Raw genomic sequence first — 57,671 nt, 5'->3', positions numbered from 1 at the left:
TTGAAGCTGAAATAGAGTCCCACTTAGGTTATGAGAAACATGATGCAGTAGGTGACAATACAGGAAATAGTCGAAATGGATACACTAAAAAAACTGTTAAGACTACTCATGGAAAGACTGAAGTTAAAATTCCTCGCGACCGAAACGGCTCTTTCGAGCCACAAATAGTCAAAAAACATGAACGAACTCTCAATGGAATTGAGGAACAAATTGTCTATATGTACTCAAAAGGTATGTCTACTCGTGATATTGAAGATCACCTTCAACACATCTACGGGATTGATGTGTCACCTACCATGGTTAGTAAGGTAACAGATAAGATATTACCTATGATATCTGAATGGCAATCACGCCCACTCGATCCGGTTTATCCTATTGTCTATCTAGATGCTATTCACTTTAAAGTAAAAGTTGATAGTCGCATTATTAACAAGGCTGCTTATACTGTTTTAGGTATTAATACTGCTGGTATTAAGGACATTCTTGGAATTTGGATTGGCGAAAGTGAGAGTGCTAGTTTTTGGCTAGGGGTTTGTACGGATTTAAAAAGTAGAGGTGTCGAAGACATCCTAATTGCTTGTAAAGACGGGCTTTCTGGGTTCTCTGAGGCAATTGAAGCTTCGTTTCCTAAGACAAATATTCAGCTTTGTGTTATCCACCAGATACGTAATTCCGTGAAGTACATTGGGTACAAAGAAAGAAAGCAAGTTGTAGATGATTTAAAGTCTATTTATAAAGCGATTAATTTAGATGAGGCACAAGAAGCCTTTGATTCTTTTAAACAAACTTGGGGTGATAGGCATCCTGTTGTCATTAAATCTTGGGAGAAGAATTGGATTGAACTGACAGCATTTTTTAATTACCCACTTGAAATTCGAAGAATTATCTACACAACAAATTCAGTTGAAAGTTATCATAGACAATTAAGAAAGGTTACCAAAACTAAGACCTCTTATCCAACAGATGAGTCTCTACGTAAAATGATTTACTTAGCTACAATGAATATTATTAAGACCTGGACTAAACCTGTACCGGGTTGGTCAGAATGTTTAGCACAGTTAACAATATTACATGAAGGTCGACTTAAGAAAGTGTCCGATCAATAATATTTTGACGTGTTGGGGCTATGCCCCAAAGGTTTACCGCTTTGGTTCTCCCAGAAGGAATAAAAAAAAGAGAGGTTCTGCCTCTCCTTTTGTACAGAACCCTACTAGGTGCTCGGGTTGCTCCCCAGCATTGCCCTATCCCCCTAGTAGGTAAGAGCACATGAATTAAGATAGACATTTTTCAAACAGTATAATCATTTACACAAAAATATTTACGCGCGGAATATCTCCGTCTATTTTAGCTATTTTCAATGTCATTTTCTAATTAGGCGGAATATCTCCGTCTATTTATCAGATAGAGTGTTTATCTGTTCTCCCTTATAAAACTGATTGTTTAAAAACCATTATTACGACTTTGAAATATCACGGATAATATTCAGAAGCTAAAAAGCATGATGATTAAATTGCTAATTAGCATGCTTTTTGCTACGTAATTGGTATTGTAATTACTGATTTTGCACTTCAAAAGAGAACCCATTACAATTAAAATGGCGAGTTTTCTTTTTTGAACGGGTAACAAAGTGTTATTAGAACGCCCAGCTTCCGCCACGGAAGATAGGTTCAACAGTTCCATCAGCTTTAATTCCATCAATATCCATATCAGCTGAACCGACCATAAAGTCAACATGTGTTAAGCTTTCGTTGTAACCATTCTCCACTAATTCCTCTTGTGTCATCTGCTTACCACCTTCAAGACAGAATGCATAAGCATTTCCAATCGCAAAGTGGTTCGAAGCATTTTCATCAAACAACGTATTATAGAAAAGAATGTTTGTATCTGAAATAGGCGATTTATGTGGGACAAGAGCTACTTCTCCAAGATAATGAGAGCCTTCGTCCGTTTCAACTAAACGTTTTAAAATATCTTCCCCTTGTTCAGCCTTAAAGCTTACGATTCGGCCATTTTCGAAGGTAACACTAAAGTTATCAATAATATTGCCACCATAGCTTAATGGCTTGGTGCTAGATACAGTACCGTTAACACCTGTTTTAAGAGGAATCGTGAACACTTCTTCAGTTGGCATATTTGCCATAAAGTCATGTCCTGCTGCATTTACACTTCCTGCTCCAACCCATAAATGCTTGGAAGGTAGCTCGACCGTTAAATCCGTTCCTGTTGCTTTATAGTGAAGCTTTTGATAACTCTTTTCGTTTAAATAATGTACCTTTTCATGTAAGGTTTGATCATGCTTTTTCCAAGCTTCTACTGGCTGCTCTAAATCTGCACGCGTTGCTTTAAAAATCGCTTCCCAAAGCATATGTACTTGTTTGTCACTTGGCTCGTTCGGGAATACTTTTGCTGCCCATGCTGCGGAAGGAACTGCCACTACCGTCCAGCTTACTTTGTCAGACATTGTAGCTTGACGATACTTCTTTAAAGCGGTTCCAGCTGCTTTTTGGAAGTTGCCAATTCGCTCTGGATTTACACCTTTAAATAAATCAGGTGAAGAAGAAACGATTGACATAAAGGCTGCGTTATTTTCAGCTAAATCTTCTAATTCCTTAGCTCTCCATTGTGGATATTCTAAAAATGCTTCATCTGGAGCTAAATCATATTTTAGACGAGAAACCATATCGTCAGTCCAATTGACAATAACATTATGTGCTCCAATTTCATATGCCTTTTTTACCACTAATCTTACAAACTCTGCTGCATCAAGTGTCCCATTAACAACTAAAGTTTGCCCTTTCTGAACATTGACGCCAACCTTTACGGCTAACTCTGCATATTTTTCTAATTTTGTTTGAAAATCAGTCATTTACAAAACCCCTTTATCAGAATCTTCCTATTTATTGTACCGATTCTATCTATAAAAAGAAAACAAAAAGTTTACAAAAAAAAACGACAGTCATCTGTCGTTTATTATTGGACTAAATGGTTATCTTTATCAAAATTAATCTGGTGTTGTTTAGAGGAATAGACCTTAATATGTGCAATTACACCAAATGTAAAAATGCCGACAAATGTAAGGACGCCTGAAAACGTATGAGGAGATAAGTATTCGTACCATTCCATTATTCATCAACCCCTTAATATATACATTTACAAAGATATTTTCAACTACTTATTAGTATAATTATATTACAACTTTGTGAACGTTTACAAGTCGAAATTAATCGACAAAAAAAGTAGTAAAAAAAATAGTTGACTGTTATCACTTTGTATATTATTATCATAAGTGAGAATAATATAACTACTGAAAAAATGTTGTATTGCATGTTACTAAATTTTTTTGCATTATTATTATCATTATCGATAATGATAATAATAAATCGGAGTAATGAATAAATTAGGAGTGGGCTAACGTGAAAAATTCGAAGACAAAATTAATCTTACATCCAGTACGAATGAAAATTACCCAATCGCTATTAAATGGCAAAAAACTAAATGTTCAACAAATAGCTGAACGACTAACGGATGTACCAAAAGCAACACTGTATCGACATTTAAATAAACTTTTAGAAGCGGATGTCATTGAAGTAGTTCAAGAAAATCAGATTCGTGGGACAGTGGAAAAGGTTTACGGATTAAAAGAGCAGTCTATTAACTCACCAGAGGAATTTAAAAACTTTTCCAAAGATCAACATTTAGAACTTTTTTTCACCTTCACTACTCAATTGGTAGGATTATATGAAAATTACTTGAATCGAGGAGAGATTGATTTATTGAAGGATGGTGTCAGTTATCGAGTAGCTAATCTTAATTTAACGGATGAAGAATTTATCGAATTAGTAAAAAGTATCAGTTCCCTCTATCAAAAAGCAATGCTAAATGAACCAACACCAGAACGGAAACGAAGAAATTTTGCAACAATCATCATACCGGAAAAACCAAATCACTAAGGAGTGGATAAAATGGAAAAAGAAATCAAATTAAATGGTGAAAACACAATTTACGGATCTATTAGAGTTCCTGCAGCAGGAAAAGGGAAATATCCTGCTATTCTAATCATAGCGGGATCAGGACCATTAGACCGAGATGGTAACGATCGTAAAGGGAAATATCCGACTAACCTTTATAAGGATATAGCTCATTATATGACAGATTTAGGTTTTGTCACATTTAGATATGATAAAAGAGGGACTGGTAAGAGTGATGGCGAGTGGATAGCGACTGGATTATCCGACTTAGTTGAAGATGCGAAGAAATCGATTGAGTTTTTACAGTCTCACCCAAATGTAGATACAGAAAAAATTATTGTTTGCGGTCATAGTGAAGGAACTGTCATTGCAACTAAACTTACAGAGTCTTTTAATCTAGCGGGAGTTATGTTACTTTCAGGTGGAGTAGACAATGTAATTGAAGCGACAAATAAACAGCGTTTGCTAAGTTATAAGGAATTACAAGAATTACCTGGGTTTAAAGGGTGGTTATACCGTCAATTGAAAATAGATGTTAAGGGCGAAAAACAATTTGAAAAGCAAATGCGGAAAATTATGGAGTCAGATAAAGACATTGTTAAAATTCAGCTTTTCTTTAAGTACCCAGCAAAATGGACGCGGGAACATCATGCCTACAACACAAGAGAAGCGTTGAAAAAGGTGACTTGTCCAGTGTTTGCTTTACAGGGGAATAAAGATGTTTTAGTAGACGGAGAAGTATTAAATGAATTATCCAATCTAGTACAAGGTAAAAGTGAGTTTCATATTATTTCGAATATGGAACATGGTCTTAGAGTACAAACGGAGCCTAAGAGCATTTTGAATATGCGAAAAATCTTTAAAGAGATATTAAAACGTCCTATTCATGAAGATGCACTTAAGACAATGGCTACATGGTTAAAGGAAAATTATAAAAGCGACGAAATCATCATGGATAATCGAGAAATCAGTTAATAAAAAATTTGGCCCGTCTTGCGATTAAGCAGGCGGGCCAATAATTTTTATAATTACTCTTTATCTTTCAAAGCAGCCTTCAACAAATCTCCAAGACTTGTTCCAAAGTCATCATCTTTGCCAGAGTACTTTTGCACAAGTTTTCGCTCTTCATGTTTAGAAACAGCCTTCTTCTTGTGTTCTGCTTTTTCGACTAGATTACATGGGCGACATTGAAAATAGGCTCCAGCTTTACCTTCGTGTATTTCCATCTTTTTACGACATTGTGGACAGCGACGATTAGATAGCTTAGGGTCCTTACGTCGGCGGTAGCTACATTCGTGACTAGAGCAGACGAGAATTTTTCCCTCTTTCGTATTCCGTTCCTTAAGAAATGATTCACATTCTGGGCATTTGGAACCCGTTAAGTTATGAGCCTTATAAGATTTATTACTGCCCTTCACTTCGTTAACTAACTTTTCGGTTAGCTTTCGAATGTTTTGTGAAAATTCCTTTGGATTAGCTTTACCTTTTGAAATTAATTCTAGTTGTTTCTCCCATTTTGCTGTTAGGTCAGGGGATTTCAGTTCATCGTTAACGAGTTCAAAAAGCTGTTTCCCTTTAGCTGTCGGAAAAAGCTTACCATTTTGACGCTCTACAACTTCTGTTTCAATAATTCTCTCAATTAAATCTGCTCGGGTTGCTGGGGTACCTAATCCGAACTTTTCCATTCTTCCTAATAAATCGGCTTCGGAAAAACGACTTGGTGGTTCTGTTAAACCTTTAATGACTTGTACAGCTTTAATCGGAAACTTTTTACCGACCTCTAAGCTTACTTTTTTACTTACTTCTGGTGTACTTGTTTCTTTGTTTATCACCTTTTTAAAACCAAGATTAATAATCGTTGTATCCCTTAAAACAAGTTTTTCGTTGCCTGCTTTTAAACTAACTTGGGTAGTTTCAGACTCGTATTCTGGGTAAAACAAGGCAAGGAAACGGCGAGCGATGATATCGTAAACCTTACGCTCATCGTTATCCAATACATCTAGGCGAAGTCTTTCCTCCGTCGGAATAATCGCATGGTGATCGGTTACTTTTTCATTATTAAATACTTTTTTAGTCGAAACTTTTCCACGATTTTTAATCGGAAGGATTGTTTCTTCTTTATATCCAGACTGCATCGCTTGTAAGCGCTCTAGCATCGTCGCTTCCATATCAGTAGTTAAATATCGTGAATCGGTTCTTGGATAGGTGACCAATTTATATTGTTCATATAATCTCTGTAGTACAGTTGATGTCTTTTTAGCAGAAAAGCCAAATCGTTTATTACAGTCACGCTGCAATTCGGTTAAATCATAAGGAAGTGGCTGTGGTTCTTTTTTGGAAGATTTTTTTACATTTTCAACAATGGCTTCCGAATTCTCGAGACTTTCTTTTATTCGATTAACTGTATCTAATTCAAAAATTCTCTTCTCCCCATCTTTTTCCCATTCGGCTTCACTCGTTCCGATTGGAACCTTTATGGTCCAGTATTCCTTTGGAACAAATTTCTGAATTTCATTATCCCTTTCTAAAATCAGCGCCAACGTTGGTGTTTGCACTCTCCCTGCTGAAAGGGGGTCCTTATACTTAGTAGTCAGTGCTCTAGTAACGTTTAAACCGATCAGCCAGTCTGCTTCTGCACGACATATAGCTGATTGATAGAGATTTTCAAACTGTTGGCCAGGTTTCAGATTTTTAAAACCTTCTTTAATGGCCTTATCAGTATAGGATGAAATCCAAAGTCTCTTTAGCGGTTTTCGGACTTTAATTTTTTCTAAAATCCAGCGAGCAACGAGTTCGCCCTCACGTCCCGCATCTGTTGCAATAATAATCTCTTTAATATCATTTCGCTTGACGAGACTCTCGATCGCCCGGAACTGATGGTTCGTTTGTTTCATCACATCTAAGCCCATTTTATCCGGAATAATCGGTAAGTCTTCTAAATTCCAAGTGCGATATTTCGTATCATATTTTTCTGGCATTTTTAATTCAACTAAATGGCCAAGTGCCCATGTCACGATATATTGTTGACCTTCTAAGTAGCTTTTTGATTGCTGTTTGCAGCCAAGGACACGCGCTAGCTCTCGCGCTACACTTGGTTTTTCAGCTAAAATAAGTGATTTCATGCTTACAACTCCTTTTCTCTCACTTAGTATACCGAAAACATATCCACCTTGACAAAAATAGGATAAGACACATAAACTATTAGTAGTGATATATTTTTTGAATATTTACACTTTCATTTGAAAGAAGTGGATAGTTATGACTCATGGATTTAAGTTTCATACACATATATGGTTGCGAAGAGCCTGGAATTTTAGTATTAACTAAAATCCAGGCTCTTTCTTTATTTAATTAAAGTGGTAGAGGAGCGAGACAGATGGTTGAATTAAATGGGAATTTATTAACATTAAAAACAGTAAAAGAGATACTTACAAAAAAATTAGCGGTGAAAGCATCAAAGGAAAGTCTAGCCATTGCTCAAAAAAGCCGTGATGCTGTTGATAAAATTGTTGCAGATAAAAAAGTCGTCTATGGCATCAATACGGGCTTTGGGAAATTTAGTGATGTTCCAATTGATCAGAATGATGTTAGAGAACTACAAATCAATTTAATTCGTTCTCATGCATGTGGAGTCGGCGAACCATTTCCGAAGATTGTTTCCAAAGTAATGCTTTTATTAAGAGCAAATGCCCTATTAAAGGGGTATTCGGGCATTAGACCTTTAGTCATTGAACGTCTGCTAGAATTTTTTAATAAAGATATTATCCCAGTCATTCCACAGCAAGGGTCATTAGGGGCTAGTGGAGATTTGGCTCCACTTTCTCATCTTGTATTGCCACTTGTTGGAGAAGGGGAGGTGTTCTATCAAGGGAAAAGATTGTCTGCAGGTGAAGTTTTATTTTTAGAAGGCATAACTCCTCTAACGTTAGAAGCGAAGGAAGGTTTGGCGCTAATCAACGGAACACAGGCCATGACAGCGATGGGTGTAGTTGGTTACTTAGAGGCAGAAAATCTAGCCTATCAAAGTGAGCTTATTGCATCTATGACGATGGAGGGACTAAAAGGTATTACTGATGCCTTCGCAGAAGAAATTCATGTTGCTAGAGGGTATAAGCAACAGGTTGATACGGCTGCTAGAATTCGTGGGTATTTAAAGGATAGTAAGCTAACCACCCGACAAGGGGAAATCCGCGTACAGGACGCTTATTCATTAAGATGTATCCCTCAGGTTCACGGGGCTTCATGGCAAGCATTGGATTATATTAAGGAAAAATTAGAAATTGAAATCAATGCAGCAACTGATAATCCATTAATTTTCCATGATGGTGACATGGTGGTTTCAGGTGGGAACTTCCACGGACAGCCAATCGCCTTTGCCATGGATTTTATGAAAATCGCGGTTGCCGAGTTAGCGAACATATCTGAACGCCGTATTGAACGTTTAGTGAATCCGCAATTAAACGACTTACCGCCGTTTTTAAGCCCAGAGCCTGGCCTACAGTCAGGAGCTATGATTTTGCAATATAGTGCAGCATCACTAGTATCTGAAAATAAAACGTTGGCCCATCCAGCCAGTGTTGATTCGATTCCGTCTTCTGCAAATCAAGAAGATCACGTAAGTATGGGAACAATAGGCTCGCGACATGCTTATCAAATTATTCAAAATGCTAGAAGAGTGATGGCAATTGAGCTACTTTGTTCAATGCAAGCGGTGGAATATCGTGGTGTTGAGCAAATGGCTAGTGCAACGAGGGGATTATTTGAGAATGCTAGGCAAGTGGCTCCTTCAATTGTTAAGGATCGAATCTTTTCTACAGATATTGAGGCTTTAGCAAGCTGGATGAGGAATACAAATGTTGAAGAAATGGTCGTAGATTCTTCACCAAAGCAAGAAGCGAATTAGATGAAAAGGGATAAATCCGATGAATGGATTTATCCCTAAATATGTTCATTCCGATTCTTCTCTACGGTTTTTAAAAGCTTCTACTGTCACGATGAATTCTTCATCTTCAATAGCCTGTTTTGCATGGCGCTCTACTTGGTTGTTAGCAGGAAGGGGGCCAGGGTGACCTTTCTTTTTATGTTCAAAATGTTTTCCACGAGCCATTTCTTATCCACTCCTTTCACTTTGGCAAACATAGGTTTCCCGAATAAAGAGCGGAGTATGTAAATGGTCGGCAGTGATCAAATGCGATATAAATATTAATTTAAATGTAGAAAAAGGAAATTTTTCTACGATTAATTTATACTATAACTATAAGGTTAAATCATTCGTAAGGAGGCGTGATTCATGGATTATTTTAGTATTCTTTCTGAACAAGCAATAAAAAAGGCTATGGAAGATGGGGAGTTTGATAATCTTCCTGGCTACGGGAAACCCCTTGTATTAGAAGATTTATCAGGTGTTCCTGAGGAATTACGAATGGCGTATAAATTAATGAAAAATGCCGGGTTTACACCAGAGGAAAACAAAATTAAGCAAGAGATGCTGAGCTTAGAAAGCTTAATGAAAAATTGTAAGGATCCAGAGGAAAAAGGGAAGCTACAAAAAAATCTAAATGAAAAGTTGCTCCGATTCAATCAGATGATGTCAAAAAGAGGAGGAAAGACGAATTCCTCTGTATTTAAAAATTACCAACAAAAAATTGATAGTAAGTTTTATTGATCTTCAAAGACTATTTTTCATAGTCTTTTTCTTTTACAGGCTTACATATTCTATCTAGAAAAAAACCGAATATCACAATAAACGCGATGGGGATTGAATAGTTTAATATGTGGAAAAAAGTCATTATTTTTCCCTTCTTTCAATGGATTTTCACTGTCAATATATTAGTAACTATTATATGACAATTGTCATAAAATAGACAATATTATAATAAAAATTTATCTGTTGTATTGACATTTAATAACTAATGGTTTTTTGAAAAAACTATATTGAGCAATAATATGCCTTTTCCTTTTTCTGTAGTCAAAAAAGGAGTAAAATGATAGGTAACTTAATGATGGTGTTGGAAATGATAAGCACGGAAAGAAGGGGAAATATGATTGTCCTAAAATCACCTCGCGAAATTGAAAAAATGCGAGAGGCAGGGAAGGTCCTTGCGGCTTGCCATAAAGAGATAGCCAAGTTAATAAAACCAGGAGTGACTACTTGGGAGATAGATACATTTGTGGAGAAGTTTTTAAAAAAGTATGGGGCGACTCCTGAACAAAAGGGGTATAGAGGTTATGAATACGCAACCTGTGCAAGTATTAATGATGAGGTTTGCCACGGTTTCCCTCGAAAAACACCACTTCAAGAGGGCGATATCGTTACAATTGATATGGTAGTTAATTTAAATGGAGGGTTAGCCGATTCGGCTTGGTCCTATCCAGTCGGAAAGGTTTCATCTGAGACGACAAAATTATTAAACATAACGAAGGATTCTTTATATAAAGCGATTGACGTAGCTCAGCCTGGAAATCGAATTGGTGATATCGGACATGCGATTCAAACGTACGTAGAGGGAGAAGGTTTTTCAGTTGTACGTAACTTTATTGGTCATGGGATTGGGAACACAATTCATGAAAAACCCGATGTCCCTCACTTTGGTTTACCTGGTAAGGGAGCAAGGATTAAAGAAGGAATGGTGTTCACGATTGAGCCGATGGTTAACGTAGGAGATTACCGAACGAAAATGGATGATAATCAGTGGACCGCGAGAACAATTGATGGAAAATATTCAGCGCAGTATGAGCATACGATTGCAATCACAAAAGATGGTCCAGTCATTTTAACGGATCAAGATTCGATTTAATAAAAAAATGAGGGTTTGCCACCTGGCAAACCCTCTATCATTTACTTTTTTAAGCTTCCTAACTCTTCAACAATGGCCTGCATTTCATTAGGACTGAAGGTAGGTTTTTTCATCACTAAATCATATATATCCTTTAATTCCTCGTACATTTCTTCATCAAAGTGTGACGGCTTAATGGCCGCGAAGTTTAAAACCTTTAATTTTTCTTTTATCTTTTCAATCATGTATTCCACATTCTCAACCGATTTTTGAGTTAAATCCAAAATATTCATCCTCCCCAAGAGTACTACAATTTATCTTTTCACTTTTAAAATCAAAAGTCAACCGTGAGGAAAGAAGGGATCTCGTTTTCTTCATTGCTAAGTTTTGGTAAAATGGATTAAATGAAAACAACTTAGAACAAAGGGGCGTTTTAAATATGGGGAACACAAATAAGTTTTGGACAGGCGTATTGGCTGGCGCAATTGCTGGCGGACTAATCAGCTTATTGGATCGAGATACAAGACATGCGGTGGGTGATAAATACGGTAAGATAGCAAAAAATATTTCTTACGGTTTTACACATCCTAAAGAAATAGCAACAACTGTAATTGAGAAAACCAAGGAATTTAAAGAAACTGCAAGCCAAATAAGTGAAGATATTTCTTTTATTACAAAGAAAATAGATGAGATACGTGAGCTAACACCTGAAGTGACTGGTCTCGTCAAAGAAACGAAGGAAGCCTTTTTGAAAGAGCATAGTTAAGTAAGAGGTGATGTCTTGAAAGGACTAAACAAATCGATTATTAAGGATATGTGGTACCGGATGGAGGAGGATGATGTTTCAGGCTTAGCCTCTCAGTTAGCCTACTTTTTTCTATTGTCCCTTTTTCCATTATTAATTGTTGTAGTGACCGTAATCCCATATTTACCTATTTCAGAGGTGGATTTATTAGGAGTAATACGTGATTTTGCTCCAGGGGAAGCAATGACTTTAATCGAATCTAATTTAAAAGATATTATGGCTAATCAAAATGGGAAGCTTTTAAGTATCGGGATTATCGGTACACTTTGGTCAGCTTCAAACGGAATTAATGCCATTGTACGTGCTTTTAATAAAGCGTATGATGTTAAAGAAACACGGCATTTCCTTGTCGCAAGAGGGATGGCCATTGTATTTACTTTTGCGATGATTTTTGTGTTTATTTTAGCTTTGCTACTCCCGGTTTTCGGAAGAGAAATTGGCATATTTCTTTTCTCGGAGTTTGGTTTATCAAACGAGTTTTTAACAATATGGAATACAATTAGATGGCTAGTTAGCTCCATTATCCTATTTATCGTTTTTACAGTGCTGTATTGGATGGCACCTAATAAAAAAATTAAATGCGTCAGTGTAATCCGTGGAGCCTTTTTTACAACGGTTGGTTGGGTACTTACATCCTGGGCATTTTCCTATTACGTTGGAAACTTTGGAAATTATTCAGCAACATATGGGAGTATCGGAGCGATTATCGTCTTAATGATTTGGTTTTACCTTTCGGGCTTTATTATCATTTTAGGCGGAGAAATAAATGCTTATTATAGTAAACGAGAAGGGTGTTAAGAGTATGTCTAATTTTCCCTACTATAGAAAAAGGACAATAGACCAAACTACTGGTATGAGGGCATGATTTCTAAAGAGCCCTTTACATCATAGGGAGGTAAACAACCGATGACTAAAAAAACAAAAAAAGATGGTAGTACTAAGCAAAAATCAAAAGGTGCTAAAGGGAACAAAACATCTGGATCAGCTAACGGTTCAAATAGCTATCACTAATTAAAAAGGGGTGACCATGTCACCCCTTTCACTTATCTTAGAAGACGAAGGCTATTTAAAATGACCAATATCGTGCTTCCCTCGTGACCGATAACCCCGTAAGGCAAATCTAATATTTGTAAGAAATTAGATGAAATAAGCAATGTGATTACAACTAAAGAGAAGACAATATTTTGTTTAATGATTGTATTCATTTTTTTTGATAAACGAATCGCCTCTGCTATTCGTGGAAGATCATTTTTCATTAACACGACATCGGCTGTTTCTAAAGCAACATCGGTGCCTTCGCCCATGGCAATCCCTACATTTGCTGTAGCAAGTGCTGGTGCATCATTAATGCCGTCACCAACCATTGCTACGGTCTTAAAGCGTTCCTTCAGTTTTATTAGCTGATTCACTTTTTCCTCAGGTAGACATTCAGCCACATATTCATTTACAAGGCTTTCTGATGCAATGACCTTTGCGGTTTTTTCACTATCCCCAGTCAGCATGACAGAATATACCCCTAGCTTATTAAGCTCTTTAATCGCTTTACTAGCCTCCTCACGAACAACATCCTTAAGTGCGATGAGGGCAACAGCTCGATTATTTATTTGTACATAGACGATTGTTTTCCCTTCACTGGCCAGCAGATTCGCCTTTTCTATCAGCTTATGATTTGATTTTAGCCCACTGATAAAGTCCGCTTTACCTATTTTCCAATACTCCTCGCCAATTATTGCCTTTACGCCCATTCCGGGCATATCCTCAATCGTCTCAGGATGGAGTAGTTCTTTATTTAAATGTTTCTTCACATGCGAAACAATGGACAAAGCAAGAGGATGATTAGAATGATTTTCTATCGATGCTATTTTCCATAATAAATCGTTATGATCCTCCCCGTCTTGAATATGAATATCCGTTACAACGGGCTTTCCCTTTGTTAATGTTCCTGTTTTATCAAAGGCAATCGCTTTTAAATGGCTTAAGTTCTCGAGATGAACACCACCTTTAAAAAGAATTCCGTGTTTTGCTCCATTCGAAATGGCTGATAAAGTAGCTGGCATAATGGAAGCTACTAAAGCACAAGGGGAAGCAACTACTAATAAAATCATTGCTCGGTAAAAGGTTTCTGTCCAGTCCCAGCCGAGAACATAATGGGGAAGGACCATCATTAACGCAACAATTGCTAAAACGACCTTTACGTAGGTGCCTTCAAATTTTTCGATAAAAAGCTGTGACGGTGACTTTTCACTTTGCGCATTTTGTACTAACTGGATAATTTTTTGAAAAAGGGTTTCACTATTCGGTTTTGTAATCTCAACCGTTATCGAACCAGTCATATTAACGGTACCAGCATATACACTATCGTCAATGTTTTTTGTTACTGGAATGGATTCACCTGTAATGGCGGCCTCATCGATATTGGTAATGCCTTTTAATATTTTCCCATCTGAAGGAACGCGTTCCCCTGGTTTTATTAAAATGTGGTCACCGACAATCAATTCAGACACATGAACTCTTTTTTCAATTCCACCATGGATTCGAAGTGCTTCTTCAGGCTGGAGGTTCATTAACGATGATATTTCTTTAAAGCTTTTATTCATCGTATAGGTCTCTAGTGCACCACTTACAGCAAAGATGAATATCAAAATGGCCCCTTCTGTCCAATAGCCAATAATGGCCGACCCGATTGCAGCAAAAATCATTAACATTTCAACGTTCAATTCTTTGTTGGCGATGGTTTCCTCGATACCTTCTTTTGCTTTGGCGTATCCTCCAATAATAAAGCTCAGCACATAGACGATGATTGCTGTGGTATCATGATTGGTAAATTCTAAGAGCCAACCTGTTAAAATGAGAATGCCACATAGTACCGATGCAATCAATTCAGCATGTGGTTTTACTTTTTTAAATACGCTGTGCCTTTCGACTTCCGTTTTGGCTAATGCTAGTTCCGCCATTTCCATTCCCTCCTTCTAAGTGAGAAAAATAATCAAAATCATTACCCTTAAAAAACACGAAAGCTGCCACCTAGTAAAAATCAAAATTGATTTTTAGCGAGGGTGACAGCATGATAGCCAGAAAACATTTAATTGTAGTTATTTTAATCTTATCATATAATTTATGAACTAGGAAAGAATTTGCAACTAAAATTGGAGCGAAATTATGAACGCAAAAAGATTTTTTACCCATCCATTAGGAATCGTCATTTCCGCAACGGGGTCAACCTTTTTGTGGGGGAGTGCTTTTCCGTTTATTAAATTAAGCTATGAAAGCTTAGACATTCGACCCGAAGAAATCGGCGAGCAAATGATTTTTGCTGGTTATCGATTCTTCTTAGCAGGACTGTTGATTCTTATCTTTTTTTCTTTGTTAAAGAAGAATATGTTATTTCAAAAAAGAACGTTTTTACCGGTTATTAAAATAGGACTCTTTCAAACTTTTTTTCAATATGTATTATTTTATATTGGATTGAGCTACTCAACTGGAATTCAAGGCTCGATTATCGCAGGGACGACTTCTTTTTTTCAAATCATCCTCGCTCATTTCATGTATAAGAATGACCGTATTAATATGATTAAAACGATTGGTATGACATTGGGATTTGCTGGAGTTATTTTTGCCAATCTTCCTAAAGGTGAGTTTACCATTGATTTCGGCTGGGGAGAACTTCTCCTACTGTTAGCTATGTTATCTGGGGCTTTCGGAAATATCCTTGCTAGGAATGGTAGTCGTGATATGGAAGTAGGGTATTTGACTGCGTATCAAATGGTATTTGGATCCTTAGGTTTGTTATTAGTCGGCAGCTTTTCTTCCAATTTATTTCCGTTTGACTTTAGTGCAAACGCCGTCTGGATGCTCTTCTACCTAGCCTTTTTATCCTCAGCTGGATTCATCCTATGGAATAATGTGATGAAGTATAACCAAGTCGGATTAGTCTCCTTGTACATGTTTTTAGTGCCTGTTTTTGGGGTAATCCTGTCCTCGTTTTTATTGGGGGAAGAAGTCTACTTTTTAGTCATGGCTGGATTAATACTCGTGGTGTCGGGAATTGTGATTGTGAATCGGCCGAAGCGGGTTAAAGAAGAGGCTTAATAAGCTTCTCGTTTGAAACGGCCTCCAATATAACAGTGGAGGCCGTTTTTCTATATTTATTCATAATCGCCCTTTACTTCTGGTAATCCCTTGTAAGTTTCATTCTTCTTCAAAATCGCAATAATATCATCTGCGACTTTCGTCATTTGTTTGCCATCCTCACTCATATCGCACCTGTTCCATTCAAATTCACGTTCACCTTGATTAATCCAAACCTTTAGTTTGTAGCTATACAGTGGCTTTTCCTTACATTGTGTCGAGATTTGTTTTTCACCGAGATATCCCCCAATCACCAAAACCTTATAGATTTGCTGCATTTCCGATTCGGAAAATTGGAAATCCATCACTGTTGCCATCTCTCCATTTTGGAGGTCTTTAACAATCTCTTGGTTTTTTGTATCAATCACATTTTTTTGATTTACCCCATATTCCAGACGAAAGGCGAAATAGTCTTGTTCAGCTAAGTTATAACGAATCGAAACGATTGGATGATTTCCGCTACTGCCATCAGGTGCTTTACAATCAATTAGCAAATATTCTAACCCCGTTTCAGATTCGTTTTTAGTCAAATTTTTACATGTATACGTAAAAATCTCCCCTGAACCAAATTTGTCCTCTGAATTATCGTTAGTAATTTTAAGTTGTTTTCCATCAAAGGTTACCGTGTCATAAATTGGATCTCCTTCAATGGTGTAATGGGTAATCTTAACCTCGTCAGATTTCTTAGCGGTAACGTTTTCAACAAAAAAATCCAATCGGTTTAAATTTTTTACATTTCCATGCATATTAACAATTTCATTACTACCTACTGAGTTCAAATTGTTGCTAGCCTGTCCCTGTTCTTTTACAGAGGAATTGGTTCCGCAAGCAGATAAAATCATCAAAACAGAAATTAAAATAAACGTGAGACACTTTTTTACCATAGACGAACACTCCCTTCATCCAATATGACGGATGAACATCAGAATAGTTTCAATTGAAAACATAAAGCGTGCTCATTCTTCAACTAGTTACTTAATTTGATAAAAGCCGTTCCCATGCCGATTTGAATAATTGGAAGTAAAAGGTGAACAATAAGGTGAATAATTTTTTATTTTTAAAAGGGGAGCCATAATGTTCTTCAAAAAAACCTTGTCTACTAACAAACAGGAAAAAGAAAAATCAAAAGATGCGGATAACATTATACCTACAAATAGGGAAAGAATGTCACTTGAATTCAGGAGAAGACTGCAAAATAGTGCGGATATAGTAGAAACAGAGGTACCAGGTACAGGAATTACTTTATTTTATTTTCATACTTTAATCGATATGAACTTGCTCCATAAAGATATTATTGAACAAATTAAAAACCAATCGTTTCATAGCATTGAAAATATTATGGGACAACTATCGGTTGGAATCATGGACAAAACCAATCAGATGGATAAAGTGATTCAATCGGCAATTGGTGGACATGTCATCATTCATCTTGAAGGTGCAGATAAGGTTATTTATGCAAGAATTGCTTCAAATACTGGTCGAGCTTTATCAAATGCCATAAATGAGTCACAAGTAATTGGTCCGCAGATTGCGTTTAATGAAAGTCTAAGCACAAATCTATCTTTAATTAGAAAATATATTGCTGATCCCAATCTTAGTATTGAAGATATTAGAGTTGGAAAGCGAACTACTACGGCTGTTTCATTGATTCACATTCATGGTATTGCCAACCAACAAATGGTAGATATTCTACGTGATAGGATTAAAAAAATCAATATGGATGGACTTATAGATAGTTCGGTTTTAGTCCAATTAATTGAAGATAACTCTTTATCTATTTTTCCGCAGATGGTCCTAACAGAGCGGCCAGATAGAATTTGTAGTTGGCTATTAATGGGAAAGCTGGTTGTTATGGTAGATGGAAGTCCTCAAGCCATTGCATGTCCACAATCTTTTTTAGAATATTTTCAAAGTATGGAGGATAAGAATGTCAATTGGCAAGTGGCTACATTTTTAAGGCTGTTAAGAATTTTTGCCTTATTCCTTTCTGTCTATTTTACTGCTATTTATGTGGCTTCACTGACCTTTCACTATGAAGTGATTCCACAAACCTTGTTAATTCCTCTTAGTGAATCTAGGGCAAGGGTACCTTTCCCACCCATAATGGAAGCATTGATAATGGAGTTTTTTATTGAGCTATTAAGAGAAGCAGCTGCTAGATTACCGACTAAAGTAGGGCAATCAATGGGTATTGTTGGAGGTATTGTAATCGGAACTGCAGCAGTAGATGCAGGATTTACAAGTAATATATTAATTATTATTGTTGCCTTAGGAGCCCTTGCTTCTTTTACAACACCAAATTATTCAATGGGAAACATTGTAAGGGTTTTGCGATTTCCTATCATTGTATTGGCAGGTTTTTGGGGATTTTATGGGATTATGTTCGGTTTTTGCTTTATACTTATCCATCTATTGCGACAATCCAGTCTAGGTACACCTTTTCTAACGCCATTTTATCCACCACGTTTAGCTGACTGGAAGAACAGTATCATTAGACTACCATTAACTTTTACTGCCAAAAGACCTAATCAAACTCGGCCAGAAGATGTTGATAAATACAATCCTTCAGTTGCAAAAGAAAAAGAATGAACGAAATAGGCAGGTGAACAAGGATGGACATTCAATATCAACCTAAACCACAATTATTGTTAAGTACCTTTTTAGTATTTTTTATTATTCATGATATTCAAGTTGGTGTTGGAATACAGGGTTTTCAAAGAATCATTTTTTTGGAGGCCAAGCAGGATGCTTGGATATCTGTCATTCTCTCTGGCATTCTAACCCATATGATTGTGTTTATTATGATAAAAACATTACAATATTACGGCTCTTCTGATATTTATGGTATTCATCATGACATTTATGGTAAGTGGATTGGAAGGATGATGAATTGTCTTTATATCTTCTATTGTTTGGTAACTTCTTTAGTGATTCTTAAAAATTATATAGAGGTTATCCAAACTTGGATGTTTCCCCAAGTTCCTACCTGGTTTTTATCGATTTCATTATTATTATTAGTGGTATACGGAGTTACAGGTGGGATTCGTGTAATAGTGGGAGTTAGTTTTTTTAATATTGTGTTATCTATGTGGATGCTAGGACTTATTGGATATCCAATTCGTTATTCCGATTACACTCACTTCTTGCCAATTTTGGAAAGCAATATTCCAGCCATCTTAAAAGGTACATTCAAAATGACATTTACAGTCATTGGATTTGAAATCTTATATGTCATTTATCCTCATTTGAAGGAGAAGAACAAGGTTCAGAAATTTGCCCACTTGGCAATCGCCATTACGACGATATTATATTTGCTACTTATGCTATTAGCAATTGCTTATTTTAGTTCTGGTCAATTAGAAAAATCAATTTGGGTAACACTTTCCTTATTTAAAATTGTCAAGCTTCCTTTTATCGAGAGAATGGAATACATAGCCATCGCATTTTGGATGTTGATTATCATTCCTAATATCATGCTATATTTATGGGCAGCTGTACGAGGAATGAATAGAACATTTAACATAAACGAATCCAATTTTATTTGGATATTTTCATTAATCCTGTTTATTTCTAGTTTATTTCTTAATACACGTATGAAAATCAACACCTTTAATGATAAATTTGCTCTTGCTGCTTTTTATCTTGTTTATTGTTATCCTATAATTTTGTTTGTTTTCGTACTAATTAAAAAGAAAATAAAAGGGTTTAAGGAGAAACAAATATGATAAAAAAGAGAATATTAGCTGTATATTTGTTAGCCTTTTTCAACCTAACTGGCTGTGCTGAACCCCAAATACTTGAAGAAATCGGACTCATTACCACCATTGGATATGATGAAGGAGAAAAAGGATTGATTAAGGGAACCGCGGTGGAATTAAAGATTGAGCCTGATGCCAAAACCGATATAAAAATAGTAGAAACCCAAGCCTATTCCGTAAGGGGCCTTAATACATCGGCTAATAAGAAGACATCAAAGAGATTGTTAGCGGGACAGCTAAGAGTTATCCTACTAGGGGAAGAATTAGCTCATCAGCGTATGCTTCATATTTCAGATACATTAGCGAAAGATCCCGCGATTAGTGATCTATCTTACCTTTCCATTGTGGAAGGGGAGGCTAGGGATTTGTTAAACCTGCAAGATCCACACATCCCTAATATTGGTTTACACTTATTTAGACTCATAGAACAAAATACAAAAGATGAAATTATGCCTTCTGCTACTTTACAGGAGGTTTTACATCGATACTACTCAGCAGGACGAGATCCATTTATTCCGATTCTAAAGAAAATAGATAACTCGGAAGTTAAGTTTACTGGAGTTGGGATCTATAAAGATGACCGTTTAGTTGGTAGAATTTCTACAGATCAAAGTTTTTATCTGAAATTAATTAACGATAAATACAAAGCTGGAAGTACAGAACTAATTTTTATGAGTGAATCACCAAAGTTGAGGGGATTAAGTCATTCAGAACGAAAGACAGTTATCTCCTTAGATACTATACATAGTAATAGTGATATAAAGCTTGTAAACAAAAAGAATCTTGAATTTGATATAAAAGTAAAGCTAAATGCAAGATTGATTGATATCAATAGTGATATTGATTTGACTAAGTCAAGTAATTTAAAACTGTTTGAAAAGGAAGTTTCAAAAGAAATGGAAAAACGAGTTGAAAACCTCATTGCTTATTGTCAATCCAAAAATTCAGATATCATTGGTCTTGGGGAAGTATATAGATTCTCTGTTCGTAACTCGAAGCTTACGAAGAAAAAGTGGCATGAAATGTATCCAAACGCTAAAGTGAATGTAAAAGTAGACTTTACAATGATGCGATCTGGTATAAATGATTGAACTTAAATATGTTCGCCACTGAACTAAATTGGCTAATTTGCCTTTTGTCAATACCTGCATATCGTCTCTTTACATACCGTTTTTGAGATGATACGATATAGACAATTTAAATGCGATGATGAGAAGAGTAGGTAAATGAATTCCTCACAGAGAGCTCTGGGTGCTGAAAACGAGCAGGAATGATTTATTGAACCAAGTCTCTGAGCGGCACATTGGAACTTTACTAAGGGATAGTGTGACAGGAGCTCCTGTTATCGAGCTAGAGTATAAGCATGGTTTGTCATGCCGTACTTGAAAAGGTTCATATGGTAACATATGAATGAACTGGGGTGGCACCACGACGATATAATCTCGTCCCCAAGACTATTTATTGGTCTTGGGGGTGGGATTTTTTTTATTGGGAAAAATGTACAAAATAAAGGAGGATTTGTTATGTTTGAGGAAAATGAATTGCTTTCTGGCAGCTTGAATAAACTCTTGGAAGAGGATATGAATCATGTGACTAAACCTATATGTACAAGGTTCCCGCCTGAACCAAATGGTTATTTGCATATTGGAAGTGCCTATGCCATTCACATTAACTATATGTTAGCGAAAAAGTATAATGGATATTTTAATTTACGATTTGATGATACAAATCCGTTAAAGGAAGACATTGAATTCGTGAATGCCATCATAGAAGATATTAACTGGCTTGAATACAGTCCGGGGGAGAGAATTTTTTATGGATCGGATTATTCGGATGAAATATTTCAAGCAGCAGTGACATTAATCAAAAACGGGAAGGCGTATGTGTGCGAACTAACACCAGAGGAAATCACTGAGTACAGAGGAACATTAACTGAACCTGGTAAAAATAGTCCGTACAGAACTCGAACCTTGGATGAAAACTTGGAGTTATTTGAAAAAATGAAGAATGGTGAATTTCCAACCTCATCGATGGTGCTGCGTGCAAAAATGGATATGAAATCGCCTAATATCAACTTGAGGGACCCTATTTTGTATCGAATTATCCATGCACATCATTACAGAACAGGAGAAAAATGGTGCATTTATCCGATGTATGATTTTGCTCATCCAATACAAGATGCGATCGAAGGGATAACTTATTCATTGTGCTCAATTGAATTTAAAGATCATCGTCCACTTTATGAATGGGTCTTAACAAATTTGAATATTAAAAATGCACCAAAGCAAAGGGAATTTGGAAGGGTGAATCTAACAGGAGTAGTAACGAGTAAGCGGTATTTGCGAGAGTTAGTGGCAGGTGGATTTGTGGATGGTTGGGATGACCCGCGGTTACCGACCATAAGAGGTCTAAGAAGACGAGGGTTTACCTCTGAAAGTATTCGGAAATTTGTTGATCAAATTGGTATAGTTAGACATCAAAGCACAGTAGATTATGCGATGCTTGAAAGTTCACTGCGAAATAATCTTAAATTGAGAGTGAATAATGTAATGGCGATTTTAAATCCATTAAAAGTGGTCATAACTAATTACCCAGATGATCAATCTGAATTCTTATCGATCGAGAATAATGTGGAGAATCCAGAGTTGGGACAAAGAGAAGTTTCTTTTTTAAAGGCCCTTTATATTGAAAAGGAAGATTTTATGGAAGCGCCAGTGAAAGGGTTTAAACGCTTATCCCCAGGTGCTGAGGTTCGACTAAAGGGAGCATATTTCATTAAATGTAATGAAGTCATCAAGGATGAACAAACAGGAGATATAACGGAGCTGCGTTGTACCTACGACGAAGAAACAAAGAGTGGAACAGGATTCACAAGTCGAAAAGTAAAGGGAACCATTCACTGGGTGTCAGCTCTGCATGGAGTGAAGGCTGAGATTCACTTATTTGACAAACTTTTTCTAGATGAAAATTTGTTGAAAGATAACGAGAAAGAATGGATTGAGAAGGTTAACCCGCATTCTAGGCTCATCCATAAAGATTGTATAGTGGAACCTTCAGTGAAAAATGCAAAGGTAGAGGACAAATTTCAATTTATCCGACATGGTTATTTTTGTGTAGACAAGAACTCAAAAGAAGAAAACCTTGTTTTCAATAGGATTGTTTCTTTAAAGGATTCCTGGAGGAATGAGGTGAAGTAAAGTGGTTCATCATATGGGTTTTTAAATAGAATATTTTAAAGCTATTAAAGAGGGAATATAGTAGTGGATGCTATAGCGGTATACTGCGCGAAAAATGTAGATTTTTGCGTGAGTGGAATGAACTGTCTGAAATGCACTACTGTTTATAAAATCAATCAAACGTTTGTTTGAAAAAAGGTATAATGAAATAATTAATTACCGAAATCCGCCGAGTGACTTCGTACTCAACTGGACAAAACAATCAAATAAAAAAGGGCATGTTTTGAAAAAGGATTACTCAAAACTTGCCCTTCAGTATCCAATTTGAATTAACTACATATCTAAATCAGTGAATGTGTAAGGTAATAATGCCTTAAGCGTTAATTCTAATATATCGTTCTTCTCATTTATTAAAGTACAAAAAAACCTCCTAATTTGGAGGTGTTAATAGTCATTCTATTGCTTTACGGTTAACAAAGACTTCTCCTTAACAAAAAACTGAACCAAAAATATCACTAAAAATAATGTACTAATAATGTTAAAGAAGCTTATTTGCTTAAAAAACTGAATAAATAAACCACCGATCGAAGGTCCTGCTAAACTTCCAAAGCTAAAGAAAATCCCACACATTAAATTACCAGTAGGTAATAAATTTTTCGGCATTAAGTCTGCCATGTAGGATATTCCTAATGAAAAAGTAGAACCAACGAACATACCTGCCATAAATAAGCATACAGCAAGGGCAAGATAAGATTGTTGTTCTAAAAAGCTTGCTGCCGTAAAGCTTATAAATCCAAGAAATAGAATGAGAATTAAAACATTTCTTCGTCCCCATTTATCGCTAATAATTCCTAATGGTAGTTGAAAAATGATGCCCCCAACCGCAAATGAGGCTAATAACATGGAAACGCTGGTCACGTCTAGACCAATTCGCAAAGCATAAACCGGGAAGCTACCGTTTAAGGAAGATTCTAAAAATCCATAAACAAATGGAGGTAGGAATGCAACCCATCCGTATTTCCAAGCAGCTGAGAATCTTTTTAGGGTATCAAAAAAAGAATTTAATCGAATATCTGTTTCTGGATACTCATTTTTCAAAGCAAATAGAAATATCCACCCTATTAAGCAGAGAACAGTAGACACAATAAACGGTAATGCTTCATTTATCTTTACAAGTGGTGTCATTAAAGGACCTGCTGCAAATCCAATCCCAAAAAATAAACCATATAGGGAGAGGTTACGTCCACGCTTATTCTCTGGTGAAAAGGAAGTAATCCAAGTTTGAGTGGCGAAGTGAAGCGAATGATCTCCTATTCCAATTAAAAGACGAAGGAAAAACCAAAACCAAAATGTCTTCCAAAGTGGAAATAAGGCTAAGGATAGGATAACCAGAAAACCGCCAAGAATAATAATGGGCTTATAACCATATCTTCTTAATGGCTGTTCCATAAATGGTGATGCTAAAAGAATACCGATATATAAGGCGGTAGCATTTAAGCCGTTTAATGAAGAAGAGACCCCGCTGTTTTCAAAAATAACCGCAATTAGCGGTAATAGCATCCCTTGGCTAAATCCAGATATTGCCACAATACTAACTAAAATCCAAAATCGAAATCTGCTTTCACTCATACTAGTATCTCCAAATGTTTGTATTTTTCCATGGACATGGCGATATCCTAACTAAATGAGGAATGCAAAATGTCCATTTTACTAATAATAATACTACTAGATGATGTTAGCGAGAAAAGCAGGAGATTGCAAGAGCTTTAAATTTCGTTCTTTTTGTAAATAGTGTAAACTTTCATTAATAATGTATAATTATGGAATAATTGAAAGGGGAAGGTATATGGCGAATAAGATATTTATGATTCTCACTTTGGTCGGTGTTCCATTATCTGTCATCGGTTCATTAATGCATTGGCCAAGTACGATTCTATTTGTAATTTATTGCTTAACCATTATCGCATTAGCAAGCTTTATGGGTAGAGCAACGGAAAGCTTGGCGGTAGTCGCAGGTCCTAGGATTGGTGGATTATTAAATGCCACTTTCGGAAATGCAGTGGAATTGATCATTTCTATTTTTGCTTTAAAGGAAGGTTTAATTGGGGTCGTGCTTGCCTCTTTAACAGGGTCGGTTATAGGGAACCTATTATTAGTAGCGGGACTTTCCTTTTTTATTGGTGGAATCAAATATAAACGACAGCTTTTTAATGTTTATGATGCTAGGCATAACTCAGGATTGCTTATGTTTGCCATTATTGTAGCTTTTGTCATTCCAGAAGTTTTTTCAATGGAAATGAATGAACAGAAAACGCTTAATCTAAGTGTTGGAATATCGATTATTTTGATAGCATTGTACTTAGCTGCCTTATTCTTTAAGCTTGTCTCTCATCGAGGGGTTTATCAAAGTGAAACGGAAGGGACCGACCATGAGAAGGAAGAGCCTGAGTGGTCAAAAGGCAAAGCGGTTGCCATTTTATTTGCCGCAACTATAGCTGTTGCCTATGTATCGGAAAACCTTGTCCATACATTTGAAGTAGTTGCAGAATCCTTTGGTTGGACAGAGCTATTTATCGGGGTTATCATCGTTGCGATTGTCGGAAACGCGGCTGAACATGCTTCTGCTATTATTTTGGCTTATAAAAATAAAATGGATATTGCCGTTGAAATAGCTGTCGGGTCAACACTACAAATAGCGATGTTTGTTGCACCTGTACTTGTGCTCGTTTCTTTATTTTTCCCAACATCTATGCCTCTGGTTTTTACCTTGCCAGAATTAGTTGCCATGGTATCCGCTGTATTAGTGACTGTCATTATTTCGAATGACGGTGAAACGAACTGGTTTGAGGGATTAACGTTATTAGCAGCCTACTTTATTATGGGGATTGGATTTTATCTTCTATAAGTGAAAAAAGACTCTGTGCCAAATTTTTGGCGCAGAGTCTTTTTTGATTTTAAGTATTTCAGTAACAGGTAAAATATGTTACAATTGGTCTTTTCTAACATGTTTTTTTGTGTTTTTACAAAAGGTCATTATTCATTCGCTAATTTTCTTTGGGGTTCGATCACCAACCTTCATGTTTAGTTTTATTTAAAACACGATCGTTGAAAGTTTATCAAAATTCGGTCCCAATCCTCCTTAAAAATTTTTTAGCGAATCGAATGCTAGCGACCCTCCTTTTGTAATAAGTTAAGATGAGTATACCTTAGATATTTAATTTTGTAAATATTCAGATTTTTACAATTTCGTTACAAAAATAATACAGGATGAGGGAGAAATAAATGTCTTTTATAAAAAGATTATTATTTTGGTTACTGGGCATTATTATATTGAGTTTAGGTGCTTCATTAACGATTAAAGCAAATATGGGTGTTGGGGCATGGGATGCTTTAAATGTTGGATTATCAAGGATTTATGGGTTCACGGTTGGAAACTTTGTGATTATTATTGGAATCATTCTTTTATTTGTAAATGCCGTTCTTCTGAAGAGTAGACCTGATTATATGGCCGTGTTTACGTTTTTTATTATCGGATCATTAATTGATTTTTGGATGTTGATTGTATTTAGAAACTTTGAGCCGGATGAATTTATGTTAAAATTAGTGACCTTAGTTGTAGGGCTACTAATTATAGGTCTTGGAGTAGCTATGTATTTGCAACCTAAATTCCCTTTAAATCCAATTGATAATATTATGATGGGGGTAAGCAAGCGACTAAATGTTAGTCTTGTTGTAGCCAAAACAATTGGCGAACTCATTGCTCTAGTATTGGCTCTAATTGTGAAGGGGCCGATTGGATATGGGACTATCATTGTTACCATTGGGATTGGACCATCTATTCAGCTGTTCGTCCCATTTATTGAAAAAGTAGCAACTCGATTAAATGTCAAAATATAATTTATGATGGATAATAATAGACAACTCCGAAAAAACTAAGAGCAAAGTGTATGCAATTAGTGAAAGGAGTTTCAACTATGAAGAAAATGGCTTCCATAATGATTGGAATTGTACTCATGTTTTCATTTGCAACACCTGGGTTGGGGGAGGGAACGAAAGAGGCAACAACGAAGTACCAGATCCCTAATTCTGTTATGAACATAACAAAAGAAAATACGTATCCCAATTCAACACAAGATTTACCATTACTACAGCCAAGTGATTTAACACAGAAGTTATTAGATTCTTCAAAAGTCAAAATCGAAAACCCAGATTTAATTCGGATGTTAAATGAAACGAGTGTGAATAGTACACCTTTTGCGATTGGGTACCGAGCTATCATTTATTTAGGGCAGTGGCCTCTCAATTATGAATCAACAGAAACCGCGCCAAATTGGGAGTATCAACGAATAAATACAAACTATTTTGATAATCGTGGTGGGAAACTGCCTTATCAAATCCATTACGTACAAGAAGCACAAAAAATTGTTCGTGGTGGCTTAACTGCGAAAATTCAAAATACTGAAGATGTAAAGAAAATGATGCTGTTAAAAGCAATGAAAAAAACCAATTTACCACTTGCATTTGAGACAGTCGTGGGTGGAGGAACGAAAAAGAACCAAATCTATAATATTCCTCCAAATCGGTTGGGCTATCTTTATGGTTACGCCCCAGCTGTAAATGAAAAAGGTAAGGTCACTTACGGAGAGGTTTATCTAATGTTAAAAGGTAACAAAAAGATGATTGTCGTAAAAAATGTAACCTCTCAAGGAATTGGCGCTTGGATTCCAGTTCAGGACCATGTTAGCTTTGGGTTTGTTGCACCAGAACGTCCAAGATAATGGTTAAAGCCGGAGTTGTTACTCCGGCTTTTTGTAAATATTGCAGTAACTAGATTTTTTCTGTACTATGAAAACAAGCAAAGAAGGGGGATGACAGCATGGGTAGTCCAATTCAAGAAAAAGGCACACAAGTTCAATTTTTAAAACAACGTTTAAATATGTTTTCTGACGTACTAGATACCATCGATCCAGAAGAGGTAGATTTAGAAGATATCGATCGCCTGATTAGCATGATTGACGACTTGGAAACGAAATGTAAAGAATTTAATGGTAGAGACGAAAGCTGAGCCCACACAATTACGTAGGGCTCTTTTCTTTTGGAAAATTCAACTTTTTTAAACGGTGCACTTCTTATTCTTTGGTTTCGTTAAACAGAATTGTTGTTTTTGGAATAAATTAATAAGACTACAACTATATTTTGTATGTTTACTCGCGTTTTTGCTGTAAACGGTGATTTTTAGCCTCAACTTATACGGGGTTTGCGATTTTTATGAGCGGGCTTTCGACTTTTATGCGCAGAGTTGTTCATAATGGAATCGTTTTACCTCTAATAGGCCACTTTTCAACTCTGTTCGGGAATATTTTACTTTTTCTTCCTAAAATCAAAATTGAGCTTTCACAAAGCATATTCTTTAAATAAAATTGTGGGAGGAGTATAATAAACGGTGTAAATTGATGTGATTTTATAAAAAAAGTGGTATCTGAGGGGATTCACGCTAAAGGGGGAAACGAAACATGACAATGGAGAAATTCCAAGAGAGTATGTACAAGCTAGTTGTTGAGACTTCTACAAAGCTGCCAAGAGACGTTCGTCGCGCAATTAAGGCTGCGAAAGCTAGAGAAAACGCTGGAACGAGAGCAGCAATGAGCTTAGCGACTATCACAAATAATATTACAATGGCTGATGAACAAGTTTCACCAATTTGCCAGGATACTGGACTACCTACTTTTAAAATTAAAACACCTGTTGGAGCAAATCAACTTGAAATGAAGAAAGCCATTTATGCGGCGATTGCGGATGCCACTAAAGATGGCAAACTACGTCCCAACTCTGTAGATTCACTTACTGGAGATAATAGCGGTGACAATCTTGGGGCAGGCACTCCTGTCATTAAATTCGAGCAGTGGGAAAAGGATTATATCGACGCACGCTTAATTTTAAAGGGTGGCGGTTGTGAAAATAAAAACATTCAATATAGCTTACCGTGTGAACTAGAAGGTCTTGGTCGCGCAGGGCGTGATTTAGATGGTATCCGTAAATGTATCATGCACTCGGTTTACCAAGCTCAAGGACAAGGCTGTAGTGCTGGATTTATAGGAGTCGGAATTGGTGGAGATCGTACATCTGGTTATGAACTGGCGAAGGATCAATTATTCCGCTCTGTAGACGATGAAAATCCAATTGAAGAACTAAAACAGCTTGAAGATTATGTAATGGAAAATGCCAATAAGCTTGGGATTGGAACAATGGGCTTTGGTGGGGAGACAACGCTACTAGGCTGTAAGGTTGGGGTTATTAACCGTATACCAGCGAGTTTCTTTGTGTCTGTTGCGTATAACTGCTGGGCATACCGCCGTCTTGGTGTTGCTATAAATCCAGAAACAGGAGAAATCAATGACTGGATGTACCAAGAAGGGGAGCTAATTGATTTTTCAAAAGAAGTGGAAGAGGAAAGTGCAACCGAACAAAAAGTGGTTACACTTCAAGCTCCAATTACAGAGGAGCAAATCCGTGAGTTAAAAGTGGGTGATGTTGTTCAAATTAACGGTATGATGTACACAGGTCGTGATGCGATTCATAAATACTTGTCTGAAAACGATTCACCTGTCGATTTAAATGGCCAAGTGATTTATCATTGTGGACCAGTTATGTTGAAGGATCAAGACGGTAATTGGCATGTAAAAGCAGCTGGTCCAACTACAAGTATCCGTGAGGAGCCTTACCAAGGGGACATTATGAAACGGTTCGGTATCCGTGCGGTTATTGGTAAAGGTGGAATGGGTCCTAAAACGCTCGCTGCTCTTCAAGAACATGGTGGAGTGTACTTAAATGCAATCGGTGGAGCAGCTCAATACTATGCAGATTGTATTAAATCAGTAGAGGGCGTCGACTTAATGCAATTTGGAATACCAGAAGCAATGTGGCATTTAAAGGTTGAAGGCTTCACGGCGGTTGTGACAATGGATTCACACGGAAACAGCTTACATGCAGATGTTGACCAATCATCTTTGGAAAAACTAGAGCAATTTAAAGAAAAGGTTTTTAAATAAAACAATGGGTGCCAGGCGTTGTCCAAATATTGGATGACTCCTGGCACTCATGCTTCCCACCACTATTACAAATAATAAACAAAAATGTGTTGGGAGGAGTTATTTTGTTGAAAAAGTTGTTCACCCTTTTAGGAATTGTTTTTTTAATAACAAGTACTAATGTGGCGCATGCTGATTTTTCTAATTCACCGATTAATTGGGGCTTCAAGAAAGGAAAAGATGGCCAACCCGCCGATGCAGGTAAGCCACTTGAAAATATTATTGAAAAACATGGTGCCATTTACAAAGGGGATGCTAGTAAAAAGTATCTTTACTTAACCTTTGATAATGGATATGAAAATGGTTATACTGCACAAATTCTTGACATTTTGAAAAAAGAACAGGTTCCTGCAACATTTTTTGTCACGGGTCATTATCTTAACACGGCGTCAGAATTAGTTTTGCGAATGGCAAAAGAAGGTCATATTGTTGGAAATCACTCGTGGCACCACCCTGACCTGACTCAAGTTAGTGATCAACGTTTAAAAGAAGAACTCGAAAAGGTTCGTGCTGAAACCGAAGTACTAACTGGAAAGAAAAATATGGCATACCTTCGACCACCAAGAGGTGTCTTTAGCGAAAGAACAATGGCTTTAGCAAAGGATGCCGGATATACTCATGTGTTTTGGTCGCTTGCATTTGTCGATTGGTACACTGACCAACAGAAGGGTGCACAATATGCATACGACAATATTATGCGCCAAGTACATCCTGGATCGATAATGCTACTCCATACAGTCTCAAAGGACAATGCAGATGCACTAGAGAGGGTACTGAAGGACTTAAAGAAACAAGGATATGAATTTAAAAGCTTAGATGACTTTATGTTTAAACATATGTTGAAAGAAGAAATGCTTTATTAAAAGACCCCGCCTGATGATCGTTATAGGTTATCAGGCGGGGTTTTCAGTATTCTTTTGTTCTTTTGGAATACATCCACCATGGAATTTTATTAAAACCTTAATACCATGCTATAATACGAGAAAATGTGTAAAGGTGGAAAAGGTAGTGTGGCAGGAAATAATAGAAATAGAAGGACCCTATGACTTTAATCGTGTTTTAGATAGATTATCACTCGACCCACTTTCTGCAGTCAATCTAGTAACGTCTACATTAAGAATGCCACTATGGATAGAAGCGGAACCAATAATTATCGAAATAAAAAGCATAGGAACGATAGACAGTCCTAAATTTCAACTGTCAAGCAACAAGGGGAATTTAAAGGCTAGGTCCATTGAAAAAGTAGCCGAAATCCTAAAATGGAATACACAGCTAGTAAACATTCACCAACATTTTAGCCAAACAGTTCTTAAGGAGATATTCGAAACGCATTACGGCACTCCGCTTATACTAGACTTTGACCCTTACAGCTGTCTCATGAAATGCATCATTCACCAACAGCTTAATCTAGCCTTTGCCCATAAACTCACCGAGAGGTTTGTCCATACTTTTGGATTTGAACAGGATGGAGTCTGGTTTTACCCTCTTCCTGAAAAAATAGCTACGCTTGCAGTTGAAGAGTTAAGAGCCTTGCAATTCAGTGGGCGCAAAGCGGAGTATGTCATTGGGGTTAGTCAAGCAATCGTGAAAGGGGACCTCAATCTTGATGCCATCAAGGAGTTATCTGAGGAAGAAATCTACGAGCGATTGATTAAAATAAAAGGCGTAGGACCTTGGACAATCCAAAATCTCTTAATGTTTGGTTATGGCAAACCTAATCTCTTTCCAAAAACAGATATCGGTATCCAAAATGCATTAAAAAAGTTATATCAATTAGAACGAAAGCCAACACTAGAAGAAATCGAATTATATAAAAAACCATGGGAACCTTATTTAAGCTATGCATCCCTCTATTTGTGGAGAAGTATTGAATAAACCCAAATTTACTTGGAGTTGAAATAAATGAGAAAAGATCAAACAGTAATAATTGAACCGAACCAAACTTTCCCGTTAACAATTAAACGGTTAGGAATCAATGGTGAAGGGGTCGGATATTTTAAGAGGACGGTTGTCTTTGTACCCGGGGCTTTACCAGGAGAAGAAGTAGTTGTAGAAGCGACTAAAATTCATCCGAAATTTGCAGAGGCAAAAATAAAGAAAATCCGAAAAAAATCCGAGCATCGTGTTCAACCACTTTGCCCTGTTTATGACCAATGTGGCGGTTGTCAACTGCAGCATTTAGCATATCCGCAACAGTTGAAGGAAAAGAGAGATATCATCATTCAATCTCTTGAACGCCATACGAAGCTACCTATTGACCAGATAAACATTAGAGAAACAATAGGCATGGAAGACCCATGGGGTTACCGAAATAAAAATCAGTTTCAGGTTAAGCAAAAGGACGGAAAAGTATTAGCTGGTTTATATGGTTTAAACTCACATCAGCTTATCAATATTGAGAACTGTGCGGTACAGCATCCAAAAACAAATGAAGCAACAGCTAAAGTGAAACAAATTCTTGAAGAATTAAAAATACCTATTTACAATGAAAAAACTCGTAATGGAATCGTTCGTACAATCGTTACCCGTGTCGGCGTGCAAACGGGCGAACTTCAAGTTGTCTTGATTACCAATCAAAAGGAGCTACCGAAACAGGATCAATTTATCGAAGCAGTCCAAAAACGATTACCTCAGGTCCAATCGATTGTTCAAAATGTGAACGAACAAAAAACCTCCCTCATATTTGGAGAAGAAACATATGGTTTGGCCGGTGAGGATTTTATTCAAGAAACATTAGGTGATTTACAATTTGAACTATCGGCGAGAACCTTTTTTCAACTAAATCCACAGCAAACAATCAAGCTATACAATGAAGTTAAAAAGGCGGCTGCTCTAACAGGGAAAGAAAAAGTAGTGGATGCATATTGTGGCGTCGGTACTATCGGTTTATGGTTAGCAGACCAAGCAGCTGAAGTAAGAGGAATGGACATCATTGCGGAATCCATCGATGATGCAAAGAAAAGCGCCAAACGTCACGGTTTTACACATACAAAATATGTTCCAGGAAAAGCGGAAGAGGTATTACCGAAATGGGTTAAAAAGGGCTGGCATCCTGATGTCGTCGTCGTGGATCCGCCTAGAACTGGCTTAGACGGGCAGCTGTTACAAACCATTTTACAAGTAAAGCCTTCTAAAATAATCTATGTTTCTTGTAATCCATCCACATTGGCGAAGGACCTTGATATCTTAAGTAAGAGTTATCAGGTTGAATATATTCAACCTGTGGACATGTTCCCACAGACGAGTCATGTGGAAGCAGTGGTGAGTATTAAGTTGAAATAGCAAGGTACGATTACTTTTCATGAAAAAAGCGAACATATATCTTAATCAAACGTCTGATTGAAATTGGGACAGTGGTGACATTGTCCCCCCTAAACATGTATACGAGGAGGTTTATTATGGTTAATGTAAAAAAGAAGTTGTCACCTGAACAAAGTGAAGTATTACTCAGAACATTGAAAGACCGTTTTGAAAAAAACATGAGTCGCCATGAAGGACTTGAATGGGATAAGGTACAAGTAAAGTTAGAAACTAATACTGAAAAACTGTGGTCGCTCAACGAAATGGAAATAACTGATGGTGAACCGGATGTTATTGCATATGATGAAAAGGCTGGCGATTATATTTTTTATGATTGTTCAGCCGAAAGTCCTAAAGGTCGCAGAAGTGTTTGTTACGACCATGAAGCATTGGAATCAAGGAAAGCACATAAACCACACAATAGCGCTATGGGTATGGCAAATGACATGGGGATTGAAATTTTAACGGAAGAACAATACCGAGAGCTGCAGCAACTTGGGAATTTTGATACTAAAACATCGAGCTGGGTGCAAACACCTGCTAATATAAGGAAACTCGGTGGAGCGATCTTTTGTGATCGACGCTACGACACTATTTTTGTGTACCACAATGGGGCGGAATCCTACTATGCTGCTAGAGGTTTCCGCGGCTCGCTAAGAGTCTGAATTTTGGTGTAAACAATCTAGCGGTAGGAAAGGGTGACATTGTCCTACATCTAAGAAGCGGGTCACGAGGTACTTTTCTTGGTGACCCAATATGCTGTAAAAACCGGGATATAGGTATAAAGTTATATCGATATATAACGAGAAAAATGTAGAATTTTGTTTTAGTAGAAATTATCCAGTGAAATAGCGTATCAATTGTAAAACTAATCAAACGTTTGTTTGAAAATAATTATATCGATAAAGTGGCAATGAATGTGATGGAAAATATATTCTTGATTCTTGGTTTATGATTTAATGATATAAAGGTATTAAAATAGAGACCTTGAGGGGTCGCTTTTTTTTGTAAACAATTACTAATAAGGGAACAAGCATGACAGATTCCTTTAAATATAGTATTATGACATAGGTATTATTTGTACTAATTCGTAGGGGAGGATATTAGATGAGTAAAGCAGAGACACCTTCACTACAGGAGGTTAGGAAAGTTACTTTATCGACCGAACAGAATACTTCTACGTTAATCAAGGACTTAAAATCACTATTTAAATTGCCTGTTTTAATAGCTAATGTATTACCTGTGTTTACAGGGTTCTGGTTAGCGTTATATTTTTCAAATGCTTCTTTCGCAGAGCATTGGGACATCTTTTTGTTTTCCATTTTAGGGAGTACAATGGTTATGGCTGGTGCTCTCATTATTAATAATTGGTACGATGTTGATATTGATACAGTGATGGATCGAACGAAAAATCGTCCAACTGTCACAGGTCATATTTCCCTTAAGACAGTGTTAACGATGGGAATTGCCTTTACTATAGTTGGTTTTATTCTGTTATTGTTTACAACAGTTGAATCAACAATATACGCATTTGTCGGATGGTTTACTTATGTCGTCTTGTATACCATGTGGTCAAAGCGTAAATACACTTTGAATACCGTAATTGGGAGTGTATCTGGTGCTGTAACACCGTTAATTGGTTGGACAGCATTAGAACCAGGGTTCCATATTGTTCCTATCATCCTGTTTCTTATTTTATTTGTTTTTCAAATGCCGCATACCTTTGCGATTGCTATGAAGAAATGCAATGAATATTCCGCAGCTAAAGTAGCGATGCTTCCAGTTGTATATGGTTTTGAAATGACCAAAAGACAAATGGTTGTATATGTTGCTTGTTTACTTCCGTTACCATTTTATTTAGCACCACTCGGAAATACCTTTTTGGTTATTGCAACTTTGCTAAATGTTGGTTGGATTGTTTTAAGTTTTAGCGGCTTTTTCATGAAAAACGATCTTAAATGGGCACATTGGAACTTTTTATATTCTGTAAATTATATAACGATATTGTTTCTTACGATGATTATCGTAACATTACCTATATTTTAATATTGGCTGTCCCATTATGTTTGCCTTTATGGCAACATAATGGGACAGCCTTTTTTGATCTAGATAGAGTGATTTTTCAGGACAATACGGTTGTTCAAAAGAGAGGAAAAGTCCAATAGAGCACGTCTATCGGACAATACGAGCGTTCAAAGGAGAGGAAAAGTCCGATAGAGCATGTCTATCGGATCTTGTTCACAAAACTGTCATGGTTGCTCTTTTCGACAAAACTGACCGAAAATAAATATAGGTAAATAACATTGTTTACTGTTTGATAATAGTGAAAACGTTGCCGTATATAGGTTTAGATGATGAATTGATATGATATGACAATAATTATTTGAAAAAAATTCACATACCTGTGATTGAAAAATCATTATATATGTGATTTTCTTCACTACGCTGATAATCGTTCCCACCTATTATGTAAGTATGAATCACATTAAAGGAGGTTGATTTTCAGTGGCAACAAAAGTTAACCGTGAAAAAGAAGACGATTCAAAAATGGGAACATGGATCTCCGTTGGGATAGTTGGAGCAGTTATTCTTATAACGTATTTTGTACTATTTGGGCTATTTATGGCTAGAGTATAGGGGGGATAAAGATGAAAATGCATCTTGATGAAAAAATATGGCTTGGCTTAAGCTTCGGTATGATCATGATATTCATGCTTATCACGGGATATCAAGGATTCGCCTTGGAAATGGGACCACCAAGTCATAAAGAAACGATAGATCCACAAAAAGTTGATCAAACCGCACCATTTGACCAACCTGGTATTAAACAAATTGGTGAAAATGAATATGAAGTGGTTATGACGTTACAAATTTTCAGCTTTAATCCAGCTAATATCGAAGTTCCTGCTGGATCAACCGTACATTTTACAATGACGTCAAAAGATGTTGTCCACGGTTTCCAGGTAGCAAACACGAACCTAAATGCGATGGTTATGCCAGGACATATCACAAAAATTACTCAAAAGTTTGATAAACCAGGCAAATATTTAGTGTTGTGTAATGAATACTGTGGTGCAGGTCACCAAGTTATGAGTACTACGATTACGGTTAAATAAGGAGGGAAGACCAGTGGAAACAGTTATACCACAAGCGGGTAAAGCAAAAACAGTTTTTAAAGAAAAAGCAAATAAAGTGTTGGGTGTAAACCTACAGGATGCATTAATAACGAAAGCATATATGTCTGTTGCATTTATAGCATTATTTCTTGGTGGAATATTAGGTTTATTACAAGGGTTAAACCGTGCAGGTCTTTTAGAATTACCAAGCTGGCTTAACTATTATCAAGTATTAACAGCTCACGGTTTGCTTTTGGTTGTTGTGCTTTCGGCTTTCTTTATGATTGGTTACTATTACGCAGGCCTTTCTCATACTCTAGGCGGGCTACTTCCGAAAGTAAGAAAGATAGCTTGGATTGGTTTTTGGCTTAAAATTTTCGGATTTGTATTAGTTCTTATCCCTTTATTATTGAATGAAGCTTCAGTTATGTATACATTCTATCCGCCAATGGCAGCTCACCCAGTATTTTATTTCGGATTAGTATTTATTGTTTTGGGTGTATGGGCACTTTCAATTGGAGCGTTTATCCAAGTTGCCAATTGGAGAAAGAATAACAAAGGAAAGCATCTTCCAATTTTAGCTTTCTTTGCTACAGGATCATTTGTACTATTAGTTGGCGCAACAGCCTTTGTTGCAGTAGAAGTACTTTTTATGATTATTCCTTGGACACTCGGTTGGACTGATGGTATTAACGTATTACTTGCACGTACCCTGTTTTGGGCTTTTGGTCACACAGCGGTTAATATTTGGTACTTAACAGCTGTTTCTGTATGGTATTGCATTATCCCGAAAATTATCGGTGGATACCGTTGGAACGACTTCTTAACTCGTATGGTTGTAATTCCTTTAGTTATCATGAATATTACTGGTGGATTCCATCACCAAATCATTGATCCTGGTATTACACCAGAAATCAAGTTCATGCACGTATTTATGAGTTTAGCAATTGGTTTCCCATCTTTAATGACGGCGTATGCTATGTTTAGAACTTTTGAAAGAACTGGCAGAGCTAAAGGTGGAAAAGGTGCATTTGGTTGGTTTAAAAAATTACCTTGGGGAGATGTTCGTTTCTTATCTCCTTTTATCGCAATGGCTGCTTTTGCTCCGGCTGGTGCTGGTGGTATCGTTCAAAGTACTAACCAGTTAGACGGAGTTGTTCATAATACATTATGGATTGTTGGACATTTCCATTTAACATTAGGTATGTCAGTAGTAATGACATTCTTCGGAGTAAGTTATTGGTTAATTCCTTATATCTCAAAACGGGTATTAACACCTCAAATGAATAAATTAGGTATCGTTCAAACGATTATTTGGACAATTGCTATGATAATGATGTCTGGTGCTCAGCATACAGTTGGTTTATTAGGCGCACCACGTAGAACTTCTTATACAACATATGGAGAGTTCTCATCAACATTAGGTTGGGACCCATATTTAACAATGTTAGGAATTGGTGCTACATTATTAACAATTGGTGTGATTATTCAAGTATACGCAGTATTCAACATGATGTTCTTTGCGCCAAAGGGAGAAACAGAATTCCCTGTAGCAGAAGAAGAAGAGAATGCTCCAAAAACTCCATACTGGACAGAGCGTTGGGGACTATGGGTTGTTCTTACAGTCATCGTAGTCGGAATGGCATATGTTATTCCAATAGTTGATATGATTGTAAATGCACCTCCAGGATCACCACCGTTTAAGACTTGGTAATTAATTAGAAAAGCGAAAGCGTTTAGACCATCAGGGGCTAGCCGCTGGAGCTAGACATCAATCTTTTAAAAAAGAGATAGCTCATAAAGTGGGGCTATCTCTTTGTAATATATTAAGGATAAAAATCATTTTGGGAAGTGATCTCAATGATCAAAAATAAAAATAACGTTATTTCAATAGCAATCGTTTTATTGTTTGGATGTGTGTTATTTTTTATCGGTACGGATGGTTTTACTGCCTATACAGCAGAAACAGCTAGAGTAAATAAGTTAATTGAGGATAAACCTAAATTCCCAGATGTAACCTTAGAGGATAGCAGTGGGCGAAAATATCCAATATCAGAGTTAGAAGATAAATATGTATTGATTACTTTTATGTACACCTCCTGTACAACCGTTTGCCTTCAATTAGAACATAACATGGGCCAAGTATATGATTTGTTGCCTAGTAAATATAGAGGAAAAGAAATAGTCTTTTTAAGTATTAGTTTTGATCCAGAGCGAGATACCCCAGCTAGATTAAACAGTTATAAAGACTATTTTAATAGTGATGGGGAAACATGGCGAATGGCAAGGATTTCAAACCAATCAGAATTAGATTCATTGCTAAAGAAGTTTGGGGTAATCGTCATTCCTGATGGGAATGGAAATTTCGCGCATAATTCTGCCTTTTATTTAGTGGATAAAAAAGGTAAATTAGAAGATGTATTGGATTACACGAAGGTTGATGAAGCGGCTTCGAAGATTGTAAATATTCTTGATGAAGAAGTGGGGGAGTAATCGTATGAATCGATTGGTTTATGGCTTATTGCTGCTAATATCGTTAATACTCCCTCCTGTTGCTAATTTAATGGAATCCGTGATGATCATTCATATGCATATGCAGATGCCGATGCTAGTTATCATAGGAATGATTATGGCCCGGTTCTTTCAAGAGCGGTATCCTAGATTTTTTGAAAAATGGAATGAAAATGGTTTTCCTGGAATTGTTTTATTTATCATTATCGTGTCGTACTGGATGATGCCGAGAACGATGGATGAGGCCTTAACGAGCCAGAGTGTGGAAATTTTTAAATTTATCAGTTTACCTTTTTTAGCAGGGATTCCCTTAATGGATAGTTGGAAGAAGCTTAGTTCGATTGGGAAGAATTCTGTTATTATCTTTTTTACTGTTGCCTTTATTGGTATAGGCTACTTGTATATCAATGCACCGAATCCATTATGTAACAACTATTTAGTAATTGACCAGATCATACTTGGTTGGGGATTCTTGATAACAGCTATTGGTTTGATTATCTATTTATTATACGACTTTTTTATAGACCCTTCGGCGTATGAAGAAGTAGCGGAGGAAGAGTAATTGATTTTAACATTAAATACCATAAAATGTATTGGTATCCTTTGATATAATGTGAGTAGTTAGTTTCACATGGTCGGAGGATTCTTTTATGAAAGAAAAGTATTATGATGATTTGTTGAACATATACACGCGGGGAGATCAAAAGGGCTTCTATGGGTCTTTGCATTATCATCGATATGAACCTACCCCTTATAGTGCACTAGAAATATTATTTGAGCATTATGAGCTCAAAGGTAGTGATCGTGTTGTTGATTTTGGGTGTGGGAAAGGAAGATTAAATTTTTATATTAACGATCGCTTTCAGTCAACCGTTGTTGGTATAGAAATGAATGAAACCTTCTTTGAGGATGCAATTATAAATCGGAGGAATTATTTAAAAAAGTCTAATAAAGGTCAGAATTTAGTTCATTTCCAAAATTGTTTAGCTGAAGAGTACGAAATTAACCCTAAGGATAATCGGTTTTATTTTTTTAATCCATTTTCCTTACAAATTTTTATGATAGTCGTAAACAATATTTTAGTATCGGTTGAAAAAGAAAAGAGGGAGATTGAACTAGTTCTCTACTATCCTTCTGAAGACTATATTTATTTTTTAAACAACCATCCTTCGTTTCGATTTAAACAGGAAGTTACTTTGGCGGATTTATATAAGCACAATCCTAATGAGAGATTTATGATTTATAAACTAGCCTATTAAGAGCATAAAAAGGCAGGAATCACTTTTGATTCCTGCTTTCAAATTATTCCTTTGGGGAAATCATCTCTTCAGGGTTAACAAATTGATTAAATTCCTGCTCCGTTAATAATCCCAGCTGTATAGCGGCTTCCTTCAATGATAGTCCTTCTTTATGAGCATGCTTAGCGATAGCTGCTGCCTTTTCATACCCAATGTGAGGATTGAGTGCGGTAACGAGCATCAATGATTCATTTAAATACTTAGTAATAACAGAAACATTGGCTTCGATTCCCACGGCACAATTGGAATTGAACGATCGTATTGAATCTGTTAATAATCGAACAGATTGTAGAAAATTATAGACGATGACAGGCTTGAATACATTTAGCTCAAAATTACCTTGACTAGCTGCAAAGCCAATCGCAGCATCATTTCCCATAACTTGAACAGCCACCATAGTCATGGCTTCACTTTGGGTCGGATTTACTTTACCTGGCATGATTGAGCTGCCAGGCTCGTTTTCTGGAATGGAAATTTCACCAATTCCACAGCGTGGTCCACTCGCTAACCATCTTATATCATTAGCGATTTTCATCAAGTCAGCAGCTAATGCTTTTAACGCACCATGTACAAACACGGTTTCATCGTGACTTGTTAAAGCGTGAAACTTATTAATAGAAGAATAGAAGCTGAGCTTCGTAAAGGTCGAAATCTCTGTAGCCACCATTTCACCGAATTTAGGATGAGCATTGATGCCTGTTCCAACTGCTGTCCCTCCAATGGCTAATGCGTACATTTTTTTAATAGAATCTAGAACCATCTCTTTTGATCGTTGTAGCATATGTACCCAACCACTAATTTCTTGTCCAAGTGTTAATGGAGTTGCATCCTGGAGATGGGTTCTTCCGATTTTTACGATAGAAGCAAATTCTAATTCTTTCAATTTGAAAGTGGAAAGTAGTTGTTCGATTGCTGGAACTAGTTTTTCCGATACTTCCTTTACACAGGCAATATGCATGGCAGTTGGGAAGGTATCGTTAGAGCTCTGACTCATATTCACATCATCATTTGGATGAACCCTTTCTTCAGTCCCTTTTTCCTGCAGCCAATTATTACTCCGGAACGCAACAACTTCATTAACATTCATATTACTCTGAGTGCCACTTCCTGTTTGCCATACAACTAGAGGGAAATGGTCGTTCAGTTTACCATCAATGATCTCCTCACAAGCTAGTTGGATGGCTTTACTTTTATTGGTGCTTAGCTTTCCGAGTTTTTCATTAGCAATAGCTGCACTTCTTTTTAAAATGGCAAATGCAGTAATCACTTCATTTGGCATTTGCTCAATTCCGATTTTGAAGTTCTCTTTACTACGCTGCGTTTGTGCACCCCAATATTTATTATCAGCAACTTTTATTTCACCCATTGTATCTTTTTCAGTCCGAAAATTCATCAGCACACCTCTATTACTTTTATTTAACATGTTCGTTTACTAATATAGGTGAAATTCCTAGTGAATATGCTTCTCTAATTGACTAAAGTGAAAAAGATATATATATTTAAAGTAAGGATTATATTGTATTTTATAGGGGATTTAAATTATGTTACTGTAATAATGTAAGCGGAAAGATTAATCGGTAGTCGGTTAGTCTCTTTTTAATAATATCTTACGGTACATGGATTAGTCAGAAAATTTGAACATTTTTTGGTTGAATAAAATTTATTTTTATGGAAGTGTTTCTTATGGTAAATATCAATCAAATGAATGAAACTCAGCAAGTTTTAAATATGATCAATAATCTTTTAAGTAATATTGGTTCTGATAGACAGAATCTCTCTTTAGAGATTAATAATTTCCTTGAATGTAGCAAGGAAACTAATAAGAACCAAGAGGTTGTCGACTCGATTTTATTACAATTACAAAAAATAAATGAACAAATGGAAAATATGACTTGGCTAAATAAGCATTATAAAATTCTCCATGATTTTGCTCAAGTTTGTAGTAAGACATTGGACGAGCACACTTTATTAAAAAAAGCTTATGAAATGGTCTCACAGGTTATGGCGACAGATGCCTTTTATATCGCGCTGTATACAGAAGGAGACACACATATTCATTTTGCCCTTATGGTAGATCATGGTAAGTTTTATCCTAAAGAGATTGTAGAATTTGGTGATAACTATACTTCCATGGTAATTAATTCTAGGGAAATCATCCATCAGAAAAAGGCCCCCCAATCAGCTATTTTCAGTGAATCAGCCACATTTGGAGAAAACGCAACGAGCGCTTGTCTATTTGTTCCTGTTATTATTGATGGACATGTAAAAGGTGTTATTTCTGCACAGAGCTATTCCGATTTCGCTTATCGCACAGAGCATGAAGAGCTTCTGCAAATTATCGGGACCCAAGTAATTAACTCGATTGAAACGGCACGACTTTATGAGCAAATATACAAAATGTCACAAACAGATGAGCTTACTGGTTTGAAAAATCATCGAGCCTTCCATGAGGATTTATCAAAGCTAATAAGTGAAAGCAATCAAGAAATCATCCTTGTTATGATAGACTCAGATAATTTGAAAAAGGTAAATGACAATTATGGCCATGATATTGGCGACCTGTATTTACAGGTTATAGCAAATGGAATTAAAATGATTAGTAATTCTAATATTGAAGGCTATCGATATGCTGGTGATGAATTTATGATTTTGATAACTGCTGATTTACCTCATGGAATTGAAGCTCTGTATGAAGGATTAAAGGAATATTACGTACAAAATCCGATATATGTTTCTAATCATCAGATCAATGTTTCATTTAGTACAGGTGTTGCAACGTATCCTTATCATGGTTCATCTGTTGATTCGCTAAAGAAATCAGCTGATAATGCCTTATATGTGGCAAAAAAGCAAGGGAAAAATAAACTTGTTATTTCACAAAAAGTGGAAAAAAATGAAGATAAACAGAATGATAATATGTTTTTTATATAGGTGAAAAGTTAACGGATGATACATTAGTATCATCCGTTTTTTATTGAAACTAATTTTAAAAAAATAAGCGAATTGCTGTTGACTTTGACGCTGCGTAAAGGTGTATCTTAAGTTTAAGAGAGGTGATTTGAATGGAATATACGGTGCAGAAGCTCGGTAGCCTAGCAGGAGTCAGTACTAGAACCCTACGTTACTACGATGAAATTGGAATTCTTAAGCCAGCAAGAATTAATTCATCGGGGTATCGAATTTATGGGCAAGCGGAAGTTGATCTGCTGCAGCAGATTCTTTTTTACAGAGAATTGGGTGTCAGTTTAGATAGTATAAAGGAGATCGTTACGGCTCCTTCCTTCGATGGAGCGCAAGCACTGAAAGAACATCGCGAAAAACTCCTTGAAAAGAAAGAACAACTAGAAGTATTAATAAAGAATGTCGATAAAACGATTGCGTTAACAGAAGGGAGAATGAAAATGAGTAATAAAGAAAAGTTTGAAGGCTTTAAGAAAAAAATGGTTGATGATAATGAGGGAAAATATGGAAAAGAAATTCGTGAAAAGTATGGTAATGCTAAGGTTGATAAATCGAATGCTAAACTAATGAACATGACTGAAGAAGAGCATGAACGAGTAACGAAGCTTGCGGAAGAAGTTCAAGAAACTTTGGCTCTAGCCTTTGCAACTGGTGACCCTGCCGGTGAGTTAGCTCAAAAAGCGGCAGACCTGCATAAGCAATGGTTATGCTTCTATTGGACAGAATACAGCAAGGAAGCACATGCTGGACTGGCGCAAATGTATGTCGATGATGAGAGATTTACGGCATATTATGATAAAGAACAACCAGGAACAGCAGAGTTTTTACGTGATGCGATTCAGATATATACTGGCATGAAGAATGCATAAATTTGTGGAATGGCGTCAAGCTTAGGCGGTGTTTACTACCGTTGGTGTGCTTGACGCCTTTCTTGTTTAAATGTCCTTAGTAAAAGTAACCTCAATCTGCACAATCTCCGAGCGACTTCCAATACGAATGGGAGGTCCCCAAAATCCAAATCCAGACGAAACGATAGCATGCAGTTGATTAAACGTTTGATATCCCCAATCTAAATCATACATTTTCTTAGTCACTAAATGATTTGGTGACATTTGTCCGCGGTGGGTATGTCCGGAAAGAAGCAAATCGACACCAGATTTAGCAGCCTGTTTAATTTCTGCGGGTTGATGGTCCATCATGATAACGGGTTTATCCAAAGTAAGATTAGATATTAATTGATCAATTGGCTGACGGTTTGAATCCGTTTTATCTTTGCGACCTACTAACCAGAAGGATTCTTTTACTTCAATTAATTCATCTTGTAAAATTTTGACCCCAATGCGTTCCATTTCTTTAACGAATTCAGGAATTGCCCGTCCGTAGTATTCATGATTACCTAACACTCCGAATATACCTAGTGGTGCGGATAACTGACTCATCACATCCCCCATCTTTTTTTGAATGAAGGGTTCAGGATCATCGTCAATAATATCACCAGGTAATAGAATGATATCCGGACGCAGTTCATTAATGCCCTTTACCAATCTCTGAAGATGTGATAAACCAGACAAATGACCGAAATGCATGTCCGATGCCATCGCAATCCGAAGCTTGGAAAATTGATTTGTTTGTTTTGGAATCGTAACAGCATAGGTTCGAACAACGGGACTATAGGCATTGAAAGTTCCATATGAAAATAGAATACCGAATATTACTAGAAAGATAGTTCCTGCCCAAGCGACGACTTGATCCTCTGGAAGACCACCAGAAGTCAGAACCAGAACTATTATATTAGTAATAGGAAGTAACAAAAGGGCATACTGCAAAACAGCGAACCAGTACGAGCCTATAATTCTAAAGATAGCCAATTTTTTGATCCCACGACCAATTAGATAAGAATAAAACAAAAGCCCAGCTATCAGTCCATAAAGCCATTTGTTTTCTAGACCAAAGACCTGATTGAGCCAAGCCCATCCGTTCCAACTAATATAAAATCCAATTGTTGAATAGATAATAAGAAAGAGAATGATTCGAAAAATAATCCGCGGTCTCATAGAAAACTCCTTTAAATAGAATCCTTTTACCTTGTCATGGGGATTATGGTAAGTAATAATTTAGATTAAGTGTCTACAAGAATAAGCTACTAAGAGGTATTTGTCTATTTTTAGCTCTTTTTAGAGAAGGTCGTGAAGAAATGGTAACAAATAAATTCAAGCTTACCTATACAATTCTCATCGCAGGTATTGGAGGTTTACTTTTTCATCTTATGAACATTCCGCTGCCATGGCTAATAGGACCTCTATTTTCTGTCATGATAGCTAATATTCGTTTCAATTACCAATTGAATTTACCATCTGCTTATAAGAATACAGGTTTATTATTTCTCTCTTACGTTTTAGGAACATCATTTACGATGGATACTGTGTTACAGGTGGCGGATCACTTACCACTCATGCTAACCATCACGATGGCGACCGTTCTTTTTAGTATCTTTATGGCGGTTGTCATTTCTTTTATAGGAAAACTAAATGTTAAAGATGCAATTTTGGGGAGTATTCCAGGTGGTTTATCTAATATGGTTGCGTTAAGTGAGGAGATTGAAGGAACAAACATAACAACGGTTACGACTATACAACTCGTGAGATTACTCTCTGTCATTACAATAGTACCGATATTAGCTGCAGTTATAGCTGATGAATCGGTAACTAAAATGTTGGTTACGCTTCAAAATGAGGCTAATGCACCAAGGATTAACGAATTACTTGATTCCTTGATTTATATAATTTTCGTACCGCTAGTAACCTGGCTTTCTATGAAAATAAAATTACCTACTGCTATCATTATTGGTCCAATTATGAGTACTGCTTTTTTAGTGATTTTAGGCTTCAAAGCCCCGATTCTTCCGACTTTCATTTTAAATTTAGCCCAATTACTTGTCGGGTCTCATATTGGTTTATTAATGGTTCTAAAGGGGGCGAAGAACTTAAAGCTCGTGTTAATAATGTCGCTACTTCTTAGTTTATGTACAATAGGTTTTTCCTTATTTATTGGCTATATTATACCGAATTTAATGGAAGTATCCATCCTAACGGGCCTATTGGGAGCTGCTCCAGGTGGTGTGGCTGAAATGGGTGTTACTGCAGCTCAACTTCACGCAAATGTCTCAATAGTGACAGCGTATCAGTTGTTCAGACTGTTTTTTATCCTATTAATCATGCCATTTGTATTGAGAATGCTTTTGAAAAAATTGCAAGTAAGGCAGACAACATAAAATAAGGCTCTGTTATTATGCATTGTTGATTTTCGTATAGGTATGGGGATTGATAGGCGGAGAATTTCCGTCTAATGTAAATATTTGAACTTAAGAAGCAGATATAAGCGGAGAAATTCCGTTTAACTGCTCAAAATAAGACAAAATCCATAGATTTGAATCATATAAACGGAAAAACTTCCTTTATTTTTAAGGAAATAGGCTTCTTTTCCAAGTTAAACGGAATTTCTCCGTCTATTTTTCAAACAAAGTGAAATCAACATTAAGTTATAACAGAGCCTAAAATAAAAAAGTGGATAGAGCTATGCTAATATCCACTTTTTTATATATTAAGAGAGTTCTATTAACGAATTCGTATCAATAATAGTGGCAAATTCCTCATTCAAGTTAACCATCGTCATTTGATGGATATCTTCTGCTAAGTAGGTTTTACCATCTGGTCCGATACGATCAAAGGTAGCGGTTGCATCACTTACTAAGTAGGTGTTAAATCCTAAGTTGCCAGCCATTCTTGTCGTTGTTTCGACACAATGGTTCGTAGTGAGACCAACAATGATGACAGATTCAATTCCTTTGCTTCTTAATCTGCTTTCAAGGTCAGTACCGATAAAAGAGCTATTGACTGTCTTTTGAATAATGGGTTCACCATCAAGAATTTGAATCATCTCTTTAAATTCATGGGTAGGTTTTGAAATATGGAATAATGAGTTTTCATTCGTTCTTGATACGTGTTGAATATGAAAAATTGGTCTTGAAGTTGCACGCCAATAATCCATGATTTTCACAATGTTCTTCTCGGCATCCGGATTATTTCTTCTACCCCAGCTGGAATCATAAAAGGCCTTTTGGACATCGATAATAATTAATGCCGCATTTTCCGATAAGCTTTTCATTAACAATCAACTCCTCTAATTTATGATGATACAAAAAATTGAAAATAAGTGGCAGAAAGCATAGAATAATAATGGAAATAATAGTTAAAAATCTTTAATTCTACAATAACGAAAATGAGTTGCTTTTGGCAACTTTTGGTTTTAAGAAAATGAAAAAATTATATTATTGGAGGGAGAATAAATGTTAGTATTGCATGCTTTTTTTAAAGTAGATCCAAATCAACGTGAGGAATATCTTGGACATGCTCGTCAAGTGATGGAGGGTTCAAAGGCAGAAGAGGGATGTAACAGCTACCATCTTTATGAGGATACACTAGTGCCAAATGCTTTTGTAATGGTTGAAGAATGGAAGGACGCTGCTGCTCTTGAGTATCATTTTGGAACAGCTCATTATAAGGCTTTTAAGGAAGCTACTGTAGGTATGGTTGTAGAGCCACCGCAATTAGTTAAGTATGAGGTCGCTAGAAAGATATAAGGCATTTTTCTAATTTATTTAAAATAATGCAGGAGCGGTCTACGCATCCTGCATTTTTTGTAGTAAATTTTTAAGCTGATTTTGGTAGCTCGGTTTTTTGGGAAAATAAAAGCTTAGCAGAAATCAATCTGTCTCTAACTAAAACCCCAATCCATGAAGCAAGGGCTGCTTTAATCAAACCTACAATGATAAATGGAGTAAATCCACCTTTAAATGCAGCTGTCCAGGATAGGTCCGCAGCAATTTTGAGCCAAGCTGTTCCGAATGCCAATGTAATCAGCATCCCAATACTATTAGCAATCATGGCGTTTTTGAAATTGAAGGACGTTTTTTCCATATAGAAGCCGATTAGAAAGACTGCAGGGATGAATCCAACTAAATATCCACCAGTAGGACCAACAAGCTTCGAAAATCCACCTGAAAATTCTGCAAAGACAGGAACGCCGACAGCTCCAATAATGATATATAAAATAACAGATAACGTTCCATAACGAGAACCAAGAATGGTTGCGGCTAGTCCTATTGCTAGTGTTTGACCTGTAATTGGAACAAGTGGAAGCGGAATCGTCATTTGTGCTAAAACCCCAATGATTGCAGCGAATAGTGCAGTGACAATCATCATTCTTAATTTAAGTTGTTGATTTGTCATATGTCTCACTCCTTTTTTGATTGTTAACTAGTATGTAGATTTGGTTGACATTTAAAACTATATTAATATTTAGAAAATTTGTCAATAGAAAGTAAAGCAAAAAAAAAGAGACAACAAGAAATTTTTCCTTTTGCCTCTCCTAATTTTGATTTTCCTGTTACTAGCCATGTGAGGAAAAAGCGGTAATGGTTCCTGCTAGATTAATTGCTTAGAGGATAATTAAATTTCTTAAAGGGGATTATTGTTTACGGATGCCAAACTGAGCATTAAGCTGACCTTGAATCATTTTATTTCGGATGGTTTTTGTGTCCTTTTCGATTTGTTTTTTCTTCATTTCTTGTCTTATGTCATAAGTTTGAACGCCATCTCCAATCTTGTTAGCAATTTCAATAAGCAATTCAATATCGGAAAAAGAATACTTTCGGCTACCACCTGAAGATCTGTCTGGAAAAATAAGCTTTCTTTCCTCGTAATAACGGATTTGTCTCTCGGATAGACCAGTTAATTCTCGGACCACGCCTATTGTTATCACCTTTTTATCTTTATAAGACTGTTCGTTTTCCATGATAGGTTCTCACCACTCTCGTTTAATAGTTAGTTCGGTATATACTAAAATATGAATATAATTCATTATATTAGATGTTATTTTATATAACCTGACATATCTAATTATTCTTAGAATTATTTTACAGAAAAAAGCTGCCCGATATCGGCAGCTTATTTTTGTAGATATTCATGAAAATTTTCCTGTAGCTCTTGCATTCCACTCGGTCTGTAAATATAGGTTTCTGTCCCGCACTCATCCGTATGATAAGAGCTAATAAGACCAGCGGTTCGTAACAGCATGATGTGATGATGTACGGTGCTTTTGGAGACAGAAAAATATTGCAGAATTTCTGTAAAGGTTTTCGGACCTTCAGATAAAAGTTTGATGATACGAAGGCGGTTTTCGTCTGCTAATGCCTTTGTTAAACGGATTAATTTTTTTGAAGGCTGATCTGGGTCATTTTCAGGAATATCAATTGGATAGAAAATATGGGCAATGTTTTTCAGTTTACTAATCATGATTAGCGGGTTTGTATGATAAGTAGGTGTAAGAATGACCTGGTGTAGCCCATCGTATTGTTCAATTTTTAATCCACCAGAAATCTTCTCAACAAATTGAACGGGGTCTTCACTAATAGTTTTTCCTTCCCATTCCATGATTGAATCTCTTAACATACCTAGAATTTCAGAATCTATTTTTGAAAAATAAGCGTTATTCCACTTTCTGATGAGTTCCACATACTGGTCTCGAATCCCAGCCAAGTCAGTTGGTAATGATTCAGATACGTATGAAAATAATTTTTCATAGATGCTACCAGGTTGTAGAGAAGTTAGCCACTTCAAAAAGTCATCTACATTTTCTTTTTCAGGAGATTGCCAAATCAACAAATATAAATAACAGAAGGATGGATGTTCTTTATGGTTACCAAAGTCCACACTAGCAACATCTAACTTCTCTTGAACTTCCTTAATCCAACCCATTCCAATTTCTACGTTTTTGATTGACCTTTTTGTCAAAAATAATTCGAGACTATTCACCAATTCGTACAGTGGTGAAAACTCAAATACCACTCTATATCCCATTTTCTTCACCTCTTGTTAAAGACATTCTAACACGATAGAAAAAAATAATAAATATGGAAATATGTTGCAAATTATATTATTTCGTATATAATGAACTTATTAAACAGTTCTATATTTTTAGAACAAGTATAAGTATATCGAACTTTATGGAGGAATGAAAATGAACGTCTTAATTGTATATGCTCATCCATCATCAACATCCTATAATGCTGCTTTGAAGGATGCGACAATTGAAGCTTTATTAAATAGAGGAGCGTCCGTAAAAGTATCAGATTTATATGCAATGAACTTTAACCCCGTTGCCAAGATGGAGGATACGGTCGTACCAAAAAATCTAGATAAGGTTCCAGAGGATTTGAGGCTTGAGCGTGAAAAGGTAAGTTGGGCAGATTATATTATTTTTCAATTTCCAATGTGGTGGACTTCGGCTCCTGCTATCTTAAAGGGCTGGTTTGATCGAGTGTTTGCAGCCAATTTTGCGTATGGACCTGGGGTCTACAACCATGGCAATTTCAAAGGAAAAAAGGCAATGCTTAGTCTGACAACGGGTGGAAGACATTTAGGCAGTTATGGTCCGAAGGGGTTAAAGGGAGAAATGAAAGAACGGTTATTTTCTATACAACATGAGATTCTATACTTTAGTGGAATGGATGTCATTGAACCGTTTATTGTACCTTCAGGAGTGAGTGAAAAGGAACGGAAGGATTATATAGAGCAGTTGAAGTATCGGATGGCAGGTTTAGAGCATCTATCAACCATACCATTTCATGTCTTAGAGGACTATGAGAGTGGACAGTTAAAAATGGATAGTTTTGAAAAAGTGGAGGTAATTAAAATATGACGTTAGGGAGGTATCGACTCTGATATTCGGTTGATTACTGAAATTGGCTGTTTACTTGTTTTAGTCTCAACATCTTACAAGTTTATTTCTTTCAACAACTGCACCTCATCTGCATACTTTATGGGTAAAACCAAGTTTGAAGAGGGGAATACTCGACATGATTTATCCACATACGGAGTTGCGCTATATAAATAACCAAATAGGTTACGGGGTGTTCGCGACAAAATTTATTCCAAAAGGAACAATTACATGGGCATTGGATGATCTTGATCAAATCATAGATCCAGGGTTTGTGGATTCAGTGGATAATACAAGACGTGAGTTGATTCAAAAATACTCCTACCGAAATCAGGACGGAAAATATATTCTTTGTTGGGATCTTGGACGTTTCGTGAACCACAGCTTCCATGCAAATTGCATCGGGACCGCATATGAATTTGAAATTGCTATTCGAGATATTTATCCAGGCGAGCAATTAACGGATGACTATGGTTCGCTTAATATTGATGAACCCTTTCAGTGTCTTCCAGAAGCAGGGACGAGTCGAAAATGGGTATATCCAGATGACATACTCCATTATCATCAGGAATGGGATCAAAAGGTACTTAGTGCACTTAAAAATTTTAATAACGTTGAACAACCATTAATTCATTTAATCCAGCCGAATTATATGGAAAAGATCAAGTTGGCTATTGAACATGAGATTTTACCTAATTCCATAAAAGAAATCTACTTTGATCGTCATAAAATGAGCAAGTAGAACATGAGAAATGGTGGTGCAATAGGCACCACCATTATTTATTTTCTAAAAGTTTATTATTAATCAAATTAGAAGTAATGGATAAAAGACCGAGATTATTGTTCGTTTCAATAATAGAACCTTCTTCAAAAGAACAATATTTTAGATTGTCAGTCCAAATATAGGACGCTGGAGGGATTGTAGTTTTTACAATATGGTAGGAGGAATCGCAGTATCTTTTAATCCCTTTATTTTTTCTACTCAAGCTATTCCACTTCATAATCAATTTCATTAGAAGTCCACCAACTCCTGAAAAACTCATGTTTTTTATTGGGCTACTTGTGTATTGATGGATATCCAGCACTTGCCCATCTAAAAAGGTTACCTCCGATTTTACAGCAGAGGCATAATGAACATCTCCTGATAAAATAATACATTGGCTAGGATTCCAGGTAGCGACAAGTTGAAGAAATTCCGTAAACCCCCTACCATTATATTTCCAAGCCTCAAAGTCAATCTTATTTTGAATTTCCACTCCTACTACTCTAAGTGGATAGATATAATCATTTAAAAAGGACTCGATAAGACCAAGGCCATATACGGGTGTTGGTGAAGCGATTATTAATGGACTATTGCGTCTCCAACCACTTTCAATAAGAAGCTGAGAGGCTATTTGCCATCCGTGTTCACTAATTAATTTTGGTGAAGGTGGGTGTTCTTTTATGTGTTTAATCCATTTAACAGGCTGTGGATGAAACTCATATTCACGTTGTGTTCGTGTATCAAGGAATAGCGATTTGGGAGAGGTTGATGTTACGAAATGCCAACGGTTGAAATTCCACAGTAGATTTACCCATTTCTCGAGATAATGAGTTACCTCCCCATTCGTTAAGGAATGAAAATACTTTCTCATGATTTTTAAAAAAGAAGAATCAAATGAATCTGGTTGATTCCCCCAACCTTGAAAAGCCCAATAGGCAGATAAACCGTTTGCCACAACATGTCTTCCTAAAGGTGCGTTAAATACATTGTTTTTCCAATCGAAGGAAAGGTTCCAGTCGTCTGTAATATCGTGATCATCAAAGAGCATATAAGTAGAAATGTTGGCGAAGAGACGACGTATTTTATATAGGTTTTGTTGAGTTGAGGTTAGTGCTTCTTGTTGTTCTAGGTAACGCTTTTTTATTTTCCTTTTTTCAAAAAGTTGTTCTTTTATTTGATGTTCCTCAGTCGTAAATACGAAATATATTTCATTATTTGTTACTGCTTCATCAAAGGATTTGAATAAATTGTGTTCATGTGCAAGATCCCAAAGGTCTGGGCTCCATGATAATAAATAGTGAGCAGCGTACTCGCCAAATTCAATCAAATGATTGTGAGAGTGAGTAGAAGTGAACTGGCAAAAATTCTCCATTATATATTGTCTGCCATTTATTTGGAGAAGTGAGGTTTGAAAGGGTGCTTGATTAAGGCGGTGCTCTAATTGATGTAGGTTTTCTTTTTGACCTATTAGATTTTTACCAATGATTGAAATGACTGGTAATAACGGATCGGCAATATCATCTGCATATATTTGATCACCTAAAAGAAACAAAGAATCAGGGCGATTATCTAAATTAATACATTGCTTTTCTATTAATGAATCAGCCTGAACGAGTGTATCTTCTCCTTCTGAATGTAGCTTTCGGCATGAGCCGTAAAGGATTTGAGTGTCGGTGTTTTTAATAATAAAAGTAGGATATTTTAGTTGTCCATAAACGATGGATTGTGGAGAGTTAGGAGTAAGTAAATTGAAACTACTCAGATCCAGATATTCTGAATCACGTCTAAAATGTAGATTATATCCAATAAGGATGTTAGTTGGTAATGTACCCTCGCTAGGTCTAATTTCAGCTAAATACACATAGAGTTGATTTCCCATTTGGATGGTCTTGGTGTCAGTTTTAGTAGGAATTAATTGATAGGAGAGATTGGAGTTAATCTTGTATAACGAAGCCTCAATATGATATGGATTACATAAAGCAATCCATATATAAGCCTTTTCTGGCTCTACTCGTCGAACGATTGGTCCGCAAAGAATAGTAGGAAGTTGGAATGAGTTCATAAATTCACCTCAGATTCATATTCCTAATATAGTATTCACATAGATGGAAGTTAGACACTATTGTGTAAAACTAGTTAGTTGGCACCGGGAAATGAAATAATCCGACACCAACCACCATATTGAATTTTAGCGGAGAATCGTAAAAAAGGGAGCTATCCCTACTGCTAGGGCCAAAATTAGAACGACTATTGACCCCAACCTGTTTTTTTCTTTCCAAAGTTGAAAAGAAAAACCTGAAGTATAAAAAAACATGATGATCACGATCAAAATGATAAAAACATTCACCTTAATCCCTCACTCTTTTCAAATTAGGCACTTCACCTTGTTTGCCAAATTCCCCAAATCGAACATCAACCTTTACATTCACTTTCATTGTAGGATAGGTTTTCATCCAATCAAATTTTTCATATTCAGATAGCGTTTTAAAATGGCGCCTCGATAGTAATGACCAGCCAAAAGGCTCCCCTTTATATTCCTCCTGTGTTTTTTTAACAAAGTCATTTATTTTGGCTGATAAATTATCTTCAATTTTCTTTTTTAATTCTTTTCTTTTTTCAGCGTTTCGCCCATAGTTGACCATACTGTGGTCAGACAATATCTCAATAATAAGAGGAATGGTTACGTTTATTTCTCCAGAACCATTTTTTATTTTCATGTTTACTTTGTTTTTTTGCTTTTTTATTAATCTTGCAGCAATCCGAAAGTCCTTATCAAATGGGTCCGGATAGGTGGTTAATACATCAGACATTTCCAACGTATCATTTAAAAGGATGGTAATTCTTGTTTCTTCTGCATTTAGTTTGCCAATCATTTGTCCCTCTTTAAAGAGAGCAGACCCTAAAAACTGTGTTGCATTCGTTTCACCTTTTATTTTTAATTCGCCGGCTAAAAGTTGGTCTTCTACTTTTCCAGTATCTTCATTATTACCTTGAGTTGTGCCGTAGATGCCTAAGGCAAGGTCTGCATCTGCCTCTGTAATGTTAAAAAATCGGTGAAGGTCCATATCGGGTATCATTCCGTTATCGATACCTCTCTTAAGAATGAGTTCAAAGTATTGGTCTAGCCTTGTTTCAAGCTTCGGTTTATTTACTTTTAAAAATGTGCTGACATTTTCTTTTGTAACTATAAAATAGCTATCCCTTCTTATTTCACGATCTTTAGTTGCATCGTACATCCAACGAATAAATCGTTTATCTTTTGCAAGTTTTTCTGAGACTATAACAACCCTAAGTAGGTCATACGTAATTTCTTTTGCAATGACAACGTTGGCTATATTTTTCGAAGTCATTAAATCATTGGTTTCAAATGTGATGAGCTCCTGTGGACTTTCGTTTGTGTTGCTTGAAACTTGAGAACCGTACTCAGGATTAACAATTAAATAGGTAATATTGAATTTGTTTTCTTCGTCAGCCATATCCATACCGACTGCATAAACATAGGCTCTTTTATCTACTTGCTTTTGATCCCAACAACCACTTAATAAGACAAGTAAAAGAAGGATAATAGAAAGTAACTTACATCTCCTTTTTTTCATTTTTGTTACCTCCCCTAATTTTCATAATGCTCCACAATATTAATGGTAGAAAAAAGAATGTGGGAGTGGCAAAGCTTAATGCCTTTGCTTTCATATCCGCAACAGTAAAGGTTGGTGTTTCAGGAATCATTCCCAAAATAACGAGTAGCGTTGCAAAGGGTGGGATGAGATATTCAAAATTTTTTATTTTAAAAAGCCATCCAAACATGACTGCCGATATATATAGATAAATGGAAAATCGAACAAAGCTAGCTAATAACCAAAATGGGAAGAAAAAGGTTTCGATATTAGTAAGAAATCCGAGAGATATGTATCGAATTGTTTCGTGAAAAGGATAGTTCAAAAGCTTGACGGATTCATAATCAAATAGGCATAAATAGGCAAGCATGGCGATCGGAATTTCAATTATTACTATGATTAAAGAAATCCAAGTTCCTTTAGTAAAAGCTTTCGTACTACTTACATAAGAGGCGATAACACCTAAATAAATAAAATCAATATAAAGAGAAACCTTTAGACTACTTTCTTTTACGACTTCCCATTTTCCTGGTCCAAAGATAGGGAAGATATAATTAATATTCCCATTGGAAAAGGCTAAAATCAACGCAATAAACAAAGAAACTTTAATGTAAGTAATGACCGATGCTGCGACGGAGCCAATTTGTTCAAGCCCTTTTTTGGCTCCATACGCACTGACTGCCATCAATACGATATAGATGAAGATAGTAGGGGTTTCTGTAAAATACATCGTCCCTATAATATCTGTGTAGATGGCTGTGTCAAAAGTGTTTGCTGCGAGTCCCATTATCCATAGCATGAAAACAAATAAGTAGCCTATTGGTTTGCCTAAAATAATTTGCAGAATTTCCATTAAATTGGTCTTTGGATATTGTGATAATACTTTTATTAGAAAAAAAATAGGAATAATTGAAATGAAGCCAGCTATAATTGGTGTAAACCAAGCAGCATTCTCAAGTTTTTGAAATAGAATAGAGGGTAAATCGTCTGCTAGTTTGGTGCCAATCATTAAAATGACCATGGCAATGTATTCTCTTATCCCAATTTTTCCAGTATGCTGTTCCATCATGAATCTCCTGCTTTTTTCGTGACATCTTTTGGTTTTAAATATCCTGGCCTAAATCGTTCGTTTTTAGTAAGTTTTCTGAAAATAGTATCATTTGAAGATATATATTTTGGTGTCATGGGTGCTAGATAAGGTACACCGAATGATTTGATGGAAACGACATAAAAAAGACCAATTGTAAAAATGGCAGCCATTCCATATATTCCCAAAACGCCTCCTGCTATTATCATACCGAACCTTATGATACGAATGGCAAAATTCATACTAATATCACCGATGGCAAAGGAGCTTAGTCCACTTAAGGCAACCACAATTACGACAATAGGGCTGACAATATTTGCCTGAACAGCTGCTTGTCCTAATATGAGGGCACCAACAATTCCGATGGTAGGTCCAATGGGATTAGGAACTCTCAAGCCAGCCTCCCTTATAAGTTCGAAGGCACTTTCCATCATCAATACTTCAATAAAGGTTGGAAATGGAACCTTTTCTCTAGTAGCAGATATGGCTAACAATAGATCGGAAGGAACCATTTCTGCATGGTAATTTGTTACTGAGACGTAAATAGCAGAGATAAATATCGTGATAAATAAGGCGGAGCCACGAATTACTCTAGTAAAATTGGCATATAGAAAGCGTTGATAGCGATCATCCGCTGAATGGAAAAAGGACCAAAAGGTAGCAGGTAAAATAAGTGCAGAAGGAGAATTCTCCATAATTAATACAATAAATCCATCCTCTAAAAAGTAGGCGGCACGATCGGGTCTTTCTGTATTTAAAATGGTCGGAAAAATCGATTTTGGTCTCTCCTCAATTATTTGTTCTAAAATGGATAGATTCTGTATGATATCCATATCAATAGTGTTTAACCTATCCTTTATATTTTTGAGAAGTTCTTCATTTACAAGATCCTTTACATAAACAATGTAAAGCTCATCTTTTGATCGTTTCGATATGGTTGTGGCTTCTATAATAAGATTCTCATTTTTTATTTTCTTCCTAATAAGAGAGATATTCGTCATGGCTTTTTCGTTAAAAGCTTCTTTTGGACCTAAAAGTGAAACTTCATTTTCAGGTTTTTCGATACTTCTCCCCTGAAAATTGGCCGCCCCAATAAGATAGACTTGATCTTCTCCATCAATAAAAAGAGCACAACTACCTTTATTAATCTCCTTTAATGCATCCTTTATTTTTTCAGCGGTTGAAACGGATTCAGCCGATATAATGTTAGTAATTTCTATTGTGGTATGTTGATTGTTTTGTAGTGGTCTAATAACGGTTTCTTCAATAATTTTTGTATCCATAATTGAACTAATGTATATTATTGCTGCTTTTTTATTGATTCCAGGGATGAAAAGGTGGCGGATTTTTACATCTGTATTATCTGGAATAAAGTAAATTCTTTCAAAAGTTTCAATGTTTTTTTTGAGACTTGTATCAATGTTTTGTTCCTTAAGCTTTATATCATCCGTAGATAATTGTTCCGGATAGTCATTTTTGATTTTAAATTTGTCAGAAATGAAGCTAACTAGATTTTTTAACATCCAATACAACTCCGGCCGTTTTT

At 36.3% G+C, this 57,671-nt stretch carries 53 protein-coding genes and 1 other annotated feature (1 of these 54 running past the window's edge); of the genes, 35 read left to right on the top strand and 18 right to left on the bottom strand.

The window, feature by feature from the left end; all coding sequences use genetic code 11:
* Window positions 1–1,106: the 3' portion of an IS256 family transposase gene (locus LRP83_RS04540; RefSeq protein WP_230495489.1), read on the top strand. Its footprint begins 112 nt before the window's first position; only the last 1,106 of its 1,218 coding nucleotides appear in the window; the start codon falls outside the window, past its left edge; its stop codon occupies window positions 1,104–1,106.
* A gap of 527 nt (window positions 1,107–1,633) precedes the next feature.
* On the opposite strand, the gene LRP83_RS04535 is transcribed toward LRP83_RS04540, so the two are convergent.
* Together LRP83_RS04535 and LRP83_RS04530 are read right to left on the bottom strand one after the other, a co-directional pair.
* Window positions 1,634–2,866 (bottom strand): aminopeptidase, encoded by a 1,233-nt coding sequence (locus LRP83_RS04535; protein WP_230495488.1) that lies wholly within the window; start codon window positions 2,864–2,866, stop codon window positions 1,634–1,636.
* 104 nt (window positions 2,867–2,970) lie between these two features.
* The gene (locus tag LRP83_RS04530) at window positions 2,971–3,123 is read right to left on the bottom strand and encodes a hypothetical protein (protein ID WP_230495487.1); all 153 of its coding nucleotides are present in this window, start codon (window positions 3,121–3,123) and stop codon (window positions 2,971–2,973) included.
* Window positions 3,124–3,413: 290 nt separating this feature from the next.
* On the opposite strand from LRP83_RS04530, the gene LRP83_RS04525 reads away from it, so the two are divergent.
* Window positions 3,414–3,950, top strand: a complete 537-nt coding sequence (locus tag LRP83_RS04525; protein ID WP_230495486.1) for a helix-turn-helix domain-containing protein — start codon at window positions 3,414–3,416, stop codon at window positions 3,948–3,950.
* 12 nt (window positions 3,951–3,962) lie between these two features.
* Window positions 3,963–4,943 carry an alpha/beta hydrolase gene (locus LRP83_RS04520; RefSeq protein WP_230495485.1) on the top strand — a complete coding sequence of 327 codons (981 nt, stop codon included), beginning with the start codon at window positions 3,963–3,965 and terminating at the stop codon, window positions 4,941–4,943.
* Between the two features lie 53 nt (window positions 4,944–4,996).
* On the opposite strand, the gene LRP83_RS04515 is transcribed toward LRP83_RS04520, so the two are convergent.
* Window positions 4,997–7,090, bottom strand: a complete 2,094-nt coding sequence (locus LRP83_RS04515) for a DNA topoisomerase III (protein WP_230495484.1) — start codon at window positions 7,088–7,090, stop codon at window positions 4,997–4,999.
* A gap of 254 nt (window positions 7,091–7,344) precedes the next feature.
* Between LRP83_RS04515 and hutH the strand changes: the two genes are divergently transcribed.
* Window positions 7,345–8,871 carry a histidine ammonia-lyase gene (gene hutH, locus LRP83_RS04510; protein ID WP_230495483.1) on the top strand — a complete coding sequence of 509 codons (1,527 nt, stop codon included), beginning with the start codon at window positions 7,345–7,347 and terminating at the stop codon, window positions 8,869–8,871.
* A 45-nt stretch (window positions 8,872–8,916) separates the two neighbouring features.
* Here the strand turns inward: hutH and LRP83_RS04505 are convergent, their stop codons facing one another.
* Complete coding sequence (locus tag LRP83_RS04505) at window positions 8,917–9,075, bottom strand: hypothetical protein (protein WP_230495482.1); 159 nt, start codon at window positions 9,073–9,075, stop codon at window positions 8,917–8,919.
* 183 nt (window positions 9,076–9,258) lie between these two features.
* Between LRP83_RS04505 and LRP83_RS04500 the strand changes: the two genes are divergently transcribed.
* Both LRP83_RS04500 and map read left to right on the top strand, forming a co-directional pair.
* The gene (locus LRP83_RS04500; protein WP_230495481.1) at window positions 9,259–9,633 is read left to right on the top strand and encodes a DnaJ family domain-containing protein; all 375 of its coding nucleotides are present in this window, start codon (window positions 9,259–9,261) and stop codon (window positions 9,631–9,633) included.
* 376 nt (window positions 9,634–10,009) lie between these two features.
* Window positions 10,010–10,765 (top strand): type I methionyl aminopeptidase, encoded by a 756-nt coding sequence (gene map / locus LRP83_RS04495; RefSeq protein WP_230495480.1) that lies wholly within the window; start codon window positions 10,010–10,012, stop codon window positions 10,763–10,765.
* A gap of 41 nt (window positions 10,766–10,806) precedes the next feature.
* On the opposite strand, the gene LRP83_RS04490 is transcribed toward map, so the two are convergent.
* The gene (locus LRP83_RS04490; RefSeq protein ID WP_230495479.1) at window positions 10,807–11,028 is read right to left on the bottom strand and encodes a DUF1128 domain-containing protein; all 222 of its coding nucleotides are present in this window, start codon (window positions 11,026–11,028) and stop codon (window positions 10,807–10,809) included.
* Between the two features lie 155 nt (window positions 11,029–11,183).
* On the opposite strand from LRP83_RS04490, the gene LRP83_RS04485 reads away from it, so the two are divergent.
* Window positions 11,184–11,510, top strand: a complete 327-nt coding sequence (locus LRP83_RS04485; protein ID WP_230495478.1) for a YtxH domain-containing protein — start codon at window positions 11,184–11,186, stop codon at window positions 11,508–11,510.
* Window positions 11,511–11,558: 48 nt separating this feature from the next.
* Window positions 11,559–12,347: a YihY/virulence factor BrkB family protein gene (locus LRP83_RS04480; protein ID WP_230495568.1), complete on the top strand. Its 789-nt coding sequence runs from the start codon at window positions 11,559–11,561 to the stop codon at window positions 12,345–12,347.
* A gap of 245 nt (window positions 12,348–12,592) precedes the next feature.
* On the opposite strand, the gene LRP83_RS04475 is transcribed toward LRP83_RS04480, so the two are convergent.
* Window positions 12,593–14,509 (bottom strand): heavy metal translocating P-type ATPase, encoded by a 1,917-nt coding sequence (locus LRP83_RS04475; RefSeq protein ID WP_435531325.1) that lies wholly within the window; start codon window positions 14,507–14,509, stop codon window positions 12,593–12,595.
* Between the two features lie 199 nt (window positions 14,510–14,708).
* On the opposite strand from LRP83_RS04475, the gene LRP83_RS04470 reads away from it, so the two are divergent.
* The gene (locus LRP83_RS04470) at window positions 14,709–15,638 is read left to right on the top strand and encodes a DMT family transporter (RefSeq protein ID WP_230495476.1); all 930 of its coding nucleotides are present in this window, start codon (window positions 14,709–14,711) and stop codon (window positions 15,636–15,638) included.
* 56 nt (window positions 15,639–15,694) lie between these two features.
* Here LRP83_RS04470 and LRP83_RS04465 read toward each other — a convergent pair whose 3' ends face one another.
* A complete protein-coding gene (locus LRP83_RS04465) occupies window positions 15,695–16,561 on the bottom strand; it encodes a DUF4362 domain-containing protein (RefSeq protein ID WP_230495475.1) in 867 nt (288 codons plus the stop codon).
* 190 nt (window positions 16,562–16,751) lie between these two features.
* Here LRP83_RS04465 and LRP83_RS04460 point away from each other — a divergent pair, with 190 nt between their 5' ends.
* The 4 genes from LRP83_RS04460 (at window position 16,752) to LRP83_RS04445 (ending at window position 22,632) form a co-directional block, all read left to right on the top strand.
* Complete coding sequence (locus tag LRP83_RS04460) at window positions 16,752–18,266, top strand: spore germination protein (RefSeq protein WP_230495474.1); 1,515 nt, start codon at window positions 16,752–16,754, stop codon at window positions 18,264–18,266.
* A gap of 23 nt (window positions 18,267–18,289) precedes the next feature.
* A complete protein-coding gene (locus LRP83_RS04455; protein ID WP_230495473.1) occupies window positions 18,290–19,402 on the top strand; it encodes a GerAB/ArcD/ProY family transporter in 1,113 nt (370 codons plus the stop codon).
* Window positions 19,399–20,526 (top strand): Ger(x)C family spore germination protein, encoded by a 1,128-nt coding sequence (locus LRP83_RS04450; protein WP_230495472.1) that lies wholly within the window; start codon window positions 19,399–19,401, stop codon window positions 20,524–20,526. Before LRP83_RS04455 ends, LRP83_RS04450 begins: the two co-directional genes overlap by 4 nt.
* 106 nt (window positions 20,527–20,632) lie before the next feature.
* Window positions 20,633–20,888 (top strand) — a binding site (T-box leader).
* Window positions 20,889–20,958: 70 nt separating this feature from the next.
* Window positions 20,959–22,632 carry a glutamine--tRNA ligase/YqeY domain fusion protein gene (locus tag LRP83_RS04445; protein ID WP_230495471.1) on the top strand — a complete coding sequence of 558 codons (1,674 nt, stop codon included), beginning with the start codon at window positions 20,959–20,961 and terminating at the stop codon, window positions 22,630–22,632.
* A 435-nt stretch (window positions 22,633–23,067) separates the two neighbouring features.
* Here the strand turns inward: LRP83_RS04445 and LRP83_RS04440 are convergent, their stop codons facing one another.
* Window positions 23,068–24,240 carry an MFS transporter gene (locus LRP83_RS04440; protein WP_230495470.1) on the bottom strand — a complete coding sequence of 391 codons (1,173 nt, stop codon included), beginning with the start codon at window positions 24,238–24,240 and terminating at the stop codon, window positions 23,068–23,070.
* Window positions 24,241–24,457: 217 nt separating this feature from the next.
* Here LRP83_RS04440 and cax point away from each other — a divergent pair, with 217 nt between their 5' ends.
* From cax to LRP83_RS04360, 16 genes are all read left to right on the top strand, one after another.
* Entirely contained in the window at window positions 24,458–25,516 is a 1,059-nt protein-coding gene (gene cax / locus LRP83_RS04435) for a calcium/proton exchanger (RefSeq protein WP_230495469.1), read from the top strand.
* Window positions 25,517–25,893: 377 nt separating this feature from the next.
* Complete coding sequence (locus tag LRP83_RS04430; RefSeq protein ID WP_230495468.1) at window positions 25,894–26,508, top strand: YczE/YyaS/YitT family protein; 615 nt, start codon at window positions 25,894–25,896, stop codon at window positions 26,506–26,508.
* Window positions 26,509–26,585: 77 nt separating this feature from the next.
* Entirely contained in the window at window positions 26,586–27,389 is an 804-nt protein-coding gene (locus LRP83_RS04425; protein WP_230495467.1) for a YfkD famly protein, read from the top strand.
* A 98-nt stretch (window positions 27,390–27,487) separates the two neighbouring features.
* Window positions 27,488–27,676: an SE1561 family protein gene (locus tag LRP83_RS04420; protein WP_230495466.1), complete on the top strand. Its 189-nt coding sequence runs from the start codon at window positions 27,488–27,490 to the stop codon at window positions 27,674–27,676.
* Between the two features lie 448 nt (window positions 27,677–28,124).
* Window positions 28,125–29,660 (top strand): fumarate hydratase, encoded by a 1,536-nt coding sequence (locus tag LRP83_RS04415; RefSeq protein WP_290369490.1) that lies wholly within the window; start codon window positions 28,125–28,127, stop codon window positions 29,658–29,660.
* A gap of 107 nt (window positions 29,661–29,767) precedes the next feature.
* Window positions 29,768–30,562, top strand: coding sequence for a delta-lactam-biosynthetic de-N-acetylase (gene pdaA / locus LRP83_RS04410; RefSeq protein WP_230495566.1), 795 nt, complete (start codon window positions 29,768–29,770; stop codon window positions 30,560–30,562).
* Window positions 30,563–30,707: 145 nt separating this feature from the next.
* The gene (locus tag LRP83_RS04405; protein ID WP_230495465.1) at window positions 30,708–31,574 is read left to right on the top strand and encodes a DNA-3-methyladenine glycosylase family protein; all 867 of its coding nucleotides are present in this window, start codon (window positions 30,708–30,710) and stop codon (window positions 31,572–31,574) included.
* Window positions 31,575–31,601: 27 nt separating this feature from the next.
* Window positions 31,602–32,981 carry a 23S rRNA (uracil(1939)-C(5))-methyltransferase RlmD gene (rlmD, locus tag LRP83_RS04400; protein ID WP_230495464.1) on the top strand — a complete coding sequence of 460 codons (1,380 nt, stop codon included), beginning with the start codon at window positions 31,602–31,604 and terminating at the stop codon, window positions 32,979–32,981.
* 116 nt (window positions 32,982–33,097) lie between these two features.
* On the top strand, window positions 33,098–33,664 hold the full coding sequence (locus LRP83_RS04395; RefSeq protein WP_230495463.1) for a DUF4256 domain-containing protein: 567 nt from the start codon (window positions 33,098–33,100) through the stop codon (window positions 33,662–33,664).
* 442 nt (window positions 33,665–34,106) lie between these two features.
* Window positions 34,107–35,045, top strand: coding sequence for a heme o synthase (gene cyoE, locus LRP83_RS04390; protein WP_230495462.1), 939 nt, complete (start codon window positions 34,107–34,109; stop codon window positions 35,043–35,045).
* Between the two features lie 459 nt (window positions 35,046–35,504).
* Window positions 35,505–35,636: a cytochrome c oxidase subunit 2A gene (locus tag LRP83_RS04385; protein ID WP_230495461.1), complete on the top strand. Its 132-nt coding sequence runs from the start codon at window positions 35,505–35,507 to the stop codon at window positions 35,634–35,636.
* An 11-nt stretch (window positions 35,637–35,647) separates the two neighbouring features.
* Complete coding sequence (locus LRP83_RS04380) at window positions 35,648–36,115, top strand: cytochrome c oxidase subunit II (RefSeq protein WP_230495460.1); 468 nt, start codon at window positions 35,648–35,650, stop codon at window positions 36,113–36,115.
* A gap of 13 nt (window positions 36,116–36,128) precedes the next feature.
* Window positions 36,129–37,829, top strand: a complete 1,701-nt coding sequence (locus tag LRP83_RS04375; protein WP_230495459.1) for a cbb3-type cytochrome c oxidase subunit I — start codon at window positions 36,129–36,131, stop codon at window positions 37,827–37,829.
* Window positions 37,830–37,975: 146 nt separating this feature from the next.
* On the top strand, window positions 37,976–38,608 hold the full coding sequence (locus tag LRP83_RS04370; protein ID WP_230495458.1) for an SCO family protein: 633 nt from the start codon (window positions 37,976–37,978) through the stop codon (window positions 38,606–38,608).
* Window positions 38,609–38,612: 4 nt separating this feature from the next.
* Window positions 38,613–39,188: a hypothetical protein gene (locus LRP83_RS04365; protein ID WP_230495457.1), complete on the top strand. Its 576-nt coding sequence runs from the start codon at window positions 38,613–38,615 to the stop codon at window positions 39,186–39,188.
* An 88-nt stretch (window positions 39,189–39,276) separates the two neighbouring features.
* The gene (locus LRP83_RS04360) at window positions 39,277–39,885 is read left to right on the top strand and encodes a methyltransferase (protein ID WP_230495456.1); all 609 of its coding nucleotides are present in this window, start codon (window positions 39,277–39,279) and stop codon (window positions 39,883–39,885) included.
* A gap of 43 nt (window positions 39,886–39,928) precedes the next feature.
* Here LRP83_RS04360 and fumC read toward each other — a convergent pair whose 3' ends face one another.
* A complete protein-coding gene (fumC, locus tag LRP83_RS04355) occupies window positions 39,929–41,317 on the bottom strand; it encodes a class II fumarate hydratase (RefSeq protein WP_230495455.1) in 1,389 nt (462 codons plus the stop codon).
* A gap of 290 nt (window positions 41,318–41,607) precedes the next feature.
* Between fumC and LRP83_RS04350 the strand changes: the two genes are divergently transcribed.
* Together LRP83_RS04350 and LRP83_RS04345 are read left to right on the top strand one after the other, a co-directional pair.
* On the top strand, window positions 41,608–42,855 hold the full coding sequence (locus tag LRP83_RS04350; protein ID WP_230495454.1) for a sensor domain-containing diguanylate cyclase: 1,248 nt from the start codon (window positions 41,608–41,610) through the stop codon (window positions 42,853–42,855).
* 131 nt (window positions 42,856–42,986) lie between these two features.
* Window positions 42,987–43,754 (top strand): MerR family transcriptional regulator, encoded by a 768-nt coding sequence (locus LRP83_RS04345; protein ID WP_230495453.1) that lies wholly within the window; start codon window positions 42,987–42,989, stop codon window positions 43,752–43,754.
* Between the two features lie 66 nt (window positions 43,755–43,820).
* On the opposite strand, the gene LRP83_RS04340 is transcribed toward LRP83_RS04345, so the two are convergent.
* Entirely contained in the window at window positions 43,821–44,939 is a 1,119-nt protein-coding gene (locus tag LRP83_RS04340; RefSeq protein ID WP_230495452.1) for a metallophosphoesterase, read from the bottom strand.
* A 140-nt stretch (window positions 44,940–45,079) separates the two neighbouring features.
* On the opposite strand from LRP83_RS04340, the gene LRP83_RS04335 reads away from it, so the two are divergent.
* Complete coding sequence (locus tag LRP83_RS04335) at window positions 45,080–46,156, top strand: AbrB family transcriptional regulator (RefSeq protein WP_230495451.1); 1,077 nt, start codon at window positions 45,080–45,082, stop codon at window positions 46,154–46,156.
* Window positions 46,157–46,485: 329 nt separating this feature from the next.
* Here the strand turns inward: LRP83_RS04335 and LRP83_RS04330 are convergent, their stop codons facing one another.
* Complete coding sequence (locus LRP83_RS04330; RefSeq protein ID WP_230495450.1) at window positions 46,486–47,049, bottom strand: cysteine hydrolase family protein; 564 nt, start codon at window positions 47,047–47,049, stop codon at window positions 46,486–46,488.
* A 181-nt stretch (window positions 47,050–47,230) separates the two neighbouring features.
* Here LRP83_RS04330 and LRP83_RS04325 point away from each other — a divergent pair, with 181 nt between their 5' ends.
* Window positions 47,231–47,524, top strand: coding sequence for a putative quinol monooxygenase (locus LRP83_RS04325; protein ID WP_230495449.1), 294 nt, complete (start codon window positions 47,231–47,233; stop codon window positions 47,522–47,524).
* A 70-nt stretch (window positions 47,525–47,594) separates the two neighbouring features.
* Here LRP83_RS04325 and LRP83_RS04320 read toward each other — a convergent pair whose 3' ends face one another.
* The 3 genes from LRP83_RS04320 to LRP83_RS04310 form a co-directional block, all read right to left on the bottom strand.
* Window positions 47,595–48,173 carry a biotin transporter BioY gene (locus LRP83_RS04320; RefSeq protein WP_230495448.1) on the bottom strand — a complete coding sequence of 193 codons (579 nt, stop codon included), beginning with the start codon at window positions 48,171–48,173 and terminating at the stop codon, window positions 47,595–47,597.
* 238 nt (window positions 48,174–48,411) lie between these two features.
* Window positions 48,412–48,738, bottom strand: coding sequence for a MerR family transcriptional regulator (locus LRP83_RS04315; protein WP_230495447.1), 327 nt, complete (start codon window positions 48,736–48,738; stop codon window positions 48,412–48,414).
* 152 nt (window positions 48,739–48,890) lie between these two features.
* The gene (locus LRP83_RS04310; protein WP_230495446.1) at window positions 48,891–49,802 is read right to left on the bottom strand and encodes an ArsR/SmtB family transcription factor; all 912 of its coding nucleotides are present in this window, start codon (window positions 49,800–49,802) and stop codon (window positions 48,891–48,893) included.
* A gap of 160 nt (window positions 49,803–49,962) precedes the next feature.
* Here LRP83_RS04310 and LRP83_RS04305 point away from each other — a divergent pair, with 160 nt between their 5' ends.
* Both LRP83_RS04305 and LRP83_RS04300 read left to right on the top strand, forming a co-directional pair.
* Window positions 49,963–50,643 (top strand): NAD(P)H-dependent oxidoreductase, encoded by a 681-nt coding sequence (locus tag LRP83_RS04305; RefSeq protein ID WP_230495445.1) that lies wholly within the window; start codon window positions 49,963–49,965, stop codon window positions 50,641–50,643.
* Window positions 50,644–50,800: 157 nt separating this feature from the next.
* Window positions 50,801–51,403, top strand: coding sequence for an SET domain-containing protein (locus LRP83_RS04300; protein ID WP_230495444.1), 603 nt, complete (start codon window positions 50,801–50,803; stop codon window positions 51,401–51,403).
* Window positions 51,404–51,437: 34 nt separating this feature from the next.
* Here the strand turns inward: LRP83_RS04300 and LRP83_RS04295 are convergent, their stop codons facing one another.
* From LRP83_RS04295 to LRP83_RS04280, 4 genes are all read right to left on the bottom strand, one after another.
* Window positions 51,438–53,486, bottom strand: a complete 2,049-nt coding sequence (locus tag LRP83_RS04295) for a metallophosphoesterase family protein (RefSeq protein WP_230495443.1) — start codon at window positions 53,484–53,486, stop codon at window positions 51,438–51,440.
* 286 nt (window positions 53,487–53,772) lie between these two features.
* Window positions 53,773–55,020, bottom strand: coding sequence for a Ger(x)C family spore germination protein (locus LRP83_RS04290; protein WP_230495442.1), 1,248 nt, complete (start codon window positions 55,018–55,020; stop codon window positions 53,773–53,775).
* Window positions 55,001–56,107, bottom strand: coding sequence for a GerAB/ArcD/ProY family transporter (locus LRP83_RS04285; protein WP_230495441.1), 1,107 nt, complete (start codon window positions 56,105–56,107; stop codon window positions 55,001–55,003). Before LRP83_RS04285 ends, LRP83_RS04290 begins: the two co-directional genes overlap by 20 nt.
* Window positions 56,104–57,671, bottom strand: a 1,568-nt coding sequence (locus tag LRP83_RS04280; RefSeq protein ID WP_354002323.1) for a spore germination protein, incomplete at its 5' end; no start/stop codon positions are given. The genes LRP83_RS04285 and LRP83_RS04280, both read right to left, overlap by 4 nt.

Source organism: Pseudoneobacillus rhizosphaerae (assembly GCF_917563885.1).
Classification (GTDB): Bacteria; Bacillota; Bacilli; order Bacillales; family Cytobacillaceae; genus Pseudoneobacillus; species Pseudoneobacillus rhizosphaerae.
The sequence above is the reverse complement of the archived record's forward strand: the minus strand, read 5'-3'. Positions and strand labels throughout refer to the sequence as shown.

Bases quoted from the DNA above. Each gene is read 5' to 3' on its own strand.
- LRP83_RS04535 (WP_230495488.1), bottom strand. From the start codon at position 2,866: ATGACTGATTTTCAAACAAAATTAGAAAAATATGCAGAGTTAGCCGTA.
- LRP83_RS04515 (WP_230495484.1), bottom strand. From the start codon at position 7,090: ATGAAATCACTTATTTTAGCTGAAAAACCAAGTGTAGCGCGAGAGCTA.
- LRP83_RS04380 (WP_230495460.1), top strand. From the start codon at position 35,648: ATGAAAATGCATCTTGATGAAAAAATATGGCTTGGCTTAAGCTTCGGT.
- LRP83_RS04450 (WP_230495472.1), top strand. From the start codon at position 19,399: ATGATAAAAAAGAGAATATTAGCTGTATATTTGTTAGCCTTTTTCAAC.
- LRP83_RS04455 (WP_230495473.1), top strand. From the start codon at position 18,290: ATGGACATTCAATATCAACCTAAACCACAATTATTGTTAAGTACCTTT.
- cax (WP_230495469.1), top strand. From the start codon at position 24,458: ATGGCGAATAAGATATTTATGATTCTCACTTTGGTCGGTGTTCCATTA.
- LRP83_RS04505 (WP_230495482.1), bottom strand. From the start codon at position 9,075: ATGGCTCGTGGAAAACATTTTGAACATAAAAAGAAAGGTCACCCTGGC.
- LRP83_RS04285 (WP_230495441.1), bottom strand. From the start codon at position 56,107: ATGATGGAACAGCATACTGGAAAAATTGGGATAAGAGAATACATTGCC.
- LRP83_RS04425 (WP_230495467.1), top strand. From the start codon at position 26,586: ATGAAGAAAATGGCTTCCATAATGATTGGAATTGTACTCATGTTTTCA.
- LRP83_RS04330 (WP_230495450.1), bottom strand. From the start codon at position 47,049: ATGAAAAGCTTATCGGAAAATGCGGCATTAATTATTATCGATGTCCAA.
- LRP83_RS04485 (WP_230495478.1), top strand. From the start codon at position 11,184: ATGGGGAACACAAATAAGTTTTGGACAGGCGTATTGGCTGGCGCAATT.
- LRP83_RS04325 (WP_230495449.1), top strand. From the start codon at position 47,231: ATGTTAGTATTGCATGCTTTTTTTAAAGTAGATCCAAATCAACGTGAG.
- cyoE (WP_230495462.1), top strand. From the start codon at position 34,107: ATGAGTAAAGCAGAGACACCTTCACTACAGGAGGTTAGGAAAGTTACT.
- LRP83_RS04420 (WP_230495466.1), top strand. From the start codon at position 27,488: ATGGGTAGTCCAATTCAAGAAAAAGGCACACAAGTTCAATTTTTAAAA.
- LRP83_RS04370 (WP_230495458.1), top strand. From the start codon at position 37,976: ATGATCAAAAATAAAAATAACGTTATTTCAATAGCAATCGTTTTATTG.
- LRP83_RS04465 (WP_230495475.1), bottom strand. From the start codon at position 16,561: ATGGTAAAAAAGTGTCTCACGTTTATTTTAATTTCTGTTTTGATGATT.
- LRP83_RS04430 (WP_230495468.1), top strand. From the start codon at position 25,894: ATGTCTTTTATAAAAAGATTATTATTTTGGTTACTGGGCATTATTATA.
- rlmD (WP_230495464.1), top strand. From the start codon at position 31,602: ATGAGAAAAGATCAAACAGTAATAATTGAACCGAACCAAACTTTCCCG.
- fumC (WP_230495455.1), bottom strand. From the start codon at position 41,317: ATGAATTTTCGGACTGAAAAAGATACAATGGGTGAAATAAAAGTTGCT.
- map (WP_230495480.1), top strand. From the start codon at position 10,010: ATGATTGTCCTAAAATCACCTCGCGAAATTGAAAAAATGCGAGAGGCA.
- LRP83_RS04320 (WP_230495448.1), bottom strand. From the start codon at position 48,173: ATGACAAATCAACAACTTAAATTAAGAATGATGATTGTCACTGCACTA.
- LRP83_RS04310 (WP_230495446.1), bottom strand. From the start codon at position 49,802: ATGGGATATAGAGTGGTATTTGAGTTTTCACCACTGTACGAATTGGTG.
- LRP83_RS04340 (WP_230495452.1), bottom strand. From the start codon at position 44,939: ATGAGACCGCGGATTATTTTTCGAATCATTCTCTTTCTTATTATCTAT.
- LRP83_RS04530 (WP_230495487.1), bottom strand. From the start codon at position 3,123: ATGGAATGGTACGAATACTTATCTCCTCATACGTTTTCAGGCGTCCTT.
- LRP83_RS04520 (WP_230495485.1), top strand. From the start codon at position 3,963: ATGGAAAAAGAAATCAAATTAAATGGTGAAAACACAATTTACGGATCT.
- LRP83_RS04470 (WP_230495476.1), top strand. From the start codon at position 14,709: ATGAACGCAAAAAGATTTTTTACCCATCCATTAGGAATCGTCATTTCC.
- LRP83_RS04300 (WP_230495444.1), top strand. From the start codon at position 50,801: ATGATTTATCCACATACGGAGTTGCGCTATATAAATAACCAAATAGGT.
- LRP83_RS04295 (WP_230495443.1), bottom strand. From the start codon at position 53,486: ATGAACTCATTCCAACTTCCTACTATTCTTTGCGGACCAATCGTTCGA.
- LRP83_RS04365 (WP_230495457.1), top strand. From the start codon at position 38,613: ATGAATCGATTGGTTTATGGCTTATTGCTGCTAATATCGTTAATACTC.
- LRP83_RS04460 (WP_230495474.1), top strand. From the start codon at position 16,752: ATGTTCTTCAAAAAAACCTTGTCTACTAACAAACAGGAAAAAGAAAAA.
- LRP83_RS04305 (WP_230495445.1), top strand. From the start codon at position 49,963: ATGAACGTCTTAATTGTATATGCTCATCCATCATCAACATCCTATAAT.
- LRP83_RS04335 (WP_230495451.1), top strand. From the start codon at position 45,080: ATGGTAACAAATAAATTCAAGCTTACCTATACAATTCTCATCGCAGGT.
- LRP83_RS04395 (WP_230495463.1), top strand. From the start codon at position 33,098: ATGGTTAATGTAAAAAAGAAGTTGTCACCTGAACAAAGTGAAGTATTA.
- LRP83_RS04290 (WP_230495442.1), bottom strand. From the start codon at position 55,020: ATGAAAAAAAGGAGATGTAAGTTACTTTCTATTATCCTTCTTTTACTT.
- LRP83_RS04345 (WP_230495453.1), top strand. From the start codon at position 42,987: ATGGAATATACGGTGCAGAAGCTCGGTAGCCTAGCAGGAGTCAGTACT.
- LRP83_RS04475 (WP_435531325.1), bottom strand. From the start codon at position 14,509: ATGGAAATGGCGGAACTAGCATTAGCCAAAACGGAAGTCGAAAGGCAC.
- hutH (WP_230495483.1), top strand. From the start codon at position 7,345: ATGGTTGAATTAAATGGGAATTTATTAACATTAAAAACAGTAAAAGAG.
- LRP83_RS04445 (WP_230495471.1), top strand. From the start codon at position 20,959: ATGTTTGAGGAAAATGAATTGCTTTCTGGCAGCTTGAATAAACTCTTG.
- LRP83_RS04360 (WP_230495456.1), top strand. From the start codon at position 39,277: ATGAAAGAAAAGTATTATGATGATTTGTTGAACATATACACGCGGGGA.
- LRP83_RS04440 (WP_230495470.1), bottom strand. From the start codon at position 24,240: ATGAGTGAAAGCAGATTTCGATTTTGGATTTTAGTTAGTATTGTGGCA.
- LRP83_RS04315 (WP_230495447.1), bottom strand. From the start codon at position 48,738: ATGGAAAACGAACAGTCTTATAAAGATAAAAAGGTGATAACAATAGGC.
- LRP83_RS04350 (WP_230495454.1), top strand. From the start codon at position 41,608: ATGGTAAATATCAATCAAATGAATGAAACTCAGCAAGTTTTAAATATG.
- LRP83_RS04500 (WP_230495481.1), top strand. From the start codon at position 9,259: ATGGATTATTTTAGTATTCTTTCTGAACAAGCAATAAAAAAGGCTATG.
- LRP83_RS04480 (WP_230495568.1), top strand. From the start codon at position 11,559: ATGTGGTACCGGATGGAGGAGGATGATGTTTCAGGCTTAGCCTCTCAG.
- LRP83_RS04415 (WP_290369490.1), top strand. From the start codon at position 28,125: ATGACAATGGAGAAATTCCAAGAGAGTATGTACAAGCTAGTTGTTGAG.